This is a genomic window from Enterococcus sp. HY326 (assembly GCF_026157065.1).
Lineage (GTDB): Bacteria > Bacillota > Bacilli > Lactobacillales > Enterococcaceae > HY326.
Genome location: NZ_JANLGQ010000005.1, coordinates 287,142 through 344,812, shown reverse-complemented (window position 1 = coordinate 344,812; position 57,671 = coordinate 287,142). Strand labels below are relative to the sequence as shown.

The window sequence follows — 57,671 nt, the reverse complement described above, 5'->3', positions numbered from 1 at the left end:
ATATTGAATTGTTGATTTTAGATATCATGATGCCGGAAATGGACGGGATGCAGGTTGTAAAAGAGCTGCGGAAGGAATCGCAAATTCCAATCATTATGTTGACTGCTAAAACGACTGACATGGATAAAATTAAAGGCTTGGTAGCTGGTGCAGATGATTATGTAACCAAGCCATTTAATCCACTAGAGGTTATGGCCCGGGTCAAATCTTTGATGCGCCGCACGCAAATGCAAGTGACAGCAGATGAGCCAGATGTTTTAGAAATTAATTCATTAATCATTAACCGTGATTCCCACGAAGTGAAAACAGTCGATGGCAAAGATATTCAATTAACTGCCTTAGAATTTGGGATTTTGTATCTGTTGGCCAGCCATCCTAATCGGGTCTTTAGCGCCGATGAGATTTTTGAGCGGGTTTGGAAACAAGAGAGTATTGTTTCTGCGAAAACAGTTATGGTCCATGTTAGTCATTTACGGGACAAAATTGAAGAAGCTACCAACGGCGAAAAAATAATTCAAACTGTTTGGGGTGTTGGTTATAAGATCGATGCAAGATAGCCGCGTGAAGCAAAATGAAAAACGCAAGCGGATTACGCTGACTTCTAAGGAAATCAGTGAATTATTGGCAGAGGTCATTATTACAATTGTCCTTTTGCTACTATTAAATGTAGCAATTATGGTCATCTTATCGGCGGTCATCGAAAACTCTCCTAATTTGGAGGGAGCTGTCTGGGGCACGAAGAATGTTTTTATGGAACAATTAAACTCGGACATTTTTTACAGCGGCCGCAATTTTATTTTTCCAGTCTTTGCGATTATTGATGCGATTATTGTATACTGGCGCTTGATTCGTCGCTATCGGCAGATGCAGATGCGCCATGTTATCAGTGAGCTGCATTATATTGCCAACGGAAATTATGATCACCGAATTCCTTTTGAATTGAAGGGGGATTTAAGCAAAGTTATCTTGAGTATTAATGCACTGGTGGATAGTACGGCGGCGGCTATTGAAGATGAGCGGGAAATTGAAAAATCTAAAGACGAATTGATTACCAATGTCAGCCATGATATCCGGACACCACTGACTTCGATTATTGGTTATCTGGGATTAATCGAGGACCAGCAGTATCATAGCGAAGAGGATTTGAAAAAATACGCCCACATCGCTTACACGAAAGCTAAACAGATGAAATATTTGGTGGACGACCTCTTTGAATACACGCGGGTTCGTCAGCCTTCTGTGCCGGTGAATTATACAAGCTTTGATATGATCCAGCTTATTGAGCAATTAGCGGTTGATTTTGAATTGGAGGCCGATAAAAAAGGCATTGCCATCAATGTCATTTCTAATACTGAGCATCTGATGATGGATGGCGACACGGATAAACTAGTGCGGGTCTTTAACAATTTGCTGACCAATGCCTTAAAATACGGCAAAGGGGCCAATCAAGTTGTGATTGAAGCCCTTGAACAGCCCAATGAAGTCGTGATTACCGTTAAAAATAATGGCACACCGATTCCTAAAGAGTCGTTGAATCAACTCTTTGACCGCTTCTATCGGGTGGACGAATCCCGTTCCCAAGAAATCAGTGGCACAGGTCTGGGCTTGGCAATTTCGCAAAATATTGTTGGACTCCACGGCGGTTATATTTACGCTCAGTCCAATGACAAATGGACTTCCTTCATTATTCACCTGCCTAAAAAACAACAGGGTCAAAAATTGAAGAATCCTAAAACTCGAAATTGACAAGCTAGTGGGAATTCACTATACTAAACGTAATATATGACTGGAAAACTAGTACTTTATTTTCTGTTTTTAGAGAGTTGGCGGCAGGTGCGAGCCAATAGCAGGAGTAAAGGAATCCATTTTCTAAGTGTCACTGACGAAAACAATGAGTAAGTCAGCTCGGTTAACAACCGTTATTTTGTTTCAAGGGCAGCTACGGCTGAACTTGGGTGGTACCGCGATTACAGCTATTTCGTCCCAAGATTTATGGGATGGAGTGGCTTTTTTTTATTTTACAGAGGAGGAATGGAAATGTTAGATGTAAAAGTTTTACGGCAGAATTTTACAGAAGTTGCTGAAAAATTAAAAACCCGTGGAGTGAAGGAAGAAGTCTTAGTCAAGTTTATGGAGTTGGATGAAGTTCGGCGGAAAAAATTAGTTGTCGTAGAAGAGCTGAAAAAACAACGAAACCAAGTATCTGAGGAAATTGCCCAATTAAAGCGGGCCAAAGAAGATGCTACTGAAAAAATTGCCGCTATGAAAACGGTCGGCGCTGAAATTAAAACACTTGATACGGAAATTGCGGAAATTGATGAAGCCATCACCGGCATTGCGACAACCTTGCCAAACTTACCCCATGCCGATGTGCCAGTGGGGGAAAGTGAAGATGATAATGTTGAAATTCGCCGCTGGAGTGAAGCCCGCAAATTTGATTTTGAACCAAAGCCCCACTGGGAAATTGCGGAGGATTTGGGAATTCTTGACTTTGAACGGGGCGCTAAAGTGTCTGGCAGCCGCTTTGTTTATTACAAAGGCTTAGGCGCCCGCTTAGAACGGGCTTTGTACAATTTTATGTTGGATGAGCACGTCTATGAGCAGGGCTATACTGAAATGATGACTCCTTATATTGTCAACAGCCAATCAATGTTTGGTACCGGCCAATTTCCGAAGTTTAAAGAAGATGTCTTCCAACTGGCTGAAACAGATTTGACTTTGATTCCGACAGCGGAAGTCCCTTTGACCAATTATTTTGCCAATGAAATTTTGGATGAAGCGCAATTGCCGGTTTATTTCACCGCTTTGAGCCCATCTTTCCGTTCTGAAGCTGGTAGTGCCGGCAGAGATACCCGCGGGCTGATTCGCCTGCACCAATTTAATAAGGTTGAAATGGTTAAATTCAGCACCCCGGAACATTCTTATGAAGAATTAGAAAAAATGACCAATGACGCCGAAGTTCTTCTGCAAAAATTGGGCTTACCTTATCGAGTAATTATTTTAAGCACTGGCGACATGGGCTTTAGTGCTGCTAAGACCTATGATTTGGAAGTCTGGATTCCCGCCCAAGATATGTATCGGGAAATTAGTTCTTGCTCTAATACTGAAGACTTTCAGGCTCGCCGGGCGATGATTCGCTATCGTGATGCCGATAATAAAGTGAATTACCTGCATACTTTAAACGGCTCAGGCTTAGCTGTCGGTCGGACCGTCGCAGCTGTTTTAGAAAATTATCAAAATGCTGACGGCTCTGTTACGATTCCAGAAGCCTTAGTGCCTTACATGGGCGGCGTGACTGTCATTAAAAAAGACGCATAAAGAGAAACTCAACTGGCCCAGAGCTATTACAGGTCCTTTTCCAGTTGAGTTTTTGTTTTATTCTAAAATAAAGTAAAAGCCAATCCCCAGCGGAATCGTTTCATCCTGCAGATTTCCTTGAAAGGATTCTGCACCACCGCCCTGCATGTGATCCGTATTATTTCCATAAAAGAAATAATATTTTTGGTCCAGCTCTAAAGGGCCTTCTTCTAAATACCACGTGGTGGCTAGCTGATCATCCGTTGCGAATCCCAATTCGCTAAATTGTTTTTCAAAGTTCATGGTAGCACCCCCCACCTGCAAATTCATTAGGAGGGTCTGGGCATCCCGCAAAATACCAAATTTCATAGTGCCACTCAATACGCCATTCATGTCAGGGACACCATGGAAAACTTGTTCCGAATAACTCAATTCACCGTGGTCATATGTCTCAATAAAAAAACTAATTCTTTTAGCATCTGTATTAAACTGAATATCATAGCTTTGATTAAATAAGAGACTGGCAACTCCTAAGTCACCTTCCTGCAAGCGGGCGTGATTGTCCTGTAAACCACTGATTTGGTGTTCGCCAAAGGGCGGATAATTATAACGCTGTAAAAAAAACAGCGCTGGCAAGATTACCACAACAATTAAAACACCCAGCGTGATGCCTAGAGTCCGCCAGAAATTTTTTTTGCGGGATTGCTTGATTAATTTGTTAAATTCTTGATCTTGTAGGTTCATCCCAATTCCTCCATTAACTGTCTGAGTTTTTTTCGGCTGCGGTACAAGGCCGTTTTTATACTTTCCGGTGGGCGATTTAAAATAAAGGCCATCTCCTGCAGGCTGAGTCCCTCATGATATTTTAAAATCAGCAGATTGGCACTGGCTAAATCCAACTGGTTTAAGGCCGTTTCTAATTCTTCATTAGGCAGCGGCATTTCAGAATAAAATTCTTCATTGAAGTGCAGCTGTAAAATTTCCCGCCGACGTTTTGTCTGCCGGTAAAGATTGAAATACAGGTTCAGGGCGACTCGATAAAACCATGGACGGATTTTTTCCGGGGGAATCACGGCCTCCACCTCCAGCATCTTGACCACTGTTTCTTGCGTGACATCTTTGGCATCTTCAACCTCAGCACCGATTTTTATTAAATAACCAGTTACCTCCTGCAACAATTGGAAAATGATATCCTCATAGCCCCCAAGCTTCATCCTCACCCCACCCTTCATCTATATAACAAGTGAACTGTAAAAAAGTGAACACTCTAAATTGAAATTTTTTCTAATAGTTTAAGTATAGCAAAGAAGTTCTGACTGATTTGCGGAAAAAACAGCGAAAAAGCTGCCGCAAATATTTCAGACCCCGCTGAAATTATCGCCTGATACTAAGTAGCATTTCCCTCTATAATAGACTTATCAAGAAAAAAAGAGGAGGAATGTCCATGAAATGGTATCAATTACCTGGACAAGAAATTATTGAGAATTTACATACAGCTGCAGGCGGTTTAACCCCGGCAGAGCGCAAGGAGCGTTTAGAAAAAGCTGGCCCTAATAAAATGGCGGAAAAAAAGCAGCTGAAAACGTGGCAAAAAATTCTGAAGCATTTTACAGATTTGCTGATGATTGTTTTGATGGTCGCCGCAATTTTAAAATTTGCCACCGGCGATTATGTTGAAGCTAGTATTATTTTACTGGTGGTCATCGTGAACGGTCTTGTCAGCTACTGGCAAGAGCGTAAGGCGGAAGAATCTTTGGACGGTTTAAAGCAGATGATGGGGCAAGAAGCCGTGATTTTAATGGCTGGCGTGAAACAGACGGTCCCGACAGAAGATTTGGTTCAAGGAGACATCGTCACCTTGAAGGCCGGTGATGTGGTGCCGGCCGACCTGCGTTTACTAGAGAGCCATGACTTATTGATTGAAGAATCCATTTTAACTGGTGAATCAGAGGCGGCGGAAAAGGATGTCGCCTCGCTGACCGACACCTTACCAGCTGGCGACCAGAAAAACATGGCCTTTACAGGTACTTTAGTTCAAGCTGGTTCCGCTTTAGGAATTGTCGTGGAAACTGGTGATACAACGGAGATTGGTAAAATCAATCAAGCTTTGCAATCAGTCCAGCAGCAAACGACACCCCTCGTTAAAAAAATGCACCAGTTGAATCAAAATATTTTCAAAGGGATTATCGCCCTGATTGTCTTTTTGATTTTCTTTACAACCTTCCGCTATGGCATGGACTGGCAGCTGATGTTTTCTGCGATGATTGCGTTGATTGTTGCGATGATTCCTGAAGGTTTGCCGGCTGTCCTTACGATGATTTTGTCGATGGGTGTCAAGGAGATGGCCAATGAAAATGCCATCATTAAGAGTATGCCCTCGGTGGAAACTTTGGGCTCGATGACGGTCATTGCCTCAGATAAGACCGGTACTTTGACGAAAAATGAAATGACGGTTGTGGAAACCGCCACACAAGATGATACATTGATGCTGGAAATTATGAATAATACTCAAGAGTTAAAACTTTCTGACCAGCAAAATGCTGCTGACTTAAAAGGGAACCCCACTGAATTAGCCCTGCTTCATTATGTTGAAAAGCACGGCGAAGAACTTAGTTTAAAAACACAAACCAGTAAAATCCCCTTTAGTTCCAGCTATAAATATATGGCGACTTTGCATGCTGAAGCCGAGCACTCGCTGATTTTTGTCAAGGGTGCGCCAGAAGTCTTGCTGAACAAAACCAATTTAACGACTGCTGAAAAGCAGGCTTGGCAAAATCAAGCAACACAATTTGCTAAAAAAGGCCAACGGGTTTTAGGCTTTGCCTTTAAACAAGTTGCCCCAAAAACTGAACTCAGTCATGAAGATTTAACAGACTTAGACTTTGTCGGTTTAGCCGGCATTATTGACCCGCCAAAGGAAAGTGCAATTCAGGCGGTCAAAGAAAGTCAGGCGGCGGGAATTGCCGTCAAGATGATTACCGGAGACCATAAGGATACAGCTCGAGCGATTGGGAAAGAAATTGGCCTGCGCCACACGGATAAAGTTTTGCAGGGCATTGAAATCGACAATCTAAGTGATCAAGAATTGGCTCAACAGGTAAAAAAGGTCGATGTCTTTGCTCGGACAACTCCAGAGCATAAGTTGCGGATTGTGACAGCTTTACAAAATAATGGCGAAATTGTCGGCATGACCGGCGACGGCGTCAATGACGCGCCGGCTTTAAAGAAAGCGGACATCGGAATTGCCATGGGTATTAAAGGTAGCGAGGTCAGCAAGCAAGCAGCTGATATGGTCTTAGCTGATGATAATTTTCACACCATTGCTAAGGCTGTTAAAGAAGGCCGCCGCATTTTTGACAATTTGAAGAAGACCATTAACTTCTTCTTACCAACCGCCTTAGCCCAAGGGTTGATTGTTATCATCGCCCTTTTACTAAATCAGCCTTTACCTTTAAGTCCGATTCAAATTTTATGGGTCAACATGGTCACGACAATTACCCTTTCCTATGCGCTAGGCTTTGAAAAAGCCAGCCAAGATACCATGCAACGGCCACCTCGCCCTGTCAATGAAGGCATTCTATCTGGTTACAGTCTATATAGAATCATCTATGTGTCTCTACTAATCATGCTGCCAGCTTACTTTTTAGCCATGCAATTTGACAGCCAGCTGCTGCAACAGACTATTTTATTACAAAATATTGTCGTCGCACAGGCCGTTTACATGATTAACTGTCGTGAGCTGACGGAGCCTTCAATTAATAAAGGCTTGTTCCAGAACAAACCGCTGTTTATCTCTCTAGCAATTTTAGTGGTGCTGCAAAGTGCCGTCCTTTACCTGCCATTTATGCAGCAATGGATGGGAACAACTGCCTTGAGCGGCGGCCAACAATTAATTATTTTGGCCAATGTTGCCTTACTCTTTTTGATTGTTGAAATCGAAAAAGGACTGACTAAACGGATTACCCGCCGTCAGTCCCAAACCTCAAGTGATCTGAATTAAGTTTTATAAATAGTGCTGCCAAGTGAGCTCGGTTAACTGCCGCAGCTCATTTTTGGTTGGCAGACTGGAAATATAAATGACTTCGACTGCTAAAGGTGCCAAAGGAAAATTAGAAACAACGATGTCGTTCTCATTAAATTTCAGCTCAGTCAGCTGAGAAATTTCAACACTGACTAATTTCACCCGCCGACCAAAAGCATCTGCTAATTCCTGCTGTAAAAAAGCTTTCCACGCCGGCTCCCCTTGGAAAATAAAGTAAAGGGTCATCACTTGTGGCCGAGCGGCAAACACAGCCTGCTGTTCCAATAAGGAAATCAGATTTAATAAATACAACGGATTATCTAAATGAACCACTGAATCAATCAGCGCCAACAGCTTTTGATCGCTGGCAGCATGTTCTTTTCGTTCTGCAAGCAGTTCTTGATACTCCAATTGGAATTGTTCCGACAGCCAGGTGGATTCATTATACTTCAAGAGTAGTAACAGCAGATTTTCGGTTAACTGTGTCTCTTGAAAATCCAATTGCTGACGCTGGGCAATTTCACTGGCTAACTGTTCTGCCACTTTGGACAATTTAGGATAAGCCTGAGTTAAGTCCAGCGCTGCACCGAAGCTATTGTTATAATTCCAGCTTTCTAAAAAGCAGAAAAAGGCAAAAAAGCGCTCCGCCTCCTGCAAATAAATACCCTCTAGCTGATACAAAGCCGCTAACGAAGTTTGATATTGTTGATACAAAAAATCTGCTTGATTGAACTTGAATTCGTCAATCGGGCAATTGGCCTTGACCCGAATCGTATTGATAAAGAACCAGCAGACACCAAAAATCTGCTCCGTATCAACAGCCAGAGGCGAGCGATTGAGCTTTTTTAAATAATCAAAATAATGCTCCTTATGAATACTGTACTCTTCAAAAAAATAATTATTATGGGTGAAGGGTAACAAAAGCCGGTGGAAGAAAATCCGCACGGCGCTTTCGTTTCCGATTAGCTCAGCAGTTTTAGCTGAGACTTTGATTTTAATCTCATAGGGCTTTAATTGCCGATTGATTTTACTTGTATGGCGTTTCAAAGTTTCCAAGGAGACGCCGTTTTCAGCCAAAAATTTACTGGTGGCCAGCTCCTTTTCAAAGAAGAGAGCTTTAATCAATTGAATGCTGATGGATTGGGGCAAAAACAAATCCCACAGCTGATTGGCTAGCTGATTTTCCGTTAAGATCAGCTGAATACCTTGACTGTCAGCGGAAATTTGCCAGCCTGCTGGCAGCTGCTCACGAATCAGCTGCAAATCAGAAAAAACCGTTCGTTCAGTGGTCTTCAACTGCTGAGCGATTTCCTTGGCGGTTATTTGCGGATGATTCAGCAATAATTCCAAGAGGGAAATCTGGCGCCACAAATCTTTTTCGGTAATCATTTTTTTCAGCATGGAATACATAACACAATCACCCCTTCTCAAATAGAATAAGGGTAATTGACAGAGGGGTCAATTGGGAAGGTTGCTAGGAATTATTTTAAGTGACATCCGCTCTTTTGCAAAAAAAATCAAAAAGATTTCATTTTCCGCTTGACTTAGAGTCCAGTTCAAGTTGTATTCTATGGCAGTCATAAGGAAAGGAGCTTTTTTATGTTATTAGAAAAAATTATCACGACTATCCAAGAACCCAGCGATTTAAAAAAATTAACTCAAACTGAATTGGCAGCTCTTGTGGTGGAAGCCCGGACTGCGCTATTAGAAAAAATCAGCAGCCACGGCGGGCATAACGGTCCGAACTTAGGCGTGGTTGAAATGACTGTCGCCCTACATTATGTTTTTGATTCACCAACAGATAAATTTATCTTTGATGTTTCCCATCAATCTTACATCCATAAAATGCTGACGGGACGCAGCCAAGCCTTTACCGATGCGGCTCACTATGATGATGTTTCCGGCTACACCAATCCAAAAGAAAGCGAGCACGACCTCTTTACTGTCGGACATACCTCGACTTCTTTGTCTTTAGCAAACGGTGTGGCGAAGGCTCGGGATTTGAAAAAAGAAACCAGCAATGTCGTCGCTGTGATTGGCGATGGCTCCCTTTCTGGTGGTTTGGCCTATGAAGGGCTGAATAATATTGTTGAACAAGGCACCAACACAATTGTCATCGTCAATGATAATGACCAATCCATTGCCGATAATTTTGGCGGCCTTTACAAAAATCTCCGGGATTTAAGAAATTCCAACGGCCAAGCTAAAGATAATTTCTTTAAAGCATTAGGCTTCGATTATTATTATTTAGAAAATGGCAATGATTTAGCTGCATTGATTGCTTTATTTGAAGAAGTCAAAGACAGCCAACATCCAATATTGCTGCACATTCACACAGTGAAGGGCAAAGGCTTCGCTTATGCCGAAGCCAATCGGGAAAAATTTCACGCCGGCGGTCCTTTTAGTTTAGAAACCGGCGAATACTTAGCTGCCGCAAGCAGTGAAGCAACTTACAGCAGCGTGACGACAGACTTTCTCTTAGAAAAAATGGCGGCAGATCCAACCGTTGTCGCCATCAATGCCGGTACGCCGATGCTTTTATTCAACCAAGCACAACGCTTGCAGGCGGGCAAGCAATTTGTCGATGTCGGCATTGCTGAAGAACAAGCCGCAACCATGACAGCTGGTCTTGCGAAAAATGGCGCCAAACCAGTTTGGGCAGTTTATTCAACCTTTATGCAGCGGAGCTTTGACCAAATCTCCCATGATTTGGCCCTAAATGATTTACCGGGAACGATTTTAGTTTACGGGGCATCTGCTAGTGCTATGAATGATGAAAGTCATCTGGGCTTTTTCGATATTCCTTTTCTAAGCCATATTCCAAACCTGGTCTATCTAGCACCAACCAATAAGGAAGAATATTTGTCGATGCTGGACTGGTCCATCGAACAAACCGGACATCCCGTAGCTATTCGTGTACCGGTCGGCCCGTTGGTAGAAATCGGTGCACCTGACACAACCGATTACGGACAACTCTATAAAAATCAAATCTCACAGGTGGGGGCGCAAGTTGCCTTGATTGGTGTCGGCAATTTTTATGGATTAGCCGCAGCTGTCGCTCAAAAGCTGGCAGAAACTGCAGCAATCCATGCCACCATCATCAATCCTAAATTTATTTCAGGTCTTGATCAGCTATTACTGAACAGCTTGAAGCAAACTCATCAATTAGTTGTGACCCTTGAAGACGGCCTTTTAGATGGCGGCTATGGTCAAACTGTCGCCGGCTTCTTCGGTAATTCTGATTTGAAGGTGCAAACTTATGGTCTTAAAAAAGCTTTTCATGACCGTTATAATCCAGCAGAACTATTGGCAGAAAACGGCTTAACCGTTGACAATATTGTTCAAAATATTTTAGCTGCTTTATAAGCTCTGGATAAACTAATAAAAGACATCAGCGAGCCGGCTGCTTTTAGGACAGTCTGCTCATTGATGTCTTTTTTGTAATTCATTTCTAGTTCTTACTAATCTGCTAAAACTCATGGAGGACTTCTTGTTTTTGTAAAATCCGCAGGCCCCCCATCGCCAAGGCCTCTAACTCATTTTCACCGGGTTCAAGGCTGACTGGCGCAATAAAATCAATTCTTTTCGTTAAGTCCGCTGTCACGTATGCCGAATATGCCAAGCCGCCGGTTAAAACAATTTGATCAACGCGACCTGCCACTAGCGTTGCCAAGCTAGCAATTCCTTTAGCCAGTTGATAAATCATCGCATCATAAATTACTTTTTCTTGAGGTGAATCGGCAATCCGGGCTTCAATTTTTCTAGCATCATTGGTGTCAAAATACGATACCAAGCCGCCTTGTCGTTTGTAAAAGGTCAGCATTTCTTTTTTTGAATACTGATAGCACCAATTGATGACTTGGTGAATCGGCAGGCCACCGGTCCGTTCTACCGCCATCGGTCCCTCGTCATCAGAAATCAAATCGGCAATTTCACCATTTACGTGAATTGAAGTTGTCGTACCGCTCCCCATATGCACGACAATCAAAGTTTGCTTGTGATAATCCAAACCATTTTGCTGACAGTATTTGATTCCGCTAGCTCGGGAATTTAAAATATGACCCAAACTTTTGCGCTCCATTCCCTTTAAACCAGAAACACGGGAAATCGGCCACATCTGATCGACAGAAACACAGTCATAAACTAACGGCAGCGCCTGACCTTCTTCTGCCAATTGATAAGCCAGTACAGCACCTAAATTAGACACATGTTGGTTGATAGTCTCATAGAGCAGATAGTCCATCATTTTTTCAGTGACTAAGTAGCCGCCTGCCTTGACTGGAGGCAGGGCACCACCCCGACCAACCACCGCATCCAAATCAGTCAGCTGAATATGCTGCTTTTCTAAAATTTGATGAATGGTCGCCAGCCGAAACGGCAGCTGCTGAGGAATGGTTTCAAATTGATTGACTGTCGCCAAGTCATGAAGGATTTCATCAGAAAAGAGCAATTTATCATGGTCATAGACGGCCACTTTGGTGGATGTTGCCCCGGGATTAATTGCTAAAATCTTTTTTGCCACAGACTTCCCCTCCTCGACTTTTTTCACCCTTTGTCTCAATAAACTTCATAAGCAGTAATAAAACGAATGCCCCCGCTGCCAGCAATAAAATGACTAAAAACAGATAAAACGTTCCATAATTTGCTTCAACCTGTACAGCCAGACTAGGGCCAATCAGCGCTGAAAAAACTAAATTAAACGTCGCTAAGCTATAATTAGCAGCGTAAAATTTTGAGCCGTAATACTGGCTGATAAAAGCCGCCGTGATTGCCGAGCCGCTTCCGTAGCTCAGCCCTAGGAAAATTAAGCCTAAGATAATTAAAGCTGCCTGACCTGAGTAGCTGCCGCCAGCTAGACAAAAGCCGCCAACCGCTAAAAACAAACTTCCTAAAAGCATTGTTCTGCTTCTTTTTAGCCGGTCATAGAGATAACCGAAAGTTAATTTGCCAATGCCGCTGAAGGCTGGCATCAATAACCCAATCGTCCCCCTCAAGTTAACCGCCAGCGCAATATTGGCAGCATCGTTAATCACCATTAAACCGGCTGCCGACACTAGAGTTACCCAGATAAAATATAAACCAAATAAGGGCTGCTTGAGCATTTGTTTCGGTGCCAGACCTGTCGCCAGTCTGGCTTCAGCTGGTGTAGTCAGAGCGTCACGTAAAAAAATGACGCCGATTAGGCCATTGATCAGAATCCAAATACTTAGCGCACGAAAAGTCGGCAGCACACCGAAAGCGGCAATTAATTTTTCGCAAGCACTGCCCAAAAAGACACTGCCAATACCAAAACCCATCAATAGCACGCCGGAAGCCAGACCTTGTTTTTCTTTAAATTTCTGGCTGACATTGGCAATCACACTGTTAAAGGCCAGACCAATTCCAAGACCACCCAAGACGCCGTAGCAAACGTACAGCAGATACAACGGCGGAATCGAAAGAGTATCCGCCAGCGAAATCAGCCAAAACCCACCGCTGATAAGCAGGGCCGAGCCGGCTAAAACTTTTTTTATTTTTTTTCTCAGCAGGCCGTTTAAAAAACCGCCGATGCAAAAGAAAATCATCGAAAGTGTGAAGACCAGCGCCAGCTGTCCCTGACTCCAAGCATTGCCAAAATAGTGATTCAGTGGTCGACTGAAAATCGACCAGCTGTAAATCAGTCCCAGATTAAATAGAACAAAGATGCCCGCTATTAATTCAATCCATCGATTCGAAGTCTTCATGACAGCCCTCCTTTATAAAGCAGCCAGAAAAAGCGAATTTTCCTTTTCTTCAGCAGCTGCCGCCCGGGAGGTCAGCACAATCGGTACTTCAGCGCCTAAGATGATGCCAGCCATTTTGGCCCCACCTAAAGAGGTCAGCGCCTTTCCCAATAAATTGCCGGCAGTCAAATCCGGCACCACCAGCAAGTCCGCCTGTCCCGCCACCGCACTTTGATATTTTTTCTTTGTTACTGCGGTTGGATTCACGGCTAAATCTAAAGAAAGCGGACCGTCTATTAAAACATCGGGAGTTTCTTGCAACGCTGCTTTGACCGCTGCTGCTGCCAGTGAGGCTGGAATTTTCGGCTGCACAACCTCAGCTGGCGCTAAGATGGCTGCTCGGCAAGGGGCGTAACCTAATTTTTTTAAAAAACCGAGAGCCGTCTTAGTCAATTGAATCTTTTCAGCAATGGTTGGCACCGGCAGCATTCCGCTATCCGTTAAAAAAAGTAGTTTAGGATAATAGGGACTTTCTAAAACGGCCAAATGGGAAAGTAATGCTGCTTTTTTAATGCCTGCTTCTGCAACAACAGACTGCAATAATTTTCCTGTCGCAATCTGGTCCTTCATCAATAAATTGATTTGACCAGCTTTTACTAACTCCACAGCTTTTGCAGCCGCTTCTTCCGGAGTATCAACATAGACTACTTGCAAATTTCCCAAACCCGGATGCCTTTTTATTAAGGCATCCACCGGCTCTCTTTGACCAATCAAAAAAATATTTAGCGGTCTGTGTCGGCGATAGTTTAAAATACTCGCCAGTGCCCCATCACTTTCAGCCCCGACGACCCCAACAGTTTGAATCTGATTTGAAAGAGGCTCCCGCTGCCGCAATTCTTCAAAGGAGTGAATAACCATAAGCTGCTCCTTTCTAACCTATTAAACTTTTTAAGCTAATAAGTTTCCCTCGCTAACGGGTAGGCAATCCGCGAAATATTTAGCAGATGATCGTAGCGTAAATTTTCAGAAATAATATTTTTCCCCCATGAGCCACAGCCTAAAGATGGTGTTGGATTTAAGCCGTTGCCGGGACCACCGGCTGCATCGATACTAGGTTGATTGACAATGATGCGGCAAACCGGCATCGCCAAACCTAATTGTAAAATTTTATCATCATCGTGACTGTAAATTGCAACACTGTGGCCTTTACCAGCCACCTTCAAGTTGGCTTGGCAAATTTCTAAAGCATCGGCAAACTCCCGATATGGAATCGCCGCTAAGACCGGACACATTTTTTCTTGGCAGAGAACATCGGCTGCTCCAAATTCTTCAATTTGGACCACAATAATTTCGGCCTCATCCTTAATCGGTACCCCCGCCAGTTCACCAATAAATTGTGGGCTTTGTCCAACCACTGCAGGATTTAGCTGACCATCAATAAACAACGCACGGCGGATTTTTTCCACATCCGCAGGTTGATCAAAATAGACGGCGGTTCTTTTTTCAAACTCTTGGCGCAATTCCGCCTGCCGTTTTTCTGGATAAATAATCGTCTGGGCGCAAGCACAAATCAGCCCGTTGTCAAAGGAACGGCTGATGATACTCAGCTCAACGGCAGCCGCCACATCAAAATCTTCTGTCAAAATCCCTTGGGTGTTCCCCGGCCCCACACCGTAAGAGGGAATGCCGCTCGTGTAAGCGGCATGAACTAAACCAGGGCCGCCGGTTGCCACATTCATATCTGACTTGCTCATCAATTCTTGAGTTAATTCCTGAGATGGTTCTTCGATAATTTGAATTAAATCCTTCGGTGCGCCGATAGCGGCAATCGCTTCTCGCATTAATTCTACGGTATGAATAGTCGTGGCCTTCGCTCGTGGATGAGGCGAGATAATAATCGCATTGCGTCCTTTCAAGGAAACCACTGTATTACCGACAGAGGTCACCGTTGGATTCGTCGTTGGCGTCACCGATCCGATGACACCGACCGGGTGGGCAATTTCCACAAGTCCCAGCTCAGGCAGACGATTGATGACACCGACCGATTTTTTGCCTTTTAAAAATGTCGGCAAATTGGTGCCCGCCACTGTATTTTTACCAATTTTATGATCTAGGCGGCCCATCTTCGTTTCAGCCACCGCTTCTTTTGCTAGCATTTCCGCATTGGCGATAATCGTTTCAGAAATTGCAGCGATTAACGCATCCGTCTGCTCTTGCGTGTAATGAATAATTTCCGCCATCGCCTGTTTGGCCTGCAAAATTTTTTGATCAATCATACGACTCCCTCCTTATTTTTCGTAAATTTTTTCCAACACGTCCATAAACATTTCATAAGAGACCGGTGCCGGATTCATATCATTGCTAGGTTCTTCCATAGCAGCTTTTGCGATAATATCAAAATCAGCCCGCTGAATGCCCGTCGTGTTCAAAGCTGGAATATTTAATTCCACATTTAATTCTTCTAAGGCTTTGACGACATCTTCTGCCTGGCAATCAGCACCTAGCCCCATTGCCACACCAACTTTTTGATATTTCTCAGCGGCAAAGCGGGCATTGTATTTAACGGTTTCTGCTAAGGCCATGGCGTTAGCTAAGCCGTAGGGAACATTAAAATGAGCCCCTAATGGATGAGCAATCGAGTGGGCAATTCCTAAAATTGCCACGTTGAAGGCCATCCCTGCCAGCGTACTACCCATTAGAACCCGGGAACGGGCAGTCAAATTTTGACCATCCTTGACCGCTGTTGGTAGATTTTGATAGATTAATTCAATCGCTTTTAATGAATGAATTTCCGTAAATGGATTGGCTAAAGTCGAAACATAGGATTCAATCGCATGGGTTAAGGCATCGCAACCAGTTGAAGCTGTCACTTGCGGCGGCAAGCCCACCGTCAGCTGAGGATCTAAAATCGCAACAGTCGGTGTTGTATACTTGCCGGAAATCACCATTTTCTTTTTCCGTTTTGTGCAGGTTACTACCGAAACGCTTGTCACTTCACTGCCAGTCCCAGCCGCCGTTTCAATCGCAATCAGCGGCACCGTCGGATTAGGCACTTGATCAATGCCTTCGTATTGTTGAATCGGTGCTTCATTTGTTAACAGCACATTGATTGCTTTGGCACTGTCAATCGAACTGCCGCCGCCAATTGCAACAATCACATCAATTTGTTTTCCTTTAAATTCATTTGCAGCTGCTTCAATTGAATTATCTGTCGGATTGGCAATCACTTGATCAAACTGATAAATCGTCAAGCCCTCTGCAATCAAGCGACCAAAAATAGTATCAATCAGTCCCGTACTTTTAATTCCTTGGTCATAGATTGCCAGCACACTTTTTGCTTGCAGCTTTTCTAGCTCAGCAGATAATTCTAAGACAGCCCCTTCGCCAAAAATAATAGATGTCGGTGCACTAAATCGAATCATTTTAACCCCTCCTATTCTTTACTATTAGTTTAAATGAAAACGCTATCCATTTATTGTAAAAAACGGCAATTTTTTCTACATATTCGATTGACTGTTATTTTTTAATGTCTTATAGTTAAGGTGAAGACCGTCTTGACCCCATTGAATTGCAACAGATAAAGGAGGTTATTCTGTTGAAGAAGGATTTTTTGACGCTCTCGCAGCCCTTTCACTCCAAGATATTTACCCACCGGGCCTCTTATTGGAAAATCTTTGACTACCCTACCCAGCAGGAGAAATTAAATTATATTTTATTTGAAGATTATCACGTAGGGAAAAAAGATATCCAAATTGAGTTATTACCGGACCTGATTGAAACCCTTTGCCTCGAACTGCCGCCAACTGGAAAACAACTAAATCTGATTTTTTTTGGCAAACATACCATCTCAAGAACGGTTACTTATCAAGCCAACCATCGTTACCTCGCACTTCGTTTTAACCCTTTAGGCAGTGTTAAATTCCATAGCTTTGACAGCGATACTAAAAACAAAATGTTTTCTTTGAATAAATACCTCGACCAAGAGCTAATTGATGAGCTGATTCCGCTGTTTGATTCGCCTCTAGACCAACAGGCAGAAGCCGTCATCACTCTATTACAACCGACTTTTTATTATTCCTGCCCGACATTAATTTACGATTTCATCGACTACGCTGTTTCCCAGACCGCCTCATTAAAATCGGCTTCTGAAAAATTTAATTATTCAGCTCGACAAATTCGCAATATTTTTCAAGATACTTTAGGCGTTTCCAGTAAAGAAATTATTCAAGTGCTGCGTTTTTGGCGCGCCATCAATTTAATTGAAGAGGAAAATCTCCAGACTACAAAAGACCTCGCTGGTAAGCTGGACTTTTTCGATGATTCTCATTTCATTCGTACATTTACCAAATATGCCAACGTCTCACCGACTTCCTATATTAAAAAGAAACGCCATGCCCTTGCCCATTAGTAAAAATGGGCTGCTCTTTATAAAAAAATTAAAAAAAGCTTACGGCAAAAGCTCCTCGACAACTGACTGTCTGAGGAAGCTTATGCTGCAAGCTTTTTGTTTACCGTTTAGGACTCAATTGAATAATTTGGTGCTTCTTTGGTAATTTGAACATCATGAGGATGCGATTCCTTCAAGCCGTTGCCGCTCATTTGGATAAATTGGGCATCTTCTCGTAATTCTTTTAAGTTCGCTGCTCCAACGTAACCCATACCAGAACGCAGGCCGCCAATCATTTGGAAAATAATATCGGAGACGCTGCCTTTATAGGCAACTCGCCCTTCAATTCCTTCTGGAACAAGTTTATTGGCTTCATTGACGCCGCCTTGGAAGTAGCGGTCGCTAGAACCTTTTTCCATTGCGCCAAGAGAACCCATGCCCCGATAAGTTTTGAAACGACGACCTTGATAAATTTCAAATTCACCTGGGGATTCATCCGTACCGGCCAACATGCTGCCTAGCATCACGGCATGACCCCCAGCTGCTAAAGCTTTAGCAATATCACCAGAGAATTTAATACCCCCATCGGCAATAATCGCTTTGCCATATTGACGAGCCACTGAGGCCGCATCATAAATTGCTGTTAATTGAGGAACACCAACACCCGCAACTACCCGAGTGGTACAAATCGAACCCGGTCCAATCCCAACTTTGACTACATCGACACCGACATCATATAACGCCTTGGTGCCTTCAGCTGTGGCAACATTGCCGGCAATTAAAGTTGCTTTCGGGAAAGTTTTACGAATCTCAGCGATTTTGCGAATCACGCCAGCGCTGTGACCATGAGCTGTGTCAATTACGATTGCATCAGCTCCGGCATCTAATAAAGCCTCCGCCCGCTCAAAAGTATCGCTAGTCACACCGACTGCTGCGGCCACTAATAAACGACCGTGTTCATCTTTAGCTGCGTTAGGAAATTCGATGACTTTTTCAATATCTTTGATGGTAATCAAACCGCTTAATGCGCCGTCATTATCGACGATTGGTAATTTTTCAATTTTATGCTGTTGTAAAATTTTCTCAGCGTCTTTTAAAGAAGTGCCGACAGGAGCTGTGACTAAATCATCTTTAGTCATCACGTCATTGATGGGAATTTGATAATCAGTTACAAAACGTAGATCACGGTTAGTTAAAATACCGACAAGTTTGCGATTTTCCATTGTTTCAACAATCGGCACACCGCTGATGCGATAGCGACTCATTAAATGTTCTGCATCTGCAACTAAATGGCTTGGAGTTAAGAAGAAAGGATCGATGATAACGCCGCTTTCAGAGCGTTTAACTTTGCGAACTTCATCCGCTTGTTCGGCGATGCTCATATTTTTATGAACAACCCCTAAACCGCCTTGGCGGGCCATGGCAATCGCCATTTTGCTGTCCGTCACGGTATCCATACTGGCACTGATGATAGGGATGTTTAATTTGATATTCTGCGCTAATTGCACTTCCATATTGACATCATTTGGCAAGACGTGGCTCTCAGCTGGAATAAGTAGAACATCATCGAAGGTTAAGCCTTTTTTAGCAAATTTTGATTCCCAGTTTGACATGATTGTGAACCTCTCCCTATTAATTTTTTAACAAAAAACATATCAGCTTTTTAAAGTCTTGTCAAGAAAGCCGATAAAACTTTCATGAAAATCTAGGACTATTTTTAGAAATCATGGGGAAAAGGTTTAATATTCGCAAAATTAGTTTCTATGAGTCTCTGTCCTTTCTCCACAATACTCTATATCACATCTTGAGTATAAGTTGAGGTGAATGAAGCTGGTAGAAACTGAAGTTACCCAGCACCTAGGAGTAAAAATCTCTACAGCTATTGGTAGTCACAGCTTTCCAACAGATGTAGAGGTTAGTATCAACTATTCAGATTGACTTTTTTGGTGAATCAAGATTATATCACCTGAACAATCAAAGAATTATTTTTAAAAAAATGCTTTAACTTCTTGAATAAAGTATCTAAGGGTAATTTTTTTAATCTTCATATTTAATTGCTCCTCCAATCTTATGTTAATGAGTAAATATGATCAACATTATTACTCATAAAGCTTGTGACATTATGGGTAACAAATATAACCGTTTTGTCATACTTAATAATAGCTTCTTCAATTATCTGTACTGATTTTTTATCAAGACTAGAGGTCACCTCATCTAGCAGCAATATTTTGTCATTATTAAGTATTCCCCGGGCTAAATTAATTCGTTGTTTTTGCCCACCAGATAAGCCACTATTTTTCTCATCATATTTTTCATCGATATTAAGATTTCCTAAGCCAAAGTCATTTAAAATCCTTTTCAAAATAGCATCTGGGATGTCTGCGCCTAGAGTCAAATTATTTCTGAGACTATCTTTAAACAGATAGCTCTCTTGTGGAACATAATGAATATATTTTTGGATATCAAGATGCTCTATATTGTAACCCCCTAATGTTATTGTGCCGTCAAACCCTTTAAGGCCACCACTGATTAATTTTAAAACTGTCGATTTGCCAGACCCACTGTCTCCTGTGAAAAGATACTTTTTGGTAGGTTTAAAAATAAAATTTATATCATTAATTATTTTTTATCATCATATGAATAGGTTATGTTTTTTAAGCATATTTCTGAATCACTATTTTTAATAATTGTTTGCATCTGTTTATTGGGAACTAAGTCTCTGTATTGATTGTATTTTTCAAAAACTACCTCTACAGAGTCGATTGATACTTTATAAGACAGGGCTTGTGATAAGGATGAAAAGACATTTCCTGCTAAACTGCCTGTCGTCAAGACTGAGCCAAAAATTATCTGTCCTAAGTGTGCGAGGATACCAGTCAAAAAGCTAATAATTATCTGGGCAAGAATGCTAATCAGTGCTATGGAATTACTCACTACAGAACTTTTTCGAGTATAGTCTACATTACTTTCCGCGATTTCATTAGAGGCCTGATTTATTTTTGATATTAAGTAATTTAGATGATTAGAAAAAAATAATGTATCATAGCCCTTCAAGGTATCTTCTAACCTTCCGACAAATATAGCGTTGTTTTCGGTGAATCTTTCCATAGCTTTCTTTAAGTATCTATTGAATAATCTAGGTGTATAGATAATTAAAAAAGTTAATGCTAGCGTTCCTAACATAATCCAAATATTTAAACTTAATAAAACAATTACGGAAGTTATAGTAAGGAAGATTGCTGATATCAATGAATATAAATTTTTAAATCCCGATTGAGCAATAGTATTCATATCGTTATTAAGCCATGATATGTATGTCCCTGTAGTTTGCTTATGATAATCCTCATACTCGACTTCAGAAATGCAGGACAGAATATCTGCCCGGGTAGCAACAATCATTTTTTGAATAACCTGCTCCTGAAAAATTGTTAAATAGTAGGATAGCAGCAAATAACTTATCCATAGAAAAGCATCCCCAAGATACCAATAAATAAAATTTGTTATATTTCCTGTTAGTAACTCATTAAATGCATACATATGAATTAAAGATGTATAAGTTAAAATGCTAGAAGTTAATAAAATCAAAAAAATTATCAACAGATTTTCTTTTTTATATTGTAATAGATACTTTCTAATTGGAATCACCTCATTTCAAATTGTGATATTCTATCTTTTTAAAAATGCCAAGTATCAAAGAATTACAAGGTTCCATTTTTGATAGATTCTCCTCATAACGATAGGGCAGATATATGCAGAGTTCATCCACCTTATATCTCAACAAACTTAGCGTTTATAAATTGAAATTAAAATTGTGGCTAAGCTTAATTGAAAAGGATTTTTCTGGTGTGAAGCAATGTAGCTATCCTCCTTAGCTATGATACTCATAATACAAAAAAAATAAGAGCTCTATATAAATGTAAAATATAGAGTCCTTATTTTAGTTTTGTATCATATATGAAACACATTCTCATTTGATTATTCATTCAAAAAAATTGCAAAATCATTATATAGACTAGAGAGACCCACATCCTTTATAAGTTGTAAAGTTTCAGCACAGTCATTATAGAGACTATTATCTTTAGTATACTCAATATATTTAGTGAAAAATTGGAAGGATAAATTTTGAATTACTAAAACCTCAAGTATTGGAAATTTTCTAAGTTCATTAATAAAATATTCCGCTATGCCAATTTCGTTGCATTGTAAACACCGCTCAATCATATTGAGTAATATAGAAATAAATCCTATATAAAGTTTCTCATTTGACATAAAATGGTCTGAGTTTTTTAGAATTTCACGACCATGAATTATTAAATTATCAACAGGTAGACAGTTAATCGAATTTGCGAAAAGCCGCAATTCATACAGACCCCATTCATCTACCGAAAATAAATAATCTAGTAATTTATCGTAATATTTTGGAGGCAAATTTTCTTTTTTTACAATGCTTAGATAGGCTGCCGTCATAATAATTTTCCCAAAGTCATTCTCATTTTCCTCTTCTTGCTTCAGCTTTGATTCAAGGGCCGGAGCATCTCGATTGTGTAAATAACTTTGAATTTCATTTAAGTAGTCATTCTCTTCAGAATCTTTATTTCCTCTTAAAATAAATAAAAATTCCTCCATATCAACATTAAGACGATTTAGAACAATCAAAAATTTATCGAGGCTTATTTTAGATGCACCTCGCTCGACTTTAGATAAAAAAGAGCGACTCATATCTTCTTGGCACACAGTACTTAATGAAATATTCTTGTTTGTTCTGATAAATCTTAGTGTATTTCCGATTTCTGTATCAGTGAACACATTAAACCTCCGTTCTGTTACTTTTTATGCTTTCAGATGCTTCTTTTTTTGCAAATTTCAAATACAAGTTAGCTATCTATTAAAATTTTAATCACTAGTTGATTTCCCCTCTACCTAGTATGAGCTTGACAAGGCAAAAAAGCCACAAAAATGGCGATTTCCCGTTCATTTCAGTGGCTTTTTCTAAATAGGTTAAAAGAGTATCAACGGCAACTGTGCTTTATCCATGTTACGCCTGAAGATACGAAAACCATTATATGAATAAGTAGTGAGTGCAACAAAAAAATCCAAAACCCTCCTTGCAGCTGTTCTACTCAACAGCTGCGAAAAAGAATTTTGGATTCTATTTCAATATAAAATTTTTATTGCCTGCTTAACGCATCGAGAACATACCGACGATGCCTAGGCGTTTTTTCAGGTACCAACGCAAACCTAACACGGCAGCACCGAGCACTAACATAATGATTGGATCTAATACTGGGTTAATGACGGCTGGTAAAAGACCTGAAGCTGTAAAAGCGACTAACCAAATTAGTGTGGCTCCCACCATCAAGAGCATGGACTTCCACATTTTAGGTTTTTTGCTTTTATCAGCACCGGGACGGTCATATTGGTAAACGTATTTGTACATTAAATACATCACCCAGCCCCCAGCTGCGGCACCGACAATCAAAGTGACTAAGCCGAAGCTGCCACTATTGCTGGAAGCGGCAAATTGATTCATCAAACCAAAGATGGCAGCGAAAATTCCTAAAAATAATAAGAAATTGTCCAGCCACATCATGACAGGTGCGCTGACTTTTGATTCTTTGGGTTTGTTCATAATTTGTTCCACTGATTCTGAAACTGTACCGTATAATTGACGGGCCGTGATGCCTTTTTTCTGACCTTCCACCAAGGTGGGCAAAATGTCATGCAAAGCTTCTGCCTGATCTGCTTCTGATAAATTTGCCGCATTCATTGATTTTTTTAAGTCAAAGATATATTGTTCGTTACGTTTCGTCAATTGTTCTTCCCATTGACGATTTTCGCTAACAAATTCACGTAACTTCTCTGGTTCCATTCTTTGTTCCCCTTTCACAAACAAGCCGACAGGATTTCGTAAAGCCTATTCTAGCATAGAATAGCCCTCAGTGCCCGCGTTTTTACACATTAAATCTGAAGAGCATAACATCGCCGTCTTGAACGACATATTCTTTGCCTTCAGAACGAACTTTGCCGGCTTCTTTTGCCGCATGCATGCTGCCATAATGACTCAAGTCATCGTAGGAAACTGTTTCCGCTCGGATAAAGCCCCGTTCAAAGTCAGAATGAATAATCCCTGCTGCTTGCGGAGCTTTCATGCCTTTTTTAAAGGTCCAAGCCCGCACTTCTTGTTCGCCGGCGGTAAAATAAGTCGCCAAGCCCAAGAGATCATAGGCTGCTCGAATCAATTGATCCAAACCAGATTCTTCAATGCCTAACGCTTCTAAAAATTCAGCTTTGTCTTCATCGTCTAATTCAGCAATTTCTTCTTCCGCTCTGGCGCTGACAACAATTACTTGAGCATTCTCAGAAGTCGCAAAATTGCGGACCTCCTGCACATAATGATTACTGTCGCTGTCCGCCACTTCATCTTCGGCAACGTTAGCAACATATAAAACTGGTTTTGTCGTTAACAAAAACAGGCTCTTAACTAATTTTTCTTCTTCTTCTGTAAATTCAATACTGCGGGCAGAAATACCTTCTTCTAAAACTGGTTTGATTTTATCTAAAATAGCCAGTTCAGCGACGGCGTCTTTATCCTTAGTCTTGGCAACTTTGGCCACCCGAGTATAGCGCTTGTTGACAGATTCTAAATCCGCCAGCACCAATTCCAAATTAATCGTGTCAATATCGGCTAAGGGATCAATCCGACCTTCGACGTGGGTGATATTATCATCATCAAAACAGCGAACCACATGACAGATGGCATCCACTTGGCGAATGTGGCTTAAGAATTGATTCCCCAGACCTTCGCCTTTGCTGGCGCCTTTGACGATGCCGGCAATGTCGGTAAATTCAAAAGTTGTCGGCACTGTTTTTTTCGGATGTACTAGTTCTGTTAAGCGTTGCAGGCGTTCATCCGGAACCTCTACCACACCAACGTTCGGGTCAATCGTTGCAAAAGGATAATTTGCTGCTTCTGCTCCAGCTTTTGTAATTGCGTTAAACAAAGTTGATTTACCGACATTCGGCAAGCCAACGATACCAGCAGTTAATGCCATGAATTCTTCACTCTTTCTCTTTTTTCTCTAGAATTTTTTTTAATTTCTTTTCAAAGTCTCGTCGAGTCAGCATGACAATATGCTGACAATGTAGACAGCGGATTTTGATATCCGCTCCCATCCGAATGATTTCCCAGCGATTGGTTTGACAAGCGTGGGGTTTTTTCATTTCGACGACATCCCCTAAATCATACATGAGGACTCCTCCTTTTTCATTATAAAACCGCAAAAATTTATCTTTTTCTTACTTTAAGCCTCATCGTCAAAATGGACATCTAAAATATCCAAAATCCGTGTTAAATCAGAGGCGGATAAATATTCAATTTCAATGCGACCCTTGCCTTCTTTTTCTTGGATTTCGACATTGGTGCCGAATTTATCCATCAGGCGTTCTTCGCTCTCTCTCAGGTAATAAGGTTTTTCCTTTACCAGACGCGGCGTTTTCTTTTTAGCCTTTTCTTTGTTTTCATTTAAGTCCGTCACAATTTGTTCCAATTGCCGCACCGTCAAATTTTCTTTGATGGCCCGATTGGTTAATTTAACAATCAAGTCTTTGTTTTTCAAGCCCAATAAAGTCCGAGCCTGTCCCATCGACAAGCGCTGCTCTTGAACCATATCCTTAACAAATTTAGGCAAGGTCAAGAGTCGCAAATAATTGGCAATGTACGGGCGGCTCTTACCTAAGCGCTCCGCCACTTCCGCCTGCGTCAACTTTAAATTTTTCATCAGCATGTCATAGGCTTCGGCTTCTTCCATCGGGTTTAAATCCTCCCGCTGAAGATTTTCCAACACCGCCACTTGCATCATCGCTTCTTCGGTAAAGTCCCGCACGATGGCCGGAATGGTTTCTTTGTTGGCTAGTTTGGACGCCCGGAAGCGCCGTTCGCCTGCGATAATTTCATAGCCTTTGACCGCCGACTTACGAACAATAATCGGCTGAAAGACTCCCGATTGTTCAATCGAGTTAGCTAGTTCCTGTAAAGAAGCCTCTTCAAAGGTTTTGCGGGGCTGGTAAGGATTCGGCCGCAAATCACTTAAAGGAATATTGATGACTTCTTCTTTTTGCACGTCGACATTTTCCAAATCAGCAAAATTCTCAAACAAGGCATCAATTCCACGACCTAAACCTTTTCCTTTACTCATGGGCTAACACTTCCTCTGCTAATGATAGGTAAACCTCGGACCCGCGGGAGCGGATATCGTAATCGATAATCGACAAACCATGACTCGGTGCTTCTGACAGACGGACATTGCGGGGAATAATTGTGTCGTAGACTTTTTCTCTAAAATACTTGCGGACTTCTTCAACGACCTCTGCTCCTAAATTGGTGCGGGCATCATACATTGTTAACAGGACGCCTTCAATTCTCAGCTCTGGATTAAAATGCTTTTGAACCAAGCGAATCGTGTTTAACAACTGGCTTAGCCCCTCTAAAGCATAATACTCACACTGAACCGGAATCAAAATTGAATCGCTGGCCGTAAAAGAATTAATCGTCAAATGCCCTAACGAAGGCGGGCAATCAATCAATATATAATCGTAATCATCGCTGATTTCGGCTAAAGCTGTTTTTAAACGAGTCTCTCTAGCCATCATAGAAGTTAATTCAATTTCTGCACCTGCCAGCTGAATCGTCGCCGGTACAATTGATAACCCCTCACGAGAAGTCGGTAAAATCGTTTCTCTGATCGGCGTTTCATTCACCAAGACATCGTAAATATCTTGGGCGACATCAGGTTTGCGCACGCCGATACCACTAGTGGCATTGCCCTGAGCATCAATATCTACCAATAAAACCCGCTTGGCATTATACGCCAGACAAGCCCCTAAATTGACTGTCGTGGTGGTTTTCCCCACACCGCCCTTTTGATTCGCTACTGAGATAATTCGTGCCATTTTCTACGTCCTCCTATATTGATGTCACGTCACTGCTATGTAAACATTTATCCCCGTGAATAAATGCGTCTAATCCAAAAATGCAAAAAATTATTGAAGCGGCTGCTTATTCGGCTGGCCGGGCTTGCGGGGATATTTCTTTGGGGTGATTTTTTTCTTTTGAATCACCAAAATATGCCGCTCGTCTCCCGTTTGTGGTAACGCCAAGTCAATTTCTTCAATGACTTTGCCCCCCAATAAAGCAATCGCCGGCTTCGCCTCTGTCAATTCCTCTTGGCTTTTAGCCGCCTTTAAAGCTAAAAAGTAGCCGTCCTTTTTAACTAACGGCAAACATAATTCCGCTAAAACATTTAAACGGGCCACCGCTCTGGCAGTCACAAAATCAAAGCTCTCACGAAACGCCTTGTTTTGACCAAAGGTTTCTGCTCGGTCGTGGTACAAAGACACACCCTCCAGTTGCAAGCTCGTTGCGACTGTCTTTAGAAAATTAATTCGTTTATTAAGAGAATCGACAATCGTAATCTGCAAATCCGGAAAAATAATTTTTAAAGGAATACTAGGAAAGCCCGCACCAGAGCCGACATCACAAAGACTTCCTGTACCAGAAAATTGCGGTGTAAAGGCCGTCATCACCGAATCATAAAAATGCTTGAGATAGACATCATTTTCTACGGTAATCGTGGTCAGATTTATTTTTTCATTCCATTCTACTAGCAATTGAAAATACTGTTGAAATTGGTCCATCTGCCGCTCGCTCAAGATGAAGCCTTGCTGGGTCATTTGCTGACGAAATTCTTCAGGTGTCATAGTCGTTCCTTTCTTCTGTGAAACAAAAAAATGTTTCACGGTTCTTTCCTACTTTAACGCATATTGCCGCTGTAAGCAATGTTTTTAAAACTTCTTAAAAATTCTTTTGGCCCGCTGCTTTACCGGGAAAAATTTTTGTTTGAATTGAGCTTTTTCCGCTCGCAGTTAACCCGCTGTGGTTCAGCTCTTGCAAATAAAAAAACCAGAGGCCATCTATCCGACAGTCATCTGGTTTTTCCTAGTCACTTGATAAGGCGGTGACTAAACTGCCATTTCTGATTTTGTTTAACTAACGTGTGCTCTACTTGATTGACGCCGAGAATTTTCAACTTTTTCGTATCGACAATCAGCAAAGCCGAACTAGCATGGGCTTTGGTCGCACTAATGTCTTCTATTATAACAGAAGTTGTCAAGTGTTGGGTCAAAGGTTCTTTTTCCCAGGTCTTCGTTAAAAATTTTTCCAAATCCCCTTGGCCCTGTGCAGTTCCTTCAGCTCCAGTGATCGCTCCATTTTCCGTGAACAATTGCAGATAGGCGGCAACATTTTTTTCGCTGGCTAATTGGTCAGCTTGGTTGATTAAATTGGTAATCAATTCAAAGTCAGTCATTTTTGGCCACTCCCCTCAAGGAAATATTGATATGTGTTTGTAGATGTTGGTCAAAAACATCTCTCGGAATCAGCGCCTGCACAGCTTTAGGCGGCTTGGTGGCATAGGCGCTATGGGTTTGGTTGGCATACTGATTGACCTCAAAATTGACTAACATGGAAGACAGCGCATAGACTTCTGATTTATCTAAGTCTGTTGCCCCAGACAACCAGCTGATCACATTTCTGACGGCATTGACCAAAGCCTCATCTAAATTGTCGTCGGAAAAGCCAAAGACCACCCAATGAGTTGGCGTTTCAACAATCGGAAAATCAATCGTCGTTTTATGCAAACTTAATTCTAAATCAATTCGTTCAGCAGCGGTTTCGATACCGGTTTGGTCCACCACACCCCCTGCCTGCCGAGCATTAACATTACTAATCCACAACCGACCGCCGGGTTTTAATACTGGTAAAAATAATGACGTGCCCACGCCTAAGTCGGGATAAATTAAATTACCGCCAAATTTTCCTGCAAAATTTCCGCTAGTTTCCTCATCACCAGCTGGTTCAAGTGCCACATAGCCTAAAAAAGTTTTTAGAGGAAAACTAACCCCTTTGACAAAATGCGTATGAGTTCTAGCTTCGTTAAATTTAAAATAGTGCAGATAAGGTTCCGTAAAATCCGCTGGCAACGCCCCAACGCCTAAGGGAAAAGAATTCCAACCCCAGCTAATCGGCCGCAGCTTTTTTATTTTAATTTCAAGGGTATCCCCCATCTGTGCATCCGTCACACTGACTGGCCCTACCATTGAAAAAGGGCCCTTCGGAAATTGATGTCGCAAAGGCTCCCGCTCGGCAAAATTCATTCCGTAAGTTGCCCCGTTGCCCCAATGAGTCCAAGTATTGACATAGCTGACAGTCGTCCCACTGGCAACCTCAGCAATGCTTGCCGCCGTTGGATCTAAATAGCCGACCCGCACGGTTTCCGGTGTTGAAGGAATTTCTAACATTTGAACCACTTCTCTCTGCTAGTTTTTAAAGAGCTACTTTTTCTAAATTATAGCACTTGCCTGTGAAAAAACTGTAACAGAAGCCCTGTTTCCTGTTCAAAACTATTCTGGTAATTGCAAACTACTACTCATCAGTAAATTCAGAAGATTGTTTATGAAAAATTTCCGCCAAAAAAACCTCTGGTACACTCAGCTTCTCCTCTCTTAGAATTTTTATTCCCTTTAAGGCAAAAAATAGCCTTCCAAAAAAGTGGAAGCGCTGCTTAAATTTGCAACTGCTTTTGTTTCAGCAACACTGATTGAAAACAAAAAGACTCAGGAAGCCTTTTGTAAAAAGGGGGCGGCTTCCTGAGCCAAAGTATAATGGAAAGTGGCGGGTAGAAGCGCCACTTCGATTAACGTGATTGTATTATTATTGATATTTGCGGTTGTAATCCCACAACAGTCCTAATAAGCCGATGAGTCCTAGCATCATTACACCGAGGCCGGGATAGCCTACGTGTTTTTGACCCATAATCATCATCGCTAAAAAGACAAAGAATAAAATGACTTTAATGATTGTTTTCATCTTTGCTTGCCTCCCATCGAATCTCGCCGGCCGTTAATTCTACAACTTTCACTTGATTATCGACATAGATGACTGAGCGTTGCGGCAGGTCGGTATTGTTGACGATGGCATATTCCTGCACCTCTGGATAATAATGAATTTCCACCGCCGGATTCTCCGCGTACCATTGATACAATTCAGCAGACTTGCCAGCCGCTTTAAATAATAATTTTAGCAACAGCTGAGCATTTTCCGGCGTGTAAGGTAGACTGGAAAGATAAATGCCTTTACCCTTGCCAAAATCATGAACCGAAATTTTGATGTCATCTTGATCCTCCAACAAAATTTCCGTGTCAGCTGCTAGCGAATAGATGTGGCAGACTGGCTCGCCATCGGTAAATTGCGAGACATCAATTTGACTATCAACACTAGTGGCTTTGAAATATTTATCCGTGGACAAACTAAAGCCAAGCTCCTGGTCGACACCTAAGACGTGAGCCATTTGGAAGAAACGGCCATTTTTCAAAGCGGCACTCGGTTGACCGACGCCGACAAAGCCACCGCCGTCTGCTACCCATTTAGTTAGCTGTGCGACTAATTCTGTATCCAGCCATTTGTCACCGCCAGAATAAGCGGTGCCGGCCATGCCGGCATTGATGACTACATCGACATCCTTCAAGGCGCCATTTTTTACATCTTCAAAATCCATAAAGACCACGTTGACTTTTTGACCGCTTAAAGATTCTAAAATACCCGTGTAGCTATAAATTTGTTTGTACCATAAAGCATGGGCGACCATATGTGTTTGCCACGAGCGCAGTTTGCCCCAAGCGTTCAAGACGCCGACCGTCACACCCGTATAGGCTTTTTTACCGGCAATCTTATCGTAAATATTGCGGAATTCTTCAGTCACCTCTCCCACATAATCGACAAATTTAGGAAATTGATTGGCTAAGCTAAGGTAACCACCATAGCCGATGCGGTCCACCGGCTTGCGTAAAATAGCCCGCCGTGCCGTCAGCCAATTTTCCTTGGCTTCAATCGTTGGATCATTGCCCTCGTAAAAAGTATCTGGGAAAAAGTATGGTAAAAAGCGACCTTCCGTATATTTTACGTGGGGAATTTCTGAAATCATTCGCAAGGTCGTGCCGTTGCCGACTGAACCCACGACGGCATCCAAACCGATGTCGCCGAAATATTTTCCATAAGGCTCCGTGCCAATCCAGTTGTCTCCTAAAAACATCATCGCTTCCCGATTGGCATCATGGGTGATTTCAATTAATTTGCGGGCTTCATCCGCCACAAATTTTTGAATGAAATCAATGTAATCCAGATAGGCTGGACTCGGCACTCTAAAGGTTGAATTGTAATAGCCCTCGTCAACAAAATCTTCCGGGCGCAAGGCATAGCCCTTAGCTTTTTCAAAATCCTCTAAGGCTTTGACAGAAACTGTCGCCCCATAGCCAAACCAGTCAACAAATTTTTCTTTTTTGAGATTATTAAATACTAAAGAAAAATGATAGAAGAAGGTCGTGAAGCGCACCACGTTGACATCAGGATTTTCCGCCAGCCATTTTTCTAAATAGCTGGACATAAATTGATTGGATTGCGGTTGTCGTACATCAAAAGGAATTTCATGGGGCTTATCTCCCCAATCGTTGGTGATGTGATTGTACATTTGCGTTGGATCCCAAATCATACTAGCCAAATAAGCTACTGTATATTCATGATAAGGAATGGCGTCTTGAATCGTCACTTCTGTAAAATCAGCAGACACCTGCCATTGCTCAGCCGCAACTATCTCACCAGTGGTTCGGTCAATCACTTCCCAATACTTTTTGACATCGACTGCTGGATTTGGCGTGACTTGTTCAGTCAAATAACCTTTAGTAATGTCAATGACTAATGTAGTCTCAGTTGCCAGCGTCCGCTCGCTCATCAGATACATCTGCTGAACTTCTTCTGGAAATTTTTCAATAAAATCATTATGACTGCGGGCGACAAAATAAGTGGTATAAATTTTGGCCCCAATCGTTTTTAATTGTTCATCTAATTTTGTGCCATCGCTATCTCGAATGGCATCTGCACCCCACAGCTCCATCAAGCGCTTTGTTTCTTCAAAGAAATTGGCTTCGCTGGGAATCGTTACACGTCCTTTACTCATGGCGTTTGCTCCTCCTACTTGGTTTTAAGAAAATGACTGGCAGCTGCAACAAACTTTTTTAAAACATTCACAAATTAGCTGAGCCTCTAGCGACAATCCAGTTGAATTTCTTCCTAAATTCCCGCTGTTAAACAATGCTAGTTGCAAATAAATCAGAAAGTTTAAGACAAGGTGCACGTCTCAATTGCTGAAGCCAATCAAATTTTCAGGTTCATTCTTATTCTTTGTTCCCGCCGACGGTCATGCCTTGGGTTAATTGGCGTTGAACCATCATGTAAAGGATTAAGGTTGGCAGCATCACAATTACCAATCCGGCGTACATTTGGCCGTAATTAGCAGCTGCCCGCTGACCAGTCATCAAGGTCATCAAGCCAACTGGCAAAGTTTTCTTGTCATCTTGAGTAATCAAAGTTAAAGCGATGACATATTCATTCCAGAAGCTTAAAAAGTTAAACAGGATAACTGTGATAATACTTGGTTTTGCTAAAGGCACCATGACTTTAATAAAGGTGGAAAAGTAACCCGCTCCATCAATATAAGCCGCTTCTTCATAGGCTGAAGACAAGGTGCGGAAGTAATTGGATAATAAATAAATGGTGAATGGCAGCGCCGTTGCTGCATAAATCAAGGCTAAGACAAATAGATTATTTAAAAAGAAGCCATTGCCCGTCAGATTTCTCAAGAAATTATCTCCGTCCAACAACATCAAAAAGATTGGAACCACGATGTAGTTAACATTGATAAACAGCCCCATCATAAATAAATTATTTAAAATTCCTTGGCCTCTAAATTTAAAACGGGCCAAGACATAGGCCGCTGGTAATGCGACTACGACTAAAATTGCCAAAGCTAAGAAGGTCACCAAGAAGGAATTAATTAAGTAGGCTCCCATATTGGCCTTTTCAAAGGCATCGACAAAGTTTTGGAAATAAAAGCCTTTTGGCATCGCCCAGGGATTGCCGTAAAACTCTGCATTTTCTTTAATTGACGCTAAAAACACCCAAGCAATCGGAATCAGAATTGAGACTGCTAATGTAATTAATGCCACGTAGACAAAAATTTTATATAATTTATTTCCCTTACTCATAAGCCAGTCTCCTTTCTATAATTCGTAAATTGGTCGTTTAGTAATCCGTTTTAAGACAGCAGATAAAGTGAAGGAGAAGGTAAAGACAATTACCCCGATAGCCATCCCGTATCCGTATGATGAATTGGTGTATGCTTGTTTATACATATAGCTTAAGAATACTTCTGTTGACCCATCCGGCCCGCCACTAGTCATGGCTTTGACTAACTGGAAGGACAAATTAATGGTTGAAATAACAAAGAAGGTTAACGTCGTCGAAATCGTATTCCAAGTCAAAGGCAGCGTGATTGAAAAGAATTGACGAATCGCCCCAGCTCCCTCTAAAGAAGCTGATTCATAGACACTTTCAGAAATCGCCGACATGGAGGCCATGTACATGACCATGTAATAGCCGATTGCCTGCCAAATCAAAGCGCCGGCAACGGAATAAATGACAATATTTTGGTCCCCTAGCCACAGAGTCTTCAAATTGAACAATGAATTCAACAAGCCCCGTTCTGGATCATAAATTGCGGAAAAAATTGCCGCAATGACAATGATTGACAAAATATTAGGAATGTAAAAAACAATTCTAAAGAAATTTTCGCCTTTAAATTTCACACGGGTTAAAATCCCCGCAAAAATGAGTGCTAAGCTCAAGGTAATGACCGTGACAAGCACGATTAAGACCAGTGTATTTTGGAAAGAACGAATAAATTGCATGTCCCCTAGCAGCGTCTTAAAATTATCTAAGCCAACGAAGGTCTTATCAGGTGAAAATCCGCCCCATTTAAACAAGGACATATAGAAGACGTTCAATGTTGGATAAAACATAAAAATTAAGACTAATAAAACTGCCGGGATCAGGCAAACAGCCATAAAAATTCTTTTTTCTTTATTTCTTTTCATCTGAATCCCACCTTTTTTCATAAAAAGGGACTGTGACGCCAGTCGCCTTAATAATTGTTTCTCGAACTCCAGTGCTTTGCCGCTCTGCGTTGCAGTGGCTACTCGCCGCAAAAGGCCAACAAGCTAAGAACACACTTATGAAAATTCGTGAATCATTAAGGGTTGTTGACTAAAGTCACAGCCACTTCCAAACTTATTCAGCTATTGCTCTGCTGCTTCCCGCAATTGATCAGTAACACTGACTACATCATCTTGCCATTCTTTTTCTGTCTTCGTGCCGCTTACGATTGAGTCATAAGTACCGAATAAGGTATCGCGAATGCTGACGCCTTCAACAGTTGCTGTGTTTTCAAAGCCGCCCATTACCGCTTTAGCACCGTTGTCATAAATACTGTAGAACAATTGGTTGTCGCCAGTTAATTTATCACTCATGCCTTCGATAGGTTGAATGGCACCAGACTCAGCAAAGATATCTGCCGCTGCATCTGAATACATCCAAGCAATGAAGTCTTTCCCGCCGTCTTTGTTTTCAGCACCAGTTGGCATCCACATTTGTTCAAAGAATGTGTAAGAATATTGGTCGCCGCCAGCTTCTGTCGCTGGTAAAGCTGTCATGCCCCAAGCAAAGCCATCAGCTCTTGGTGCTTCTTCCATTTCACCGACTACCCAAGTACCGTTTGGCATAAAGATTGCTTGATTGTCTAAAATCATTTGTTGGTTCTTAGTAAAGTCTTGGTCATTTGCATTTGCTGGTGTTGTTTCAGCTGTATAAGATGCTAATTTAGTCGCAATATCGAAGGATTCAGTTGCATCAGCTGAAGCCCAAGTACCGTCAACGTAGGACATTGCATCATTATAGAAATCAGGTCCGCCAACTGCTGGTAATAAACTAAAGAAGAAGGAATCAAGATAACCAGTTGTTGGATAAGTGAATAAAGCAATGTCTTCAGCTGCTGCTTTATCTCCTAGTTCCCACATCTCATCCCAAGTAGTTGGTACTTCCCAGCCTTTTTCTTCTAATAAACCTGAGTTATAGAACAAACCAGTTGGAGAATAGAACATTGGTGCTAAATAGGTTTTGCCATCGTTATAAGGATTCGTTGCTAACGTGTCGATAAAACCAGGAATTAATTTTTCTTTGACTGTTACATCTTCTCCTGGCACTGTCATATCAAAGACATCTGTTAAGTCTTCTAAGTTTTTGTCTTTTATAAAGGTTTCTGTTAAACCGGCTTCCCGACCAGTGGCTAACAAAATAACATCTGGATAATTGCCAGCCTTCATATCAGGACTGATGACGTCCTCTAATTTTTTATCAGTGGTTAATTCAATGTCAATATCTGGGTTTTCTGCTTCATAAGCTTTTTCAATTTCCGTCCACATATCAGCACCGTAGCCAGATTCTAAAGCGGCTACTTTCACAACTGTTTTATCACTTGAACTTCCACCAGAACTGTCAGTACTACTACCACTGTCACTGCCTCCGCCACACGCTGCCAATAAAACTCCTGTTGCTGATAATGCCAATAAAGATAAGATTTTCTTGTTTTTCATAAAGTTTTACCCCCTTTGATGCATTCAGTATAACATAACGTGTAAGCGTTTTATTTAGTTGAGTTGCACTCTTTTTTAGAAATATTGGTTAATTTGCGAAAGAGTAATATTTCATAATGTTTTAAATAAAATTCGCAATAATTTTTTCCTGCTTTCGATATTTACCCGGTGCTAGTGAATAGGCTTTTTTAAAGGCTTGATTAAAATAGGATTGCGAGCTGAAGCCGACAATTTCAGCAATTTCGGCTACTGAATAATCGGTATTAATCAACAGTTCCTTTGCTTTCATCAGGCGAACCTTCAGCAGATAATTCATCGGTGTATCACTATATGTCTGTTTAAAAATATGAATGATGTAATACTTATCTAAATGCAAACTATTGCTAATCGATTCCAAACTAATCTGTTCCTTGAAATGATGGTCAATATAGTCCTTAATAAACGCACCGTCTTTGTTCAGGCGCTTATTGTCCACATTTTCTAAAGAAAAATCCTCCAGCTTCATCAAGTCAATTAAGAATAGCTGGCATAGCGGCAGCTTGCACAAATCATGACTGTTGCCGTTTTTAGCTTCTTCTAAAATCAAGGGAATTAAGTTTTTAAAAACCTCTTGAGTATGTTTGATGGCATAAAAATTTTTCTGTTGATCTTCATTGGTAAATTGAACCTTATTAATCCCAATCACAAAATATTCCAAAGGCGTGTTCTCACTGGAGACCTCTGTGTGGGAAACATAAGGATTCACCACAATCAGACTGCCCTTTTCAATTGGCGTAATTTGTCCATCCGCCAAAAAGCCACCCTGTCCGTTCAGCACATAAAGAATTTCCGAAAAATAATGAGTATGTAGCGTACTGTGCCAGTCGGTTTTTTCGTAGATGGAATGATGGATGTAAATCGGCTCCATCTGCTTCAAAATATCTTCAATTTTTTTCATGCTCCCAACCCCTTCTTGCTAAATCTAAAAAGATCACATCCTTAACGTATTATCCATTTAAAATTTATCCATCCCACTCAAGCCGGCTCCAATCAAACCCGCGTTATTGTCATAGTCAGAAATTTTAATCTGCTCAAGACTGCGGTACTGTGCCGGAATCATTAATTTTTTAATTTCTTCTTTAATAGTAGGCAATAAATCTGGATTTAATTTAATGATACTACCGCCGAGCACAATGACCATTGGATCTAAAACGGTAATCATCGCATAGATACCATATGCAAAATCGGCAATCCACTCTGTGACGATTGCAGTTTCGGCTGGCTGCTGTGCAAAATAGCCAGCAAAAATTTCCTTCGTGGTAATCTCTGGCCGATTTAATTTTTCTGCGGCCCGTTTAGCTAAGTTATTGCCGCCAACGGAATCCTCCAAGGTCAACTTTTCACCGTTTTTTGGTCGAGGTAAGAGGCCGATTTCACCGGCAAAGCCCTGCCCGCGAATAAAGGCGCCATTAGTCAGCGAAGCACTAGAAATACCGGTACTCGCCGTAATAAATGTTAACGTATCACCAGCCGATAATTTAGCGGCTTTCCATTCCGCATAGGCAGCCTGATAGACATCATTATCAATTGTCACTCCTAAAATTTCCGGATATTTTTCCTGTATGCGGGCAACAATCGGAAAATTTTCCCACGGCAAATTATTTTGAAAGACAGCAATCCCCTGTTCCCGATTAACTAAGCCCGGCACTCCCACACCAAAAGACAGCTGTGAAAGTGGCATGTCGATTTTTTCTACTAGCTGATCAATCGCTTCAGTCAAGCTGGCAAACATCGTCTCTTTTGTAGAAATATTGCTAGTAACTTTGTTTTCCGCTAAAACGCTTCCATTTTCATCAATTAAACCAACGGCAATTTTCGTACCGCCAATATCTATTCCCAATGCTTTTTTCATTCTGGAACCTCCTATTTCTTGTTAATTGTAGCTTAACAGGCTTAAAGAGGATAGTAAAGAATAATCTGGTTGTAACCAGTTAATTTTTTTATAAATATTTGAAATTTAATCTATTTAGGGAATTTTATAATTATTCCTTCATCTTTTTACAATTAAAAAAGCTTGGATAAAAATCATAAAAACAATCTAGAGACGGGCCGCCCTCCCGCTAGGCGGCCTTCAAAATAATTCATCAAAAACCTTGAAGCAACAACGTTTCTTTTCATTTTTCAAAAAGAGATCAGCTTACCATTTGCACTATAGCTTTTTCTCCGCATTGTCAGACCTTCAATGATTAAGAAAACTTTTCCTTTTATAATTTTTACTTAAAAGGATTAAGAGTCGGTAATGACAGCTAGCCCGCCTAAAAAGTTGTGCTAAGCTAAACAAAAATAACAAAAGACGGAGAAAACAAATGCGCAAATTTATTATCTTTGCGGGAATTATGATTGTATTCGCTCTAATCCTTGTCGTTTATGCCTTTAAGATTGAACCTTATCAGCTGACTGTCAAAGAGGTGGCCCTTGATTATTCCCCAACTAACGAAACAGACAGCGTGGAACTGAAAATTGTTCAAGTTTCTGATATTCACTTAGCAGAAAATTTTACCATTCAAAATCTAGCCGCTGTTACTGAAAAAATTAATCAACAACAAGCCGACATTGTTGTTTTTACTGGAGATTTATTTGATAATTACGCTCGCTATGGTGTTGGTTTGGAGACCGAAGTTATGCAACAGCTAGCCCAAATTCAAGCAACTATCGGCAAATACGCCATCAAAGGCAATCATGATTACGGCGGCGGTGCAGCTCGAGTCATCGATGAGCTTTTACAGGAGGCTAACTTTAGCGTACTGGAAAATACTGGCGAGACCTTGACCTTAGCCAATGGCAAAGAACTTTTTGTCGGCGGCTTGGACGATGCCCTCTTAGGCAATTCTGATCCAGAAGAAATGTTTAGCTATCAGAGTCAAGCGGATTTTTCATTGCTTTTAACCCATGAGCCGGATGTCGCAGACGCCTTGGTGACAGCGACTCCCAGTTTAATCTTAGCGGGCCACAGCCATGGCGGACAAATCTGGCTGCCTTTTTATCAAGTAAAAAATCAATTGGCGAAAACTTATTCCAAAGGTAGCTATCAGCTGGCAGACAACACACAGCTCTATGTGAATACCGGTATCGGCACTACGATGATTCACGCCCGCTTTTTAAATCCGCCGCAGTTGAGCGTTTTTCGCTTGAGTATTTAGAAAGCTATTGTCATTGTAAAGCTTTTAACGCACAATAAAGTAAAAACGGAGCTGGACCTATGACAACCATTCATCAAACTTTTTACCAAGCCGCTGCTAAAACCCTTAGCAAAAAATTGCTGAACCGAAATTTTCAAGTGGTCATCTGTGAAAATCTCACCGAAGCTAAAGAGAAAGCTTTAGCTCTGATTGATCCAAAAAAAGTTGTGGCCTTTGGAGGCTCTGAAACACTAAAGGATTCTCAATTAATTGAAGCGTTGTACGAACGCCAGCAGCCGATGATTAATCGGGAGCTAGCCAAGGACTTAGCAGAACGCCATCAATTAATGAAACAAGCCCTGACCGCAGATTATTTTTTAACCAGCATCAATGGTATCTCTGAAGATGGTGAATTAGTCAATGTAGACAATGTCGGCAATCGGGTGGCAGCCATCACCTATGGGCCAGATAAGGTTTTGGCCTTTGTCGGCATGAACAAAGTCTATGGCAACTTAGAAACAACCATTCAAATGGTCCGCAAAAAAACCGCGCCCCTCAATGCTACACGTTTGAATTTGCAAAAGACGCCTTGCATAAAAAAAGGCGTCTGCGGCGATTGTTTTCTTGAAGAATGTATTTGCAATACAATTGCTGTCACCCGTCGCTCTTGGCAGGCTGAACGACTGACAATCTTTTTAATTTTAGACAATCACGGCTATTAAAATTTCAAAAAAAATCTGTTTTGTAAATTGACTAACTCAGAATAGTTAGATGAAAAACTAACGAATGACGAGTATTTCATTTTCACAAAATAGATTTTTTTTTGTGAGAAGCTAAAAATCACTGCATTACCTTCAATTAATCTTCATACTTTGCTGTTAATTTAAAATAAACAGCAGAAAGGATTTGATACTTGGGTTTTGGGAAAACAAGCAGCTGCGGGACAATTCGGATGGGATTGCAGCTGGATTAAATTGGAGGATGACAATATGGAACAAACTTTACCAAGAAATTATTCAAATCATCAGGATATTAAAAAAACCGGTTGGATGCTCTGTCTATACACGCTAATTTTCAGTGGTGTATCTTACCTTGCTGCAAATTTTTTAATTCAGCAGGCGGCTGCCAAAAATGATGGCATGCTTTCTCAAGCCGCTTGGGAAGCCGTTAGTGAAAGCGGTCTGCCTTACTTGCTGGCTCTAGCAGTTGGGCTGCTAATTATCTGGGGCTTTCGCCGGCAGCATTTTTTTCAAGATATCACCAATGTCCATCAAAAAATCAATGTCAAAACTTTTTTAATTTTACTGTGTGCTTTTGTAGGTATTCAATTTATTTTTCCTTATTTCAGCACCGCTGTGGAAAGTTTATTTAATCTGTTTGGTCTCTCATTGCAAAATCAAATGGATGCTGCCACCGCCAGTAGTACGACCCTTTCAATGCTGATTTATTCTTCTCTAGCAGCGCCGATTTGTGAAGAATTAGTTTTCCGGGGAGCCGTCCTGCATTCACTAGAAAAATTTGGCCGACCCTTTGCCATGATTGTTTCATCGGCCCTCTTTGGTATTTATCACGGGAATTTTACTCAAGGTGTCTTTGCTTTTTGCGCTGGTATGATTCTTAGTTATACTGCGTTGCGTTTTTCTTTGAAATGGGCCATTGCATTGCATATGTTTAATAATTTTGTTTTAGGCGACCTCTTTAGTTTTGCAACTGCTAATCTGCCGGTTACTACCCAAACGCTCCTTTTAGTTGGCATCCAACTGATTGGTCTTGTGATTGCCCTTTATTTTCTAATAAAACGGCGCCAGCAAATTGTCACTTTCTTTAAAAATCAACCGACAGAGTCTGGCGCTGTCAAAAGTGTGCTGACTTCCGCAGGTCTTTTGATTTTCACTGGCGTAAATTTATACATGGCTATCAGTTCGGTACAGCCCTTGCTGCAATAAATTTTGCTGAATAAAAGTTGAGAATCTGACGAAGGGCTACTTGGAAAAAATTTTTAATGGAATGTTGAAAGTTAAGCTTCTCTAGTTTTAAGGATCACCTTCAAAGAAAAAATAAATCAATCGCAAAAAAACCACCAACCTGTGAGTTTTACAGGTTGGTGGCTTTTGGCTGTAGCAATTTGATTAGCTTATTGTTTCAAAATGAACAGCTCGTTTAAAGCCTACAATTTTTCGTTTAAATTAGGCTAGTTCGATATCGCCAGCATTGCCGTGTTTGGCAAATTGACTATTATACAAGTTGGCATAAAAACCATCTTTAGCCATCAAGGTTTCATGATTCCCTTGCTCAATAATATCCCCGTGATTCATCACGAGAATGTTATCGGCATTACGAATGGTCGAAAGGCGATGGGCGATGACAAAGGAAGTTTTTTCCTCCATTAATTTATCCATCGCTTTTTGAATCAATTCTTCCGTCCGGGTATCGACTGAACTGGTCGCTTCATCTAAAATCAGCATCGGTGCTTTTTTGATTAAAGCCCGGGCAATGGTCATCAATTGCTTTTGCCCAACTGATAATTCAATGCTGTCGTCTAGAACGGTGTCATAGCCCTTTGGTAACGTGCGGATAAAGTGATGAATGCCGACTGCTTTAGCGGCATTGATAATTTCTTCATCGGTAACGCCGGTTTGATTAAAGACTAAATTTTCTTTGACAGTCCCATCGAACAACCAAGTGTCCTGCAGCACCATACAAAATTGATCGTGCACTTCTTCGCGTTTCATCTCACTCAAAGGCTGATTGTCGATAGCAATCGACCCTTTATTAACCTCATAAAATTTCATCAGCAGGTTGACAATGGTCGTCTTACCCGCACCGGTCGGCCCAACAATCGCCGTTTTTTTGCCGGCTTTGGCTTCAACAGAAAAATCGTGGATAATCGGTTGCGCTGGGTCGTAACCAAAGTTAACATGCTCAAAGGTGACATCCCCTTTAGTATCGGTTAAACGTTGGCTTAGGTGCGACTCATCAGCCATTTCAGTTTCATCTAAAAATTCAAAAACCCGACCTAACGCTGCACTTGCTGATTGCAGCGTGCTGAAAGCCTGTGCCAATTGAGACAAAGGTTGGGTGAACAGGCGAACATAAATCATAAAGGCCACGATGACACCAAAGGAAATCGTACCGTTCAAAGCTAAAATTGAGCCAATCACACAGACCATCACGTAACCAAAGTTACCGATAAAGCCCATCATCGGCTGCATGATGCCGGACAAAAATTGCGCCCGCCAAACACTGCTGTATAAGTCGTCATTTAATTTAGAAAAATCACCTTTGACTTCCTTTTCAGCATTATAGGTGCTAATCACACTATGACCGGAATAAATTTCTTCGGCAAAACTGCTGACTTTCCCAAGTTTTGTTTGTTGAGCGGCAAAATGTTTTTGTGATTTTGTCAAGATAACAACCACCATGAAAAAGCCCAAAAAGACAGAGAGAATCGTAGTGACACTCAGCATCCAGTCGTTGTGGAACATCATCACTAAACAGCCAATGACTAAAGTAATTGACGGTGCCAATGTGCCCAAGCTTTGATTGAGGGATTGACCCACGGTATCCAAGTCATTGGTCACGCGACTTAAAGTATCCCCTTGAGGATGGGAATCAAAATATTGTAGCGGCAGGTTATTGATTTTTTCAGAAACCTGACCTCGTAATTTTTTGGAAAAACGTTGGGTGATAGTTGCCATTAAAAATCCTTGGCAATAGCTCATCAAAAAACCCACGCCGTATAAAATTGCCAAGTACAGACAAATTTCCATAATTTTGTCTGTGTCGATGGTCGTGTAAAGACCGGCCGTAATTGTATCGGTAATTTCACTTAATTTATCCGGGCCTAAAATCGAAGTGATACTGCCCACCGTCGCAAAAATCACAGCGGCAATTAAGGGAATTGTATAGTTGCCAGCATATTTTTTAATATTGGCGAAATTAAGATGCTCCGCTGAACTATTCTTCATTTTCTAATTCCTCCTTCGATAATTGCGAATAAGCAATTTCTTGATAAATTTGATTGCTCGCTAGTAATTCTCGATGAGTACCTTTGCCGGCAATCCGACCTTCATTTAACACAATAATTTGGTCGGCGTCCATAATCGTACTAATCCGCTGAGCGACAATTAATTTTGTCGTTTCCGGTACTTCTTCTTTTAAAATACCCCGCAATTTTTTATCTGTTTGATAATCTAGTGCAGAGAAGGAATCATCAAAAATCAAAATTTCTGGTTTACGGGCGATAACCCTCCCAATCGCCAGTCGTTGTTTTTGACCGCCGGAAAAATTAGTTCCTCCTTGAGCCACTTCTGCATCCAATTGACCCGGTTCCGCTTTAACAAAGTCAGCCGCTTGAGCAATCTCCAACGCTTGATAAATTTTTTGATCATCTAGTGGAGAATCATTACTCGTTCCTAAATCCATATTCGAGCGAATGTTGCCGCTAAACAAGACGGCTTTTTGAGGGATATAGCCGATAATATTATTTAATTGTTCCTGCTGAAACTCTTTGATATCCTGACCGTCCACACGAATCGTGCCAGAGGTGATATCGTACAAACGGGGAATCAATTTCAAAATAGTGCTCTTACCGCTACCAGTAGAACCGATAAAGGCAACTGTTTCGCCTTTTTTCGCAGAGAAACTAATGTGATGCAACACATCTTCGCTAGCTTCTGGATAGGCAAAGGAAACTCCTTCAAAACTCACAGTGCCAGTCTCTTTCAAGTCTTCGGTCGCTTCAGCAACATATTCAATAGAAGGTTTTAAGTCGAGCACTTCATTAATTCTCTTGGCAGACACCAACGCCCTTGGCAAAATAAAGAAAATCATCGTCATCAGCATAAAGCCCATCACCACCTGCATAGCATAGGAAGTGAAGACAACCATATCACTGAACAAAGTCAATTTGTCTGCAGCTGCAGCATTTTGAATTAAGGTGGAGCCCAGCCAATAGACCGAAAGCGTTAAGCCACTGGAAACTAAAGTCATCGTTGGACTGATAAAGGACATCATCCGTCCGGTAAATAAATTAACCTGTGTCAAATCATCATTGGCTGTTTCAAATTTTTGATTTTGATAAGCTTCGGCATTGTAAGCACGAATCACACGAATTCCTGTTAAGTTTTCCCGCGTCACGCTGTTTAAATTATCCGTCAAGCTTTGCACTAAGGTAAACTTAGGGCGCACCCATGTCATAATCACCGTAATCAAGACTAACAATACACCAACAGCGACGGCCGTTGCTGTCGTCCACTCCCAATTTTTATTGGCGATTTTGGTAATCGCCCAAACTGCAGTGATCGGGCCTTTGATTACTACCTGCAGTCCCATCGCAACTAACATTTGAATTTGCGTCAAGTCATTGGTGGTACGGGTCACCAGACTAGGTACAGAGAAATGTTGAATTTCTTTAGCCGAATAATCCGTCACCCGGTCAAAAATTTCGCCCCGCAATCGCCGCGTTAAACCGGCAGCAATTTTAGCAGCAAAATAGCCGACCACGACTGATGCCGCAAAACTGGTTAAGGACATCAAAATCATTTTAGCACCGGGAATCAAAATATCACTGGTTTTAGTGCCGTCTTCCTGTAATAGCCGCGTTATTTCCGACATGTAATCGGGAATCTTCAATTCCAAACTAACCTGTAACAATATAAATAGCACACTGACGAGGACCAGCCATTTTTCGGTCTGGCTCATCTTTTTAAAAATTTTAAACATAAGTTCCTCCTGTAACAAGTTAGTTAACTAACTATGATTGCTTTTCTATTTTAATCAGTCGCAAAATTGGCTTTGATTTTCCCAGCAATTTTCTTGAAGGTGCTGATTTCTTCAGCCGACAAATTTGCTTTAATTTTCTTTTCGACAGAGGCAATAAAACCATCCACCTGTTCCATTTCTTTTTGAGCCTTCTCAGTTAAAATAATCTGCTTCCAACGTTTGTCCGTTGAAGAAACCACTCGTTTAACAAAACCTTTTTGCTCTAGTCGATCAATGAGACGACTGGCAGTAGGTTTGCGAATCGATAATTCCTCCTCCAAATCTTTTTGATAAACTGGACCTGTTTGATTTTTTATGAAACCTAAAGCCCAAGCCTGCGGGCCTTTCATATGCTGAACACCCATCTTCGCACTTTCATTTTCAATGTAGCGTCCCAGTAAAATGGATAATTCGCGAATTTCATAGCCCAATTCATTTCGACGTTCCTTTGGCGGATTCATCTGCACACCTCCGTTCATTCCAATATAGTTACCTGACTAACTATATAACTCCTTTGAATTTGAGTCAAGGAAAAGAACGTAAAAAAAGACTGTTTTTCTATTTTTTACAGAAAAACAGTCGAGAGAGTTTTCACTTTCCTATTTTTTGCTTCATGACAATGATTCAATATTTATTTTTCCGTCAAATTCTTTTGTTACCGAAACTGCCAAATTTCTTGGGTACTCTTAAAATTTTTGTTGCTAACCTACTGAGAAAAACCCAACAACTCTTAACGTCATTTGCTATACTGGATAAAAAAGGATTTTCAGCCATGACAAAAATAATTTTATCCGGTAGCATCACTTTCCAAGCAGACTTTCAACATTTAGCCAAATCACTCCAAGCGCAAGGTTATCAAGTGTTAAATTATCCCAAGGAAACCGATAATATAGTTGCAGAGTACCCGCAAATTTTCAAGCAATTTTTTCGTGATATTGAAGCTGCTGATATTTTCTATTTGTACAATAAAGAAAAAAATGGCATTCCTGGTTACATTGGCGCAGCTGCTTTTGCCGAAGCCACCTATGCTTTGGGGCAAAAATTACTTCATCAAAAACCGCTTCAGATAATTTTAAAGGAACAACCAAGTCCATCGGTGCCTTGCTTTGCGGAAATCGAACTATGGCAGCAGCAAAATTGGCTGACAGTTGGTGAAGTGAATGGAGAGTTTGGCGAAAATAAAAGCAGCGGATCTATTCAATAAAATTTAGAACCTAATACAAGCCCGCAATTTTTTGATTGCGGGCTAATTTAGTCTAGCTCAAAAACTGAGACTCCCTCGCTTTATCCATCAGAAGGACTCTTGTCCAAATTGATTGCTGTTTGGCCGTGGGAATGTTCTCCAATGCTACTAAAGATTTTTTTACTAAATAACGCAATGAGAACAGTCAGCAGACTAATGACACCAATTAGATATTGCATCTGATTGATGGTCATTATTTCACTGAGCCAGCCAAAGAGTAGCTGTCCTAGTGGTGTAGCCAACGTGCTGACAATCATCACAAAGGACATCAGCCGGCCTAACAAATTTTGTGCCGCCTGAGTTTGAATGAAGACCATTAATTGAACAGAAATCATCGTGAACAAGGCCATTATCAGCGCAACAATTGCTGTCATCCCCCAAAAAGCAACACCAGCTGAATTTCCTAAAGCTAACATCAGTGTGCTAAAGATTATTCCTGTCATTACCAATTGCAGTGGAACACTCGTCAGCTTAACTTTTTTTGATAGCAGGCCGTAAAGGATTGACCCAACTAGCCCTCCAGTAGCAAAAAGAAAATTCATAATGCCAAATTGTTGATTGCTGACCTGCAGCCAAATACGGGCAATATAAGGAACCACCACTTGAACAAAGGAGTTGAGCAGAAAATTTAAAATGAAAGCCAAAATACAAATTTTTAAGATAATCGTTTTTTCCTTTAAATAATGCACCACATCTGTCAGATCTTCTTTGACCACTTGAAAAAGCGAAACAAACTTGTTGGTCACGGCTAGGTTTTGAAAACTCATACGGCTCTCAATGGCAATGGCGGCGCCGAAAAGAAAAAGGCAGCCGATAAAAATCAACGAAATCGTATTTTGTCTGTAAATCATGCCCGCAAGTACGGGGCCCAACATATTGCCTAAGATACCAATGCTGCTGACTGCGCTATTGGCTTTAGGGATATTTTCTTCATCACACATTAATGGAATCGCCGATTGTACGACTGGTGTTTCAAAGGCTGAAATCATCCCTAAAAGGCAGGTCAAAATGCCAATTAGCAAAACGGGATGCTCCGTTTGCAGGGCTAACAAAAGTAAAATTGCAACAGCAAAGTAGGAGCCGTCCATCGTAATCATCACAATTTTTTTATTTAGGCGGTCCGCCAAAATTCCACAAAAAGGTAACATAATCAACCGGCCGATGACCGCCAAGCTGGTAATCACGCTAAAAGTCAGCGCTGACCCCGTCAAATCCAAGACATACAACGAAAGAGTGAACTGTAGGACAACCGTTCCCACAACTGAAAATAGCTGACTAAAAATCAACATCCATAACATTTTTGTTTTATTCATTTTTTCCTCCAACAATTTTTTATTTTTCCAAAGCAAAGCCTCTATCCAATTAAAAAATCTTCTGCAAAGATAAAGAAAAAGGTGCAGCACCTAAATTTTATCTTTTACATACTTGCGGTATGTAAAAGTTTAAAAAATAAACATACTGACGGTATGTATCGTTTGAAAAAAATAGCCGGTAACAGCTATTCGTTTTTTAAGTGGGAAAACAATTGGTACACCAATTGAATCATTTCATCCGTGATTAGGGGAATGCCCAGACCATCAAAGGTTAATTTGATAAAATCAAACTTTCGCCGCAATTCCGCTTCGCTTAATACAGAAGATTGAAAACCAATCCAAGTATTCAGTGTCAGCACAAGCAAATCGGCGACTTCCTCTGGATAATCCGTTTGAATTGAACCATCGTCAATTCCTTCTTGAACGACCGCTTGAATTTCCGGAACCGCAAATTCAAACATTTCTAAATATTGTTCCCCTAATAATCGTGGGCTACGCAAAGTAATTGCTGCAGAGTAAGCTAGTTTTTGTCGCTCCAAATTTTTAAAGGCTTCCGTTAAAGAGTTTTGTAGTTTCGCTAAACCACTGGCCCCTTCAAATTTTAAGGGCAGCTCATCCAGCCGCTCGCCAACCACGACTGCCTGCAAAATTTCAAACTTAGAATTAAAATGATGATAGATTACCCCTTTTGTCATGCCTCCAAGACCATCAATAATATCTTGAATTGAGGTATTGTCATAGCCTTTACTCAAAAAAAGATTTTTAGCAACACTCACTATTTTTCTTCTTGTTTCCTCAGGATTTCGTCCCCGTGCCATCGTTCACACCTCGTTACATACTAGCGGTATCTATTTAGAGAATACCATACCAAAAAGGAAAGTCAAATAAATTTTGGGTTGATTTACTTAGGTAATGGTGAGCGGGAAAATTTTTTTTGAGGTAATGATTTAAATTACCTCTTAGTTCGTATTCCTTTTTGAAAAGCTATGAGAAAAATTTATTATAAGATTAAAAACCGTTACTTAAGTCTTCAATCAGTTTTTCAAATGCAGACTATTTAAACTGAACCAGCTATTTTACAGCTCAAACTCCAACATCATGCCATCCTCAGCTTTCGTGAAGCCATTTTTTTGATAAAATTCTGCCGCTTGCCTTCCTCCAGTAATTAGAAAAATTCTGTTTACTTGCTGCTTTTTCATAGTATCTGAAACAAAGTTCACTAGCTTTTTACCAACACCGCTCCCTTGACGATTCGGCCTCACATTAAACTCATCGACACAAAATTGACACCAATTCGCATATTAATAATCAATCCTGCCAAGGCACATTGCAACAATTTCAGAATTTGCCTCCACCACATAGCCTCTAGCGTTAAATCCGCTCATTGTCGCTTGGATTCTCAGCAAAGCCTCTTCTTTCCTCCAAGCATTCAACCAAGGCTCGCCATTATATGCGGCAGCCAGCATTTCAGCGCAAACGCCAAAATCATTTTGTTCAATTTCTCTGAAAATTAACTCCATATCATATCCCCCAGACTAATAATTAATTTTTATTATAGCAAATGTACCTAGCTAGACTAACTTAATTTATCAGTTTTCAAAAAGCACCCTGCCAACCCAAACAGATTAGCAGAGTGCAGTTCACTAGCAAAATTAATTATAAAAAATTTTTATCAACACAACTCGCTCAACTCATCAGGTAAATATTTCCAAAGTAAATTAAATAAACTATTTTCAAAAAAATCTCATAAAAGGAACAGAGCGTAAAACCATAATCCAAAAATGAAAATGAAGATGACCACCCAAATGAACTTGCCGATAAAATGATTGGGATTGATGGCGAGGCCAACGCCATATGCTTTTGGCACCCATAGCGGTTGAATTGGATTTGAGTCGTCTTTGAAATAGGTTTTGTAGAGTATGTAGCTAAAAATTTCCAGCGGCAGACACAGCGTTAAGATAATGACAACTAGCCATTTTTCACTTAAAATTTGCTGATTAATCAAAGTGTTCCCGCTTAGACATATTAGTATTACGGCGATGGTTAAAGCAGCAACCACTCTGCCCAACTTTCTGGCCTTTTTCGCGCGGGCAATCATGGCATAATCCTTTTCAACTTTCTTCATATAATTGGCATCTCCCTTGAGTAAGTAGTCGAGGGAAAGTTCCAGCTGATCGCTGATTTGAATAAGTGTGGGAATGTCCGGAAAATTTTTGCCATTTTCCCAATTTGAAATGGTCTGGCGGGTCACAAATAATTTGTCGGCTAAATCCTGTTGCGTCCAGGCCAATTCTTTTCGACGCTTCTTAATCATCTCACTAAACATCTGCATACCTCCCTAGCTACTTTTACTCTAGCAAAAGTCCTTCTAAATACTAGCAAATCTCTTTTGCTCCCGCAAGCAAGAGTCGCTTGCAATGTTGTTAGAATGGGCTTTTCTGAATTTTTATTTTTGTGAATCCATAAATTTCAGGTCTTTTATTTTTTAAGCGGAAAGCTTTCTTCAACCCAAAAAATCTAACACTATTGTCATATTAATGGCATCCCCTTGAACTTGCTTGATATCGGAGTAAGCTGAGACTAGGAGCTGATAATTATGTCAAAAGAAAAAATTGAAAAGACGATGGATTTCTTAAGTAGCGCTTATCAAGACCCCCAAGTGAAGGGAAATCCCGAGTTGGAAAAAATGATTTTTGCGGCTGCCCACGATTTAGAAAAACAAGGAGATGCAAATCTTGTTGCGGCACAGCTGTGTGATGAGATTGCGATTTATGTTCTTGGACATCAACGGGACTGTCCTCGGTCTTTAATTAATTTATTCAATCAACTGAAACCTGCGGCTGCTAAATACAAAGGCATTGCGGTTTCCTGTATGATGATGCCAATTTGGTTTTAGATTTCTGTGGAAGTTTTGTCCTCTTACCTACAAAAAACATCGCTTGCTTTCATCTGATGACCCGCAAAAGGTCACTAGATGTTCTTAGCAAACGATGTTTTATTTTGATTGAAAAATGCTTTAGTTTATCACTGATTGTCGCGGAAAATTCAGCTTTGAAAAAAAGTTTTTCTAGTATTCAATTACCTAAATTAAAGAGTGGCAACTAGTTTGGAACTAGATGATTCAAATCCCCTTACTTCAAGGTTTTTTGGTATTTGCGTATTTTTTTCCACGCCCAGTCATAATGGCTTGAAGCGGCGGAAACACTATAACTCCCCAGAGAAGTTGTCCCCGTCCACGGAAAATATTTTTTGGTGAAAAGTTCTTCGTCACTAAAACGGTCAAACTCGGCCATCACAGCCTGATGACTCTCAGCCAGTAGTTTTTTCGCTGCTTCAAGGGAAGTTTCTTGATGCTGCTGCCAAAAAAGCTGATTCAATTCCGGTGTCATCTTCATCGTATAAGGTTCCGGTAAAAATTTGGCGCTGATACCCTCGTCATAATTTTTATGAACCCAAGTCAAATACATCTGATGCCATTCGTATAAATGAATCAGGACATCCCGCAAATTGCGGTCCCGGTCATCAAAAGGAAAGGTCCCTGCTTGTTCCGTCGGTGAAAAACTTTCAATTAAGTTTATCAGGCGGTCATAATATTCCTGCGACTGGGCAATCAGTGTTGCTTTATCCTGTGGTCTAGCCATTTCTCTCATCCTCTCCGTTAATTGGTGCTATAACAAGGCACGCTTCCGTCACCCAATTTTCGGGATTGGGATCTTGGGCGGGGGAAACATGATTGATGTTCAGCATCGGCCCAGCTAAACGATAATGATTGATTTCTAACCACTGACCCAAAGCGGCCATCACATCGGGCATTTGTTCATAAGGCCCGTTAAAAGTAACGGAGGCCACTGGCAATACCGGTGTTTCAAAAAATTTTATGGTTTCAGTCTCTTGGTAGTCCCCCAAGACGGCCATCTGAATTTCTAAATCAATGTTTTCCTCTTGATATTCTGGATCATGATAGATGCTGAGGGCCAAAGGTGGTGTCGCAAATTGAACCTTTTGCGCCTCAGCAGCGGTAAACAACTCCTGCCACAAGACGCTTTCCCCAGCGGCATCAGCAATTACTTGCCGAGTGCTCATCACAAAATTGGCGGGCATTGTTTTTTGAACCACATGATAGTCCAGCGCTTTTTCCGAGCCTAAGACCTCCTGCAGGCTGTTCATCAAAGCCTGCTGCTGCTGAATTTTTTTTAATTCCTCCGCTGCCTCCACTTCCCGAATTGCCAAATGTTTTTTTAATACCTGCGGATCCTCTTCTGATAAAATCTGCTGAATCACTGCCAAGGACAAGCCCATTGCCTGCAATTTTTTTATGCGATTGATTTTTTGCAGCTGTCCGGCATTGTAAAAGCGATAGCCGGTGTACTCATCCGTCTTTTGCGGCTGTAGCAAGCCTAATTTTTCGTAATGACGTAGCATTCTTGTGCTAGTGCCGGACAATTTTGAAAATTCGCCAATTTGAAACATTTCCCCACCCCGTTTAACTTTTTTTGATTTGTTAAACCTATTGTAAACTTTGACATAGTGGCAAGGTCAAGTTAAAAAGGCAACATTCCAGTAAAAAAGTAATGGTTTAAAGTTTGCAGGCTAAGTAATTTTCACAAATATTTTTTTCAATCATAAAGCGGCAATTACTAAATGCTGCCCGCCAAATAAATTTTCCGCTGGCAGCTGCGATAACTTTTCACCAACAGTCCGCTTAATAATAGTAACAACAACAGATAGACAATGACTTCAAGGGGTTCCCAATTGATGACACCTTCTAAAATGGCAGCATAAGTAAAGTATTTAAAGGGTAAACTTTGGAAAACTAAACCTGATAGCATCAAGGATAGCGTATTGATAAAGCTGACGGCGGTGCTGATTCTTTCAAAATATTGCGCCCACGTTAAGAGCAGTAAATACATTAAGAGTAGTAATGGAGCATTTAACAGCAACATTTTCAACCCGTTGCCGCTGACAAAAAAACTGCCCAACTCCGGTAGTGAAGCAGGTCGTACCAAAAATAATATGCCGACAAATAATAAGCTGCCAAACACTAAATAAATTAACCCTCGATACAAATAAATACCAAATAAATTGTTTTTCAAACTCAGTAAATTTTTCATTTGATTGCGGCGAATTTCCAGTTCCATTTCTTGAATTCCTTCAAAGATCAGCACCCAGCCGACATACCAAATAAAAAGCTGGCCTACAGCGACTTCTTCTTGGAAGGTCAGGGCCGTGACAATCAGCCCGGCCACAAAAATCCATTCTCCAATCCAATCAAAAAGTGTGTCCAAGCCATAATTTTTCTTCATTAGAATAAAGCGTTTCACTTCAGCAAAGAGCTTACGTCCCAAAAAGTTTCCCTCCCTTGATGGCCAACTTCAGCGCCCCGCGAAAAATAAGCAGCCCTAAAAGCCAATAGGCGACCACTTTTGCCAATAAAATCAGCAAAATTCTCGTTGGCACTTGGTTTTGCAAAATACTGCTGATTAAAAGATTCAGCTCTTGAAAAGGAAACAAGTCGGCAATTTTTTTTAAAATCGGGGACAGTTGCCGCTCATTAGTTAAGCCGCTGAAAAACAGCATGTAATAATTTAATAAACTGACAACACTAGAGGTGCGGCTGAAAAACAGCGTAAAGCTGCTGAAAAAAATCCCTAGCCCATAGAGTCCAATAATCACCAGGTAATCCAAAAATAAAATCGATAGAATGGACCAGATGCTGATGTCACCTAAGGAGGCCTTTGTGATAAAGGCCAATAGGACAAATAGCGGAATCGCTTTGAGGGTATCGACAAAAATCTGAACCCCGCAGCGCCAAAGAACTAGCCGTTCAATGGAGTATTTGCTTTGATAAAGGGAAATTATCGTGCGGTCATTTATTTCATCTTCAATAATAAAGGTCGGTACCGTCGTACTGTGGGTAGCAAAATACCAAGCAAATAGCAGAAAAAACATGGCATTCGGATTGCCGCTGCTAAAATAATTCGTAAAGCCCCAAAATAAAACGACCAATGACAGATTAGCAAAAATTAAATTAACTCGATAATTTTGTAGCTCACGAAGCTCTCTTAAGGCTTCATACCAGAAAAATTTACCCATAGGTCAGAACCTCGCTAAAAATATCCTCCATCGTCCGCTCTGCTAAACTCATGTTTAAAATGTCAAAGTGGTTTAGCAAAAAGCGCTTGTCTTCTTCGTTTAAACAGATGAGCGTCGTAATGCCCCCTTCTGTTTGCTGAACACGAATGCTCTTGCGATTCGCAATCAACGAGCTTTTTTCCAGATATTCCTGATAGTGAATTTGAAATTCAAATTTCTCCAGCGACTGATTGCGAAATAAAATTCCCGGCGCATCATCAAAGGTAACCCGCCCGTCCTTTAATAGGAGAATCCGTGTGGTAAATTGCCGCAAAAATTCCACATCATGGCTCGTCAATAAAACGACTGCCCTATTCTCTTGAATATATTGCTGCAGGACCCGCACCAACTTTTGTTTAGTGGGAATATCCAAGCCATTAGTCGGCTCGTCTAATGCCAAAATCGGCGCCCTTTGCAGCAAGGCAATAATCAACGACATTTTTTGCCGATTGCCCTGTGACAGTGCTGAAACCTTTTTATCCATGTGCTGAGAAAAATCCAAATAATCGCCTAAACGCTTGGCTTCAGTCTTGAGTTTTTGAAAAGAAAAACCATTGATGGCTAAAAAATAATCCATATTTTCCCGAGCTGTCAGATAATCATAGTAGCCCTGACCGCTTTCCAAAACAAAGCGGACTTTCTCCTTGACCCGTTTATGCTGGGAACTGTTACCCAGAATGCGCACGCTCCCCTGATTTGGATACAACAGACCGCTGGCAATTTTTAATAGCGTTGATTTGCCCGAACCATTTTTTCCGATAATCCCGACTGCCTGCTGCTGATAAATCTGCAGCTGTGGGATCGATAGCACTATTTTTTTATTGAAACTTTTCTGAACATCAATAAAATCAATGACTTTTTTCATTTGATTTCCCCATACAGTCCTTCATCTTTTTCTTATAATTTTAATTATATCGAATACTTGCAGAGTTGGGGCTGTTTTCTTGAAAAAAGCCAAAAATAAATCTTTTTGCTTAAAAATTAGTCGCAATCTAATAATAGAAACAATCCCAAATTATTGTTGCTATATGGACATTTTGATAAATTCCCAACTGGATTTTCCATCTAACTAATTGGAAAATTTTTCTTGAACTAATTTTGAGGCATCCTATTTAAAATTTCTTTCTCACGACAACTCGGTTAACTTAAATTTTATATTTGATACACCCGGCAACCTTTTATTCTTCTAATTAAGCTGTCTCCCACCAATCCTTTATAACAAAATTAGTTGAAACTAACAGCTTTTATTTAAGCTACAACGCTTAATTTTACTTAAAAAAAGAACTGTAACTATTAATTAACAGCGGTTTCCATCACAGAATGAAAAATTATTTTCCAGAGAAACACGTCTCCTTTTAAACAGCTCTCCCGTTTTATAACAAATGAAAATCCTCCTTTTTTCTAATCCATAAATCTTTAATTGTATTAAGAGTGTACCGCAAAACAATCAACTACCTCTCATTAGTGCTAGAAAAAAATTAGCAAACTGGCAATGAATTTTTTCAAATCCATTTGCTTTTTGCACAACGCTCCTCAAAAAAGGCCTTTTGAGAAACGTTTGCGTGAACCTTTAGTTTTCAATAGGAAAAGGAACAACAGCTACAAACTCCCCTCCGCTCATTCTTGTTGAAATTAGAGAAACTACTTATTTTTCTTAACCTATTGTTTTGAAAATTGGCGGTAGGTGAAAAGCATTAAAAGGGATTCTAAATTTACCAGCTTCACCTATATTTTCTGATTTCTGCTAACCTATTTTGTTATTTTAAAAAAATAGTTTTTCTTTTTTAATCCCTCATAGCTATTGTAATTGTGCTGAGCTGTTGCAATTAAAATAACAGTTGTCCAAGGTAAGAACCAACGTGCAGAAATATAACACTACACCTCCTTAATTTTGGTTAATTTTATCAGCGAAAAATTATATGGGAGATTATTATTTTACATTTTAACGACCTTGGCAAATATTGTCCAAAATATTAAAATAACTTGTTATTTTAAGACAAATAAGTTAACATAAACATAAATGAAAATAATTGCAGATATATTTGAAATAAGAGGGAATCTATATGCCTAACCGAGGTATTCTACACGTAACTGTTCATCAAGCTCGGAAAAATCCGAAAAATTTATTTATCAGAAAAATCGAAATTGAGTCAACAGACCCGGCTTTTCTTGAAATTGAAGAGGAAGATTTACTGAATCTAGTTCACGAGCTGAATCAAACCTACAATAACTTTAAATTGTATCGCTGGAAATTAGAATCTAATCAGCAGCAGGAGTATTTTTTGACGATTCTCTTACGGGAACGTGCGTCTTTGAATGCGCCTGATTTGAAGTACCTTGTCTATCGCCATTTTTCTGATGAACTGTATCAACAAGCTTTCCAAAAAACACAGGAAGAATTAGCTCAGCTGCAAAAGAAAACGAGTCTGCTGACGACCAAAAACGATTTGTTGGAGGAAGACCGCAAACTGCTGGATGCAAAAAATCAGCAGCTAGCCTTAGAAAAGGAACGCCTCGCTGCAGAAAACCAACAGCAGCTTTTAAATCCCCTACAAACTGGGACAGCTGACACCAGCCAGTTAAATGAAGTGAAACAACAATTAACGGCCGAGAAAGATGCCTTGGATACACAAAACCAAAAACTTGCTCGGGAAAAAGAACTGTTAGCTTCTAAAAATGAATTGCTCAAGACTGAAACAAAAGCTTTTAGCATGCAAATCAGTCAGCTGCAAAAGGATAAAGAGCAACTGGCCGCTGCTAATGACGACTTAAACAAATCAGAAAAAGTTTTAGCCGGTACAATTCAGCAACTATCGCAGGAAAAAGAACAGCTCCAGCATGAGAAACAACAGCTGACAGCGACTAACCTACAGCTGGATAACTCCGAAAAAGTTTTAACCAACAAAATTCAACAATTAACACAGGAGAGAGAAAATCTCCAGCTTGAAAAACAGCAGCTCACTGCGACTATTCAACAGCTGAACAACACTGAGCAAACATTAACAAATGACGTTCAACAGCTACAAGCTGAAAAGGAAGAAATCACGCTTGAGCTTCAGCAAGCAGGAGAGACTAGTCAAACTTTTGAAAGCCAAGTTCAGCAACTGCAAACTGAAAAAGCACAACTGATTGAAACAAGTAATCTTTTACAGGCAGAAAAAACGCAGCTGGCTCAAGAAAAAAGTCACTTGGCTGAGCAAATTCTCCACTTGAAGAATGAAAGTCAGCCATTGCTAGAAAAACTGAAGCTACTGACGACAGAAAAAGATCAGTTGACCCGCAATTACAGTCAGCTGGAAGGCGAAGTCGAACGTTTTGCTTCCAAAACTGAACAGTTTGAAATTGAAAAAGAAATTCTTGAAACTAAAAATCAGCAGCTGGGCTATGAAAAGGAAATGCTGCAGCAGGAAAATCAACGGCTGCAAAGCGAAGCCGGTCCTAACAGCATTGAAGCGCAGCAAATAAAAGCCGAACACGATTCATTGAAGCTAATGAACCAGCAATTAATCGCAGAAAGAGAAACTCTGCAAACTGCCAATCAAGCTTTAGCGACAGAAAAAGAAACCCTCAACAATGCTAATCAGCAGCTAGCTACTGAAAGAGACGCCTTGCTAAGGGAAAATCAACAATTCACGACAGAAAAAGAAATGTTACAGTCAACGCGCCAACAATTAAACGCTGACAAAGAAACCTTACAAGCGGCAGCTCAACAAATTGCCGTTGAAAAAGAAGCCTTACAATCAGCCAGCCGACAATTAGAAGCTGACAAAGAAGCCCTGCAGACTGCCAACCAAGCTTTGGCGACAGAAACAGAACAGCAACAGTCCTCTGTGGAACAACTTACTCAAGAAAAAGAACATTGGCAAATGCAAGCGACCCAATTACTTGCAGAGCAACAAAAACTTAATCAGCTTGAGGCTGATTATCAACAATTGCAGGAAAATTATCTACAGCTTCAGCTAACCCAAAACCAATTGGCAGCCACTAATCAACAGTTGCAAGCAGAAAATGAAGAGTTTTCCGTTGCCGCTCTCTTGCCGGTGACAGGTCCAAGGACAGCTGATCCTGAAGTTGAAGAATTAAAAAATGAAGTGCAGCAATTACAGAACGCCAATCAACAATTGGCCGACGAGAAACAGCAATTAGCAGCCGCTAATCAACAATTAACCGATGAAAAAGAATTGTTGGCAAATGAATCCGCACGTCTAGAAATGACACCGCCGCCTGCAGCAGATCAGCAGGAAGCTCAACAAAAATTACAGGAGCTAACTACCAGAAATCAGCAGCTCTTAGGACAAAAGGATGATTTTGATACCATCGTCCAACAATTGCAGGCTGAAAAAGAATTATTGGAAGAAAAGAGTCTGCAATTAGCACAAGAGAAGGAAGCTATTGAAGCAAAAAATCAACGCCTTATCGAAGAAAGCCGCTATTTGGAAAAAGAAAATCAGCGGCTACAGACTGATCCTAGCGAGCTCCTTAGTGAAAATACTAAATTAGCGGAGGAAAGAGAGTTTTGGGATTTGGAAAGACAGCAGCTGGAAGACGAACGCTCATTATTAGCTTCAAAAAATCAGCAGCTAGTTTTGAAATTCGAAGAGCTCAATGATAAATATGTTCGCTTGTATAAAGCTGATCGCACAGCCAGCTTGAAGGAAAAAGTCCAAGAATTAGAAGCGACCAATCAAGATCTTGAGTCGCGTTTGCTACAACTGGCCAACAAAGAAATCATTCAACAGGATGAAATTGTGGAATCGACTGAGCCTGCCAGCAGACAGTCCCGCTTAGAAACAACTCAGGATATTGAAGAGCTGAAGCAAAAATTCAAACGGGCTCAAGGTGTTAAGCTACGAACCAAGAAAAGAGTCAAGGCGCAATTCTTAAAAAGCGATATGTCCAAAGTTGAATATTGTAAATATTATTGGGAAGTGGTCGATTTAAAAAATATCTGCGACCTAGACAACCTTACTTATATTTTATTTAATTCTTGGATTAGTAATATCCCAAATTTTGTGGAGCAAATTGAGATTGAAACCAATTACAAGCACGCAGAAACTAGA

The 57,671-nt window shown here is 40.8% G+C and carries 51 protein-coding genes, 1 pseudogene and 1 other annotated feature (2 of these 53 cut by a window edge); of the genes and pseudogenes, 12 read left to right on the top strand and 40 right to left on the bottom strand.

Features of this window, described 5'->3' with window-relative positions; genetic code table 11:
- The 3 genes from ORH16_RS14470 to serS form a co-directional block, all read left to right on the top strand.
- On the top strand, positions 1 to 557 hold the 3' portion of the coding sequence (locus ORH16_RS14470) for a response regulator transcription factor (protein ID WP_265459560.1). The gene continues 133 nt to the left of window position 1, outside the view; the window shows 557 of its 690 coding nt (coding positions 134-690); its start codon lies beyond the left edge, outside the window; its stop codon occupies positions 555 to 557.
- A complete protein-coding gene (locus ORH16_RS14465; RefSeq protein ID WP_265459559.1) occupies positions 547 to 1,746 on the top strand; it encodes a sensor histidine kinase in 1,200 nt (399 codons plus the stop codon). Before ORH16_RS14470 ends, ORH16_RS14465 begins: the two co-directional genes overlap by 11 nt.
- A gap of 33 nt (positions 1,747 to 1,779) precedes the next feature.
- Positions 1,780 to 1,989, top strand: a binding site (T-box leader).
- Positions 1,990 to 2,037: 48 nt separating this feature from the next.
- Positions 2,038 to 3,318 carry a serine--tRNA ligase gene (gene serS / locus ORH16_RS14460; protein ID WP_265459558.1) on the top strand — a complete coding sequence of 427 codons (1,281 nt, stop codon included), beginning with the start codon at positions 2,038 to 2,040 and terminating at the stop codon, positions 3,316 to 3,318.
- A 57-nt stretch (positions 3,319 to 3,375) separates the two neighbouring features.
- Here serS and ORH16_RS14455 read toward each other — a convergent pair whose 3' ends face one another.
- Together ORH16_RS14455 and ORH16_RS14450 are read right to left on the bottom strand one after the other, a co-directional pair.
- A complete protein-coding gene (locus tag ORH16_RS14455; protein WP_265459557.1) occupies positions 3,376 to 4,041 on the bottom strand; it encodes a hypothetical protein in 666 nt (221 codons plus the stop codon).
- Positions 4,038 to 4,511, bottom strand: coding sequence for an RNA polymerase sigma factor (locus ORH16_RS14450; protein WP_265459556.1), 474 nt, complete (start codon positions 4,509 to 4,511; stop codon positions 4,038 to 4,040). Before ORH16_RS14450 ends, ORH16_RS14455 begins: the two co-directional genes overlap by 4 nt.
- A gap of 230 nt (positions 4,512 to 4,741) precedes the next feature.
- On the opposite strand from ORH16_RS14450, the gene ORH16_RS14445 reads away from it, so the two are divergent.
- Complete coding sequence (locus ORH16_RS14445) at positions 4,742 to 7,297, top strand: HAD-IC family P-type ATPase (RefSeq protein ID WP_265459555.1); 2,556 nt, start codon at positions 4,742 to 4,744, stop codon at positions 7,295 to 7,297.
- A gap of 3 nt (positions 7,298 to 7,300) precedes the next feature.
- On the opposite strand, the gene ORH16_RS14440 is transcribed toward ORH16_RS14445, so the two are convergent.
- Positions 7,301 to 8,728 carry a helix-turn-helix domain-containing protein gene (locus tag ORH16_RS14440; protein WP_416207865.1) on the bottom strand — a complete coding sequence of 476 codons (1,428 nt, stop codon included), beginning with the start codon at positions 8,726 to 8,728 and terminating at the stop codon, positions 7,301 to 7,303.
- Between the two features lie 189 nt (positions 8,729 to 8,917).
- Between ORH16_RS14440 and ORH16_RS14435 the strand changes: the two genes are divergently transcribed.
- A complete protein-coding gene (locus ORH16_RS14435) occupies positions 8,918 to 10,684 on the top strand; it encodes a 1-deoxy-D-xylulose-5-phosphate synthase (protein ID WP_265459554.1) in 1,767 nt (588 codons plus the stop codon).
- A gap of 103 nt (positions 10,685 to 10,787) precedes the next feature.
- Here ORH16_RS14435 and buk read toward each other — a convergent pair whose 3' ends face one another.
- From buk to ORH16_RS14410, 5 genes are read right to left on the bottom strand one after another with little or no spacing between them, the layout of a single operon-like run.
- The gene (gene buk, locus ORH16_RS14430; RefSeq protein WP_265459553.1) at positions 10,788 to 11,840 is read right to left on the bottom strand and encodes a butyrate kinase; all 1,053 of its coding nucleotides are present in this window, start codon (positions 11,838 to 11,840) and stop codon (positions 10,788 to 10,790) included.
- Positions 11,815 to 13,041, bottom strand: a complete 1,227-nt coding sequence (locus ORH16_RS14425) for an MFS transporter (RefSeq protein ID WP_265459552.1) — start codon at positions 13,039 to 13,041, stop codon at positions 11,815 to 11,817. Before ORH16_RS14425 ends, buk begins: the two co-directional genes overlap by 26 nt.
- A gap of 12 nt (positions 13,042 to 13,053) precedes the next feature.
- The gene (locus tag ORH16_RS14420; RefSeq protein ID WP_265459551.1) at positions 13,054 to 13,938 is read right to left on the bottom strand and encodes a phosphate acyltransferase; all 885 of its coding nucleotides are present in this window, start codon (positions 13,936 to 13,938) and stop codon (positions 13,054 to 13,056) included.
- Between the two features lie 35 nt (positions 13,939 to 13,973).
- On the bottom strand, positions 13,974 to 15,296 hold the full coding sequence (locus ORH16_RS14415; RefSeq protein ID WP_265459550.1) for an aldehyde dehydrogenase family protein: 1,323 nt from the start codon (positions 15,294 to 15,296) through the stop codon (positions 13,974 to 13,976).
- A gap of 12 nt (positions 15,297 to 15,308) precedes the next feature.
- On the bottom strand, positions 15,309 to 16,442 hold the full coding sequence (locus tag ORH16_RS14410) for an iron-containing alcohol dehydrogenase family protein (protein ID WP_265459549.1): 1,134 nt from the start codon (positions 16,440 to 16,442) through the stop codon (positions 15,309 to 15,311).
- Positions 16,443 to 16,615: 173 nt separating this feature from the next.
- Between ORH16_RS14410 and ORH16_RS14405 the strand changes: the two genes are divergently transcribed.
- Entirely contained in the window at positions 16,616 to 17,428 is an 813-nt protein-coding gene (locus ORH16_RS14405) for a helix-turn-helix domain-containing protein (RefSeq protein ID WP_265459548.1), read from the top strand.
- Positions 17,429 to 17,535: 107 nt separating this feature from the next.
- On the opposite strand, the gene guaB is transcribed toward ORH16_RS14405, so the two are convergent.
- The 19 genes from guaB to ORH16_RS14310 all read right to left on the bottom strand — a co-directional run bounded on the left by guaB (position 17,536) and on the right by ORH16_RS14310 (position 36,893).
- Positions 17,536 to 19,020, bottom strand: a complete 1,485-nt coding sequence (gene guaB, locus ORH16_RS14400) for an IMP dehydrogenase (RefSeq protein ID WP_265459547.1) — start codon at positions 19,018 to 19,020, stop codon at positions 17,536 to 17,538.
- Positions 19,021 to 19,475: 455 nt separating this feature from the next.
- Positions 19,476 to 20,018, bottom strand: a complete 543-nt coding sequence (locus ORH16_RS14395) for an ATP-binding cassette domain-containing protein (RefSeq protein WP_265459573.1) — start codon at positions 20,016 to 20,018, stop codon at positions 19,476 to 19,478.
- A gap of 8 nt (positions 20,019 to 20,026) precedes the next feature.
- Positions 20,027 to 21,052: an ABC transporter transmembrane domain-containing protein gene (locus ORH16_RS14390; protein WP_265459546.1), complete on the bottom strand. Its 1,026-nt coding sequence runs from the start codon at positions 21,050 to 21,052 to the stop codon at positions 20,027 to 20,029.
- 330 nt (positions 21,053 to 21,382) lie between these two features.
- Positions 21,383 to 22,213, bottom strand: coding sequence for a helix-turn-helix domain-containing protein (locus ORH16_RS14385; RefSeq protein WP_265459545.1), 831 nt, complete (start codon positions 22,211 to 22,213; stop codon positions 21,383 to 21,385).
- A gap of 373 nt (positions 22,214 to 22,586) precedes the next feature.
- A complete protein-coding gene (locus ORH16_RS14380) occupies positions 22,587 to 23,276 on the bottom strand; it encodes a DUF1129 domain-containing protein (RefSeq protein WP_265459544.1) in 690 nt (229 codons plus the stop codon).
- Positions 23,277 to 23,358: 82 nt separating this feature from the next.
- A complete protein-coding gene (ychF, locus tag ORH16_RS14375; RefSeq protein WP_265459543.1) occupies positions 23,359 to 24,459 on the bottom strand; it encodes a redox-regulated ATPase YchF in 1,101 nt (366 codons plus the stop codon).
- 7 nt (positions 24,460 to 24,466) lie between these two features.
- A complete protein-coding gene (locus ORH16_RS14370; protein WP_265459542.1) occupies positions 24,467 to 24,655 on the bottom strand; it encodes a DUF951 domain-containing protein in 189 nt (62 codons plus the stop codon).
- A gap of 53 nt (positions 24,656 to 24,708) precedes the next feature.
- Entirely contained in the window at positions 24,709 to 25,602 is an 894-nt protein-coding gene (locus tag ORH16_RS14365; protein ID WP_265459541.1) for a ParB/RepB/Spo0J family partition protein, read from the bottom strand.
- Positions 25,595 to 26,356, bottom strand: coding sequence for a ParA family protein (locus ORH16_RS14360; RefSeq protein ID WP_265459540.1), 762 nt, complete (start codon positions 26,354 to 26,356; stop codon positions 25,595 to 25,597). Before ORH16_RS14360 ends, ORH16_RS14365 begins: the two co-directional genes overlap by 8 nt.
- A 90-nt stretch (positions 26,357 to 26,446) precedes the next feature.
- Positions 26,447 to 27,163, bottom strand: coding sequence for a 16S rRNA (guanine(527)-N(7))-methyltransferase RsmG (gene rsmG, locus ORH16_RS14355; protein ID WP_265459572.1), 717 nt, complete (start codon positions 27,161 to 27,163; stop codon positions 26,447 to 26,449).
- Positions 27,164 to 27,405: 242 nt separating this feature from the next.
- Positions 27,406 to 27,771, bottom strand: a complete 366-nt coding sequence (locus tag ORH16_RS14350) for a nuclear transport factor 2 family protein (protein WP_265459539.1) — start codon at positions 27,769 to 27,771, stop codon at positions 27,406 to 27,408.
- Positions 27,764 to 28,762 (bottom strand): acetamidase/formamidase family protein, encoded by a 999-nt coding sequence (locus ORH16_RS14345; RefSeq protein WP_265459538.1) that lies wholly within the window; start codon positions 28,760 to 28,762, stop codon positions 27,764 to 27,766. Before ORH16_RS14345 ends, ORH16_RS14350 begins: the two co-directional genes overlap by 8 nt.
- Positions 28,763 to 29,174: 412 nt before the next feature.
- Complete coding sequence (locus ORH16_RS14340; protein ID WP_265459537.1) at positions 29,175 to 29,330, bottom strand: DUF6903 family protein; 156 nt, start codon at positions 29,328 to 29,330, stop codon at positions 29,175 to 29,177.
- On the bottom strand, positions 29,314 to 31,473 hold the full coding sequence (gnpA, locus tag ORH16_RS14335) for a 1,3-beta-galactosyl-N-acetylhexosamine phosphorylase (RefSeq protein ID WP_265459536.1): 2,160 nt from the start codon (positions 31,471 to 31,473) through the stop codon (positions 29,314 to 29,316). Before gnpA ends, ORH16_RS14340 begins: the two co-directional genes overlap by 17 nt.
- 217 nt (positions 31,474 to 31,690) lie before the next feature.
- Positions 31,691 to 32,560 (bottom strand): carbohydrate ABC transporter permease, encoded by an 870-nt coding sequence (locus tag ORH16_RS14330; protein ID WP_265459535.1) that lies wholly within the window; start codon positions 32,558 to 32,560, stop codon positions 31,691 to 31,693.
- 15 nt (positions 32,561 to 32,575) lie between these two features.
- Positions 32,576 to 33,448 (bottom strand): carbohydrate ABC transporter permease, encoded by an 873-nt coding sequence (locus ORH16_RS14325; RefSeq protein WP_265459534.1) that lies wholly within the window; start codon positions 33,446 to 33,448, stop codon positions 32,576 to 32,578.
- Between the two features lie 201 nt (positions 33,449 to 33,649).
- On the bottom strand, positions 33,650 to 35,002 hold the full coding sequence (locus ORH16_RS14320) for a carbohydrate ABC transporter substrate-binding protein (protein ID WP_265459533.1): 1,353 nt from the start codon (positions 35,000 to 35,002) through the stop codon (positions 33,650 to 33,652).
- A gap of 121 nt (positions 35,003 to 35,123) precedes the next feature.
- Positions 35,124 to 35,939: a helix-turn-helix transcriptional regulator gene (locus tag ORH16_RS14315; protein WP_265459532.1), complete on the bottom strand. Its 816-nt coding sequence runs from the start codon at positions 35,937 to 35,939 to the stop codon at positions 35,124 to 35,126.
- Positions 35,940 to 35,996: 57 nt separating this feature from the next.
- Positions 35,997 to 36,893 carry an ROK family protein gene (locus ORH16_RS14310; RefSeq protein ID WP_265459531.1) on the bottom strand — a complete coding sequence of 299 codons (897 nt, stop codon included), beginning with the start codon at positions 36,891 to 36,893 and terminating at the stop codon, positions 35,997 to 35,999.
- Positions 36,894 to 37,347: 454 nt separating this feature from the next.
- Between ORH16_RS14310 and ORH16_RS14305 the strand changes: the two genes are divergently transcribed.
- From ORH16_RS14305 to ORH16_RS14295, 3 genes are all read left to right on the top strand, one after another.
- A complete protein-coding gene (locus ORH16_RS14305; RefSeq protein ID WP_265459530.1) occupies positions 37,348 to 38,181 on the top strand; it encodes a metallophosphoesterase in 834 nt (277 codons plus the stop codon).
- 59 nt (positions 38,182 to 38,240) lie between these two features.
- Positions 38,241 to 38,882 (top strand): lactate utilization protein, encoded by a 642-nt coding sequence (locus ORH16_RS14300; RefSeq protein WP_265459529.1) that lies wholly within the window; start codon positions 38,241 to 38,243, stop codon positions 38,880 to 38,882.
- A gap of 267 nt (positions 38,883 to 39,149) precedes the next feature.
- Positions 39,150 to 40,106: a CPBP family intramembrane glutamic endopeptidase gene (locus ORH16_RS14295; protein ID WP_265459528.1), complete on the top strand. Its 957-nt coding sequence runs from the start codon at positions 39,150 to 39,152 to the stop codon at positions 40,104 to 40,106.
- Between the two features lie 240 nt (positions 40,107 to 40,346).
- On the opposite strand, the gene ORH16_RS14290 is transcribed toward ORH16_RS14295, so the two are convergent.
- The 3 genes from ORH16_RS14290 to ORH16_RS14280 are packed head-to-tail and all read right to left on the bottom strand — an operon-like array spanning position 40,347 to position 44,384.
- Complete coding sequence (locus ORH16_RS14290) at positions 40,347 to 42,128, bottom strand: ABC transporter ATP-binding protein (protein WP_265459527.1); 1,782 nt, start codon at positions 42,126 to 42,128, stop codon at positions 40,347 to 40,349.
- On the bottom strand, positions 42,118 to 43,884 hold the full coding sequence (locus ORH16_RS14285; protein WP_265459526.1) for an ABC transporter ATP-binding protein: 1,767 nt from the start codon (positions 43,882 to 43,884) through the stop codon (positions 42,118 to 42,120). Before ORH16_RS14285 ends, ORH16_RS14290 begins: the two co-directional genes overlap by 11 nt.
- A gap of 50 nt (positions 43,885 to 43,934) precedes the next feature.
- Positions 43,935 to 44,384: a MarR family winged helix-turn-helix transcriptional regulator gene (locus ORH16_RS14280; RefSeq protein WP_265459525.1), complete on the bottom strand. Its 450-nt coding sequence runs from the start codon at positions 44,382 to 44,384 to the stop codon at positions 43,935 to 43,937.
- Between the two features lie 311 nt (positions 44,385 to 44,695).
- Between ORH16_RS14280 and ORH16_RS14275 the strand changes: the two genes are divergently transcribed.
- The gene (locus ORH16_RS14275; RefSeq protein WP_265459524.1) at positions 44,696 to 45,127 is read left to right on the top strand and encodes a hypothetical protein; all 432 of its coding nucleotides are present in this window, start codon (positions 44,696 to 44,698) and stop codon (positions 45,125 to 45,127) included.
- A gap of 80 nt (positions 45,128 to 45,207) precedes the next feature.
- Here the strand turns inward: ORH16_RS14275 and ORH16_RS14270 are convergent, their stop codons facing one another.
- The 5 genes and pseudogenes from ORH16_RS14270 to ORH16_RS14250 form a co-directional block, all read right to left on the bottom strand.
- Complete coding sequence (locus ORH16_RS14270; RefSeq protein WP_265459523.1) at positions 45,208 to 46,479, bottom strand: MFS transporter; 1,272 nt, start codon at positions 46,477 to 46,479, stop codon at positions 45,208 to 45,210.
- 185 nt (positions 46,480 to 46,664) lie between these two features.
- Positions 46,665 to 47,297, bottom strand: coding sequence for a TetR/AcrR family transcriptional regulator (locus tag ORH16_RS14265; protein WP_265459522.1), 633 nt, complete (start codon positions 47,295 to 47,297; stop codon positions 46,665 to 46,667).
- A gap of 258 nt (positions 47,298 to 47,555) precedes the next feature.
- Positions 47,556 to 47,744, bottom strand: a pseudogene (locus ORH16_RS14260) (GNAT family N-acetyltransferase); the annotation flags it as partial.
- A gap of 36 nt (positions 47,745 to 47,780) precedes the next feature.
- Entirely contained in the window at positions 47,781 to 47,999 is a 219-nt protein-coding gene (locus ORH16_RS14255) for a hypothetical protein (protein ID WP_265459520.1), read from the bottom strand.
- A gap of 224 nt (positions 48,000 to 48,223) precedes the next feature.
- Positions 48,224 to 48,805: a helix-turn-helix domain-containing protein gene (locus ORH16_RS14250; RefSeq protein WP_265459519.1), complete on the bottom strand. Its 582-nt coding sequence runs from the start codon at positions 48,803 to 48,805 to the stop codon at positions 48,224 to 48,226.
- 270 nt (positions 48,806 to 49,075) lie between these two features.
- Between ORH16_RS14250 and ORH16_RS14245 the strand changes: the two genes are divergently transcribed.
- Positions 49,076 to 49,375, top strand: a complete 300-nt coding sequence (locus tag ORH16_RS14245) for a bacteriocin immunity protein (RefSeq protein ID WP_265459518.1) — start codon at positions 49,076 to 49,078, stop codon at positions 49,373 to 49,375.
- Positions 49,376 to 49,610: 235 nt separating this feature from the next.
- Here the strand turns inward: ORH16_RS14245 and ORH16_RS14240 are convergent, their stop codons facing one another.
- From ORH16_RS14240 to ORH16_RS14220, 5 genes are all read right to left on the bottom strand, one after another.
- Positions 49,611 to 50,120: a ClbS/DfsB family four-helix bundle protein gene (locus tag ORH16_RS14240; protein WP_265459517.1), complete on the bottom strand. Its 510-nt coding sequence runs from the start codon at positions 50,118 to 50,120 to the stop codon at positions 49,611 to 49,613.
- Positions 50,113 to 50,949, bottom strand: a complete 837-nt coding sequence (locus ORH16_RS14235; protein ID WP_265459516.1) for a MerR family transcriptional regulator — start codon at positions 50,947 to 50,949, stop codon at positions 50,113 to 50,115. Before ORH16_RS14235 ends, ORH16_RS14240 begins: the two co-directional genes overlap by 8 nt.
- Before the next feature lie 167 nt (positions 50,950 to 51,116).
- Complete coding sequence (locus ORH16_RS14230) at positions 51,117 to 51,824, bottom strand: hypothetical protein (protein ID WP_265459515.1); 708 nt, start codon at positions 51,822 to 51,824, stop codon at positions 51,117 to 51,119.
- Complete coding sequence (locus ORH16_RS14225; RefSeq protein ID WP_265459514.1) at positions 51,814 to 52,572, bottom strand: ABC transporter permease; 759 nt, start codon at positions 52,570 to 52,572, stop codon at positions 51,814 to 51,816. Before ORH16_RS14225 ends, ORH16_RS14230 begins: the two co-directional genes overlap by 11 nt.
- Positions 52,565 to 53,476 carry an ABC transporter ATP-binding protein gene (locus ORH16_RS14220; RefSeq protein ID WP_265459513.1) on the bottom strand — a complete coding sequence of 304 codons (912 nt, stop codon included), beginning with the start codon at positions 53,474 to 53,476 and terminating at the stop codon, positions 52,565 to 52,567. The genes ORH16_RS14225 and ORH16_RS14220 overlap by 8 nt, the downstream gene beginning before the upstream one ends.
- A 1,198-nt stretch (positions 53,477 to 54,674) precedes the next feature.
- Here ORH16_RS14220 and ORH16_RS14215 point away from each other — a divergent pair.
- A protein-coding gene (locus ORH16_RS14215; protein ID WP_265459512.1) for a hypothetical protein crosses the window boundary here: on the top strand, positions 54,675 to 57,671 show its 5' portion. 90 nt of this gene lie beyond the right edge of the window; the window shows 2,997 of its 3,087 coding nt (coding positions 1-2,997); its start codon is at positions 54,675 to 54,677; its stop codon lies off the right edge, out of view.

What these genes read in the sequence shown, in the direction of transcription:
- ORH16_RS14465 (WP_265459559.1), top strand. Translation starts at nt 547, where the DNA reads ATGCAAGATAGCCGCGTGAAGCAAAATGAAAAACGCAAGCGGATTACG.
- serS (WP_265459558.1), top strand. Translation starts at nt 2,038, where the DNA reads ATGTTAGATGTAAAAGTTTTACGGCAGAATTTTACAGAAGTTGCTGAA.
- ORH16_RS14455 (WP_265459557.1), bottom strand. Translation starts at nt 4,041, where the DNA reads ATGAACCTACAAGATCAAGAATTTAACAAATTAATCAAGCAATCCCGC.
- ORH16_RS14450 (WP_265459556.1), bottom strand. Translation starts at nt 4,511, where the DNA reads ATGAAGCTTGGGGGCTATGAGGATATCATTTTCCAATTGTTGCAGGAG.
- ORH16_RS14445 (WP_265459555.1), top strand. Translation starts at nt 4,742, where the DNA reads ATGAAATGGTATCAATTACCTGGACAAGAAATTATTGAGAATTTACAT.
- ORH16_RS14440 (WP_416207865.1), bottom strand. Translation starts at nt 8,728, where the DNA reads ATGTATTCCATGCTGAAAAAAATGATTACCGAAAAAGATTTGTGGCGC.
- ORH16_RS14435 (WP_265459554.1), top strand. Translation starts at nt 8,918, where the DNA reads ATGTTATTAGAAAAAATTATCACGACTATCCAAGAACCCAGCGATTTA.
- ORH16_RS14425 (WP_265459552.1), bottom strand. Translation starts at nt 13,041, where the DNA reads ATGAAGACTTCGAATCGATGGATTGAATTAATAGCGGGCATCTTTGTT.
- ORH16_RS14420 (WP_265459551.1), bottom strand. Translation starts at nt 13,938, where the DNA reads ATGGTTATTCACTCCTTTGAAGAATTGCGGCAGCGGGAGCCTCTTTCA.
- ORH16_RS14415 (WP_265459550.1), bottom strand. Translation starts at nt 15,296, where the DNA reads ATGATTGATCAAAAAATTTTGCAGGCCAAACAGGCGATGGCGGAAATT.
- ORH16_RS14410 (WP_265459549.1), bottom strand. Translation starts at nt 16,442, where the DNA reads ATGATTCGATTTAGTGCACCGACATCTATTATTTTTGGCGAAGGGGCT.
- guaB (WP_265459547.1), bottom strand. Translation starts at nt 19,020, where the DNA reads ATGTCAAACTGGGAATCAAAATTTGCTAAAAAAGGCTTAACCTTCGAT.
- ORH16_RS14380 (WP_265459544.1), bottom strand. Translation starts at nt 23,276, where the DNA reads ATGGAACCAGAGAAGTTACGTGAATTTGTTAGCGAAAATCGTCAATGG.
- ychF (WP_265459543.1), bottom strand. Translation starts at nt 24,459, where the DNA reads ATGGCATTAACTGCTGGTATCGTTGGCTTGCCGAATGTCGGTAAATCA.
- ORH16_RS14370 (WP_265459542.1), bottom strand. Translation starts at nt 24,655, where the DNA reads ATGTATGATTTAGGGGATGTCGTCGAAATGAAAAAACCCCACGCTTGT.
- ORH16_RS14365 (WP_265459541.1), bottom strand. Translation starts at nt 25,602, where the DNA reads ATGAGTAAAGGAAAAGGTTTAGGTCGTGGAATTGATGCCTTGTTTGAG.
- ORH16_RS14360 (WP_265459540.1), bottom strand. Translation starts at nt 26,356, where the DNA reads ATGGCACGAATTATCTCAGTAGCGAATCAAAAGGGCGGTGTGGGGAAA.
- rsmG (WP_265459572.1), bottom strand. Translation starts at nt 27,163, where the DNA reads ATGACACCTGAAGAATTTCGTCAGCAAATGACCCAGCAAGGCTTCATC.
- ORH16_RS14350 (WP_265459539.1), bottom strand. Translation starts at nt 27,771, where the DNA reads ATGACTGACTTTGAATTGATTACCAATTTAATCAACCAAGCTGACCAA.
- ORH16_RS14345 (WP_265459538.1), bottom strand. Translation starts at nt 28,762, where the DNA reads ATGTTAGAAATTCCTTCAACACCGGAAACCGTGCGGGTCGGCTATTTA.
- ORH16_RS14340 (WP_265459537.1), bottom strand. Translation starts at nt 29,330, where the DNA reads ATGAAAACAATCATTAAAGTCATTTTATTCTTTGTCTTTTTAGCGATG.
- gnpA (WP_265459536.1), bottom strand. Translation starts at nt 31,473, where the DNA reads ATGAGTAAAGGACGTGTAACGATTCCCAGCGAAGCCAATTTCTTTGAA.
- ORH16_RS14330 (WP_265459535.1), bottom strand. Translation starts at nt 32,560, where the DNA reads ATGAGTAAGGGAAATAAATTATATAAAATTTTTGTCTACGTGGCATTA.
- ORH16_RS14325 (WP_265459534.1), bottom strand. Translation starts at nt 33,448, where the DNA reads ATGAAAAGAAATAAAGAAAAAAGAATTTTTATGGCTGTTTGCCTGATC.
- ORH16_RS14320 (WP_265459533.1), bottom strand. Translation starts at nt 35,002, where the DNA reads ATGAAAAACAAGAAAATCTTATCTTTATTGGCATTATCAGCAACAGGA.
- ORH16_RS14315 (WP_265459532.1), bottom strand. Translation starts at nt 35,939, where the DNA reads ATGAAAAAAATTGAAGATATTTTGAAGCAGATGGAGCCGATTTACATC.
- ORH16_RS14310 (WP_265459531.1), bottom strand. Translation starts at nt 36,893, where the DNA reads ATGAAAAAAGCATTGGGAATAGATATTGGCGGTACGAAAATTGCCGTT.
- ORH16_RS14305 (WP_265459530.1), top strand. Translation starts at nt 37,348, where the DNA reads ATGCGCAAATTTATTATCTTTGCGGGAATTATGATTGTATTCGCTCTA.
- ORH16_RS14300 (WP_265459529.1), top strand. Translation starts at nt 38,241, where the DNA reads ATGACAACCATTCATCAAACTTTTTACCAAGCCGCTGCTAAAACCCTT.
- ORH16_RS14295 (WP_265459528.1), top strand. Translation starts at nt 39,150, where the DNA reads ATGGAACAAACTTTACCAAGAAATTATTCAAATCATCAGGATATTAAA.
- ORH16_RS14290 (WP_265459527.1), bottom strand. Translation starts at nt 42,128, where the DNA reads ATGAAGAATAGTTCAGCGGAGCATCTTAATTTCGCCAATATTAAAAAA.
- ORH16_RS14285 (WP_265459526.1), bottom strand. Translation starts at nt 43,884, where the DNA reads ATGTTTAAAATTTTTAAAAAGATGAGCCAGACCGAAAAATGGCTGGTC.
- ORH16_RS14280 (WP_265459525.1), bottom strand. Translation starts at nt 44,384, where the DNA reads ATGAATCCGCCAAAGGAACGTCGAAATGAATTGGGCTATGAAATTCGC.
- ORH16_RS14275 (WP_265459524.1), top strand. Translation starts at nt 44,696, where the DNA reads ATGACAAAAATAATTTTATCCGGTAGCATCACTTTCCAAGCAGACTTT.
- ORH16_RS14270 (WP_265459523.1), bottom strand. Translation starts at nt 46,479, where the DNA reads ATGAATAAAACAAAAATGTTATGGATGTTGATTTTTAGTCAGCTATTT.
- ORH16_RS14265 (WP_265459522.1), bottom strand. Translation starts at nt 47,297, where the DNA reads ATGGCACGGGGACGAAATCCTGAGGAAACAAGAAGAAAAATAGTGAGT.
- ORH16_RS14255 (WP_265459520.1), bottom strand. Translation starts at nt 47,999, where the DNA reads ATGGAGTTAATTTTCAGAGAAATTGAACAAAATGATTTTGGCGTTTGC.
- ORH16_RS14250 (WP_265459519.1), bottom strand. Translation starts at nt 48,805, where the DNA reads ATGTTTAGTGAGATGATTAAGAAGCGTCGAAAAGAATTGGCCTGGACG.
- ORH16_RS14245 (WP_265459518.1), top strand. Translation starts at nt 49,076, where the DNA reads ATGTCAAAAGAAAAAATTGAAAAGACGATGGATTTCTTAAGTAGCGCT.
- ORH16_RS14240 (WP_265459517.1), bottom strand. Translation starts at nt 50,120, where the DNA reads ATGGCTAGACCACAGGATAAAGCAACACTGATTGCCCAGTCGCAGGAA.
- ORH16_RS14235 (WP_265459516.1), bottom strand. Translation starts at nt 50,949, where the DNA reads ATGTTTCAAATTGGCGAATTTTCAAAATTGTCCGGCACTAGCACAAGA.
- ORH16_RS14225 (WP_265459514.1), bottom strand. Translation starts at nt 52,572, where the DNA reads ATGGGTAAATTTTTCTGGTATGAAGCCTTAAGAGAGCTTCGTGAGCTA.
- ORH16_RS14220 (WP_265459513.1), bottom strand. Translation starts at nt 53,476, where the DNA reads ATGAAAAAAGTCATTGATTTTATTGATGTTCAGAAAAGTTTCAATAAA.